We start from the raw sequence: 57,671 nt of genomic DNA, 5'->3' as shown, positions 1-57,671 counted from the left end.
CTCATGTGAACAACATCTTTGCTTTCAAAAGCTTCCTCTAAAAGTTCAACATTTATTGAAAAGCGCTCCATTACTTTTTTGTTTTCATCCGTAATTACCGTTTCTGCTACTAATTGGCGAGCATTCTGCAACACATCTTCGATATGTTTTATTCCTGCAAAGCTGAACACTTTAAATTCGGAAAAATTCCCGCTATAGTTGTCCCCTGGTGTGAGCTCAAACATTTGCAACTGCTGATATTTGATGTACCTTGCTTTTTTATTATTGTTTAATGCAATAATGTCCGTTCCTTTTGAACGCCCTTGAGCATTTAAATCTTCATGAACCATTTCCCAGTTGACCAGGTCGTTCGAAATATAAACTTGATATTTTTTAGGTCTTTCAAGAAAATCAATTTCGATTCTGTCCATATCGTACTCTGCTTCTAAATCTACATAGAACCACGCGTTATCCTTACGTTCCAATGAAACCCTTGTAGCAGAATCTCCATCAACTGCGTTTTCACCTAAAAACCGTCCTTCTACTTCTAAGCCGGATACTTTGGTTGGTTTATTTAACGCCAGATTTCTATAGTCTAAGTTGTCTACTCCAGTCATGGAATCAAAGGATATAAACTCATTCGTGATCGAGAAATTATCCATCTTACCAATTAGGTCCTCACCGATTTTTTGAGTAGGCAATATAAAAGTTGAAGATTCCGGTGTTGTGAATTTATCTTCCAAATAACTTGCGGTACCTTCATAAATTCCGTCAATATACAAATTCAAACCGCGTTTATCACTGGTAAGCATTATATTTTGCCATCGGCCCGTTTCAATTTCCGCATCAAATATAAACCGGTATCCTTTTCGTTCATAACCGATTTTAGAAGTGCCTTGATAATTTAAATACATCTTTCCGTCCTCGCCATTGAATAACAGCGCATTTTCCTTTGTATTGCTATTCATTAAAACATCAAATTTCACCGTATAAGGGAACCCTATGCTATTAAAAGGCAAGGACATATGGCCGCTTCCGTCAAACTCCAGCGCTTCCCCGCTTCTTCCCGCTGTTGACTGTAAACCAACGATTTGCGCATCGTAATTATTTGGTGAATGATCTGCACCAGGATTGGCGGAAGCGTCGAAAGAATAGTCAACAACCGTTTTATCAACACTAGCAACAACTCTCGCCGGATTAACGCCAGGCGCAGTATCTGCAATAGATGAAATCCTAGATTCAAACTCAGCAAAAGAAGGGACATTATTGTCACTGCCATACCAGTTTTTTTCACTCATCAGCATGATTTGATCTTTAAATCTGGTGAATACATCAAATTCAGACATGCCCACTTTGCGGTCATTCCATAAAGCCGCTAATCCGCCTTCCAGAAGAGGATGGGCCGGAGAAACATTCGTTCCGCCGCTTAAAGTATTTACTCCCCATTCTTTATACAGGCGCTCGATAGGCAGGAAATCCGCATAACCGGTACTTGTTCCCGGTACAACATAGAGATCGTGGGATGAGTTAATAATGCTGTAGCCGTCCTTAATCATTTTAGGGAAATCGGCCCATGAATAAGCCCAATAGTTGGTGCTGACACGTTTATCTATCGGGATGTCTCCTACAATTCCTCCCCCGCCTAAAGAGGCCCACATGACAGGATGAAGTCCTTTATCATTAATAAACTTGATCATTTCATCAAGATAAACTAAAAAATCATTAGCAAACTTAGGCGCCCTATGATATTCATCCGCACCGATATGAAAATTATTACTTTGGAATACAGGATCATCGCCATCTAAAAATTCGTTAAGCATTTCTTTCACAAATGCGATTGCATTGGGATTCGCCAAATCGATATGGGATTCATCCAGCATGATCGATGGATCATGCAAGGCAATAAAACCGCTGTGCGCAGGAGTATCTATTTCTGTGAGGACATCAATCCCTAACGGCTTGACGTTCTTTTGGAACTGTCTGTACGCTTCTTGAGAATAAGTCTCGCCTGGTTTATTTCCGGAATTTAATTTCGGGAATTTTTTACTTTCCACTCTAAGCGAGGCTGACTGTTCACCGCCATCATCATTAATATGAACTTGGAACCGATTTATTTTATAGTAAGCCATATATTTCGCTGTTTCTTCCAAATAATTCAATGGCATATAAAACCTGGCGACATCAAGCATGACAGCTCTTACTTCATAGGCAGGGTAATCTCGAATCAAGCCTTTTGGTACTTTATGATCGTTATTTTGCGAGGCAATCTGGGTTATTGTCGTTCCGCCATACAATAGTCCTGTTAAGGTTGGACTATCAATTTGGATCGTTTCGTTAATCGAAATTGAATAACCTTCTTTGCGTAATTCAGTTAAATTAGAGTTTTTCAGATATATATCTCCTGGACTTGGTTGTCCAACTTCAATAGCCAAATCCAAACCAAGCATTTCTTTAAAATAGTACGCTATTGTTTGGGCAGTATTATGAAATTCTTCTTTTTCAATTTTTATTTTGCTGGAAGCTGAAAATTTAAAATCCCCCTCATGCCCTTTCCATTCACGGATTCCGGGAATAACTTTTGGTTTCACATTGTCATTGTTTTCATGGCTGAATTGCCCTGGAACTTGAATCGTAATATCTTTATCTGGTAAAAACGCCTCATCCTTTTTGTCTGTTTTATTAACTACTTTATACATTATTTTCACGTCCATATCTTCCAGGGGGGTATGAATATTTCCATCTAGATCTATTACCGAATCATTAGACGTAGCAGCCATTATTACATCATAGTTATTATCATTACTCTTTGGCAAAATCAGCTTCTTATTATTAATCGTAGGTTTTTCATTAATAATACTTTGCAATATTTCATTCGCTTTACTGAGACCCTCTGCATCTGTTTTTGTTGAAAAAATGGTTGCTGCCAATAACAAAGAACACACAAACGAAAATAGGATCTTACTAGTCATCTTCACTTTTCCTCCGTTCAATTTTAAGATCGTTTCACCGTTCCATAGCGCTAGACCTAGACTTTATATGCTTTAATGAAGAGAAAAACCGCTGAAAGGTACAGCCAAACTCAAAAACTTGTGTAGTGAGAAATATGTTTGGGGAAATAAGAGGTGTGTCTTACTATGCAAAGCATGTGTATGGAATCGGAGTCATTTTTGAAAGCGTTTTCCATTAGAATATACCTTTTAGGGGGACTCTAAGAAATAGCCTCATTTTGGATTTGATACCTTTATATTAGGTTAATAAACAATCGCATTCCTCATAAATGTTTATTACCGAAACGAAAGAGCCGTCCCTAGGTCATCTACCGATGACTAAGGGACGGCTCTTTCCCGAGCTCCGTCATGAGCCCATGTGGCTCACCTTCCAATAAGCTATCCAAGCCCTGCTCCAATAGCCCCACTCAGCCCAACTTGCGGGTTATTTGGCCCGACAGCCGCAGGGCGTTGCCAACGACCGTAAGAGAGCTGAGCGCCATGGCCGCGCCGGCCATCCATGGCTCAAGCAATCCTGCCGCGGCAATCGGCACGATGCAGAGATTGTACAGGAACGCAAAGCCAAGATTCTGCTTGATGTTCCGCACGGTCAAACGACTCGCCAGCACCGCGCCATGGATGCCAAGCAGACTGGGGCGCAGCAGCGCCACATGACCAGCATGGAGCGCAGCGTCGGTACCGCCGGCCATGGCGAAGCCAGTATCCGCAGCTGCCAGTGCCGGGGCATCGTTCCAGCCATCACCCGCCATAGCGACAATACGCCCCTGCTGCTGCAACGAGCGAATCAAGCGCAGCTTGTCTGCCGGCAGCATGCCTGCCTCTACACGGCTAATACCCGCCTCGCGTGCGGCGACAGTTGCCGGGCCCACACTATCGCCGGTCGTGAGCCATATCTCAAGACCCTCCTGACGGAGTGCCTGCACCGCTTGAGCCGATGTCGGCTTCAGTCGGTCGCCAAGTGCAATTGCACCGATGCAGGCATCGTTGAGCGCGGCAAGCAGCACCGTTTCGCCTTGCATCTCCCGGATCGCAGCGTAATCCATCACCCGCTTAAGCCCGCTCCAGTGCTGCTGCTGCGCGAGCAGCCTGCTGCCGACTGTGATGCGCCCCTCCGGGCATTCGGCCGATACGCCGTACCCGGGCCATTCCACCTCATCCTCGGTAGCAGGCACCACGAGCCCTCTGCGCCGGGCTTCATCTCGAACTGCCGCAGCATAAGGATGCTGCGACTTTGCCTCGGCCGCAGCTGCCAGCCGGAGCAGGGCTGCAGCTGACCACCCTTCCGCTGGCTGGATGCCAGCTACGCAAGGTTTTCCTTCGGTGAGTGTACCGGTTTTGTCCAGCAAAATAACCTGCAGCTTCGCCATGCTCTCCAGTGCAGAAGCTTCCTTGATGACGACTCCGCGGCGCGCCAGCTTGCCAGCAGCAATGACGAGCGAGATCGGCGTCGCCAAACCAAGCGCACAGGGGCAAGCCGCCAACAGTACAGCCAAGGCGCATAGGCTAGCCTTTGATATATTCCCGGGATCTACGAGTAAGTACCAGATAAGAAAAGTAGACGCGGAAGCTAACAGCATGAAAGGCACAAACCGGGCCGATATACGATCTACTTTACGCTGAATGCCGGTTTTCGCCGCCTGTGCTTGACGAAGCAGCGCATCGATCCGGCTCAGCAATGTACCGTCTCCGGTCGTTTCCGTGCGAATTCGCAGCGTATCTCCCTGATTTCGCGTTCCGGCCCACACCCTGATGCCGGGAGATTTGGGTACGGCTCGGCTCTCGCCAGTGAGCAGCGACTCATCCGCTTCCGATTGACCGCCTGTGACGATACCGTCCACCGGAACCAGCTCACCAGAAGCGACGAGCACGATGTCTCCATCCCGCACGCTTGAGGCAGGAACCCGACGAGTCACACCTTCCCGAATTACGTTGATCTCATCCGCCTTCAGCTTGGCGAAGCTGTCTCCTTCGCGAAGAGCGCGTGCGGCGGAGCGCGATTCCATATACTTACCGAGCAGAACAGCGGTAATGACAACGGCGCTTGTATCGAAATACAACGGCGCCATTCCGCCGTGAATGCCGGCCATGTTGCCGAACTCATTTTCAAACACCATATAGTGGCTGTACAAATAAGCTGCCGTTGTGCCAAGCGCTACCAGTACATCCATATTAGCTGTTTTAGCCCGCAGGGCGCTCCAGGCATTAAGATAAAAAGGAAGACCAACACCAAACTGAATGAACGTAGCCAGCGCCAGCTGCACCCAACCGTTGCGGACCCAGCCCGGTACGGGAAGCCCCGACAGTGCCTCATAATGGCCGACCATCGCCCAAAGCAGCGGTAGTGAAAATAGCACAGACAGAAAGAGCCGCAGCCGCAGCGCATTCATCTCCGCAAGCTCAGCGCTGCGATCGCCAGGCTCTGAAACTCCAAACCCAAGCCGCTGGATTTTCTCTTTAATCTCCCCCGGGGTTATCTGATCTGGCTCATAACGAATCCATGCTCGGCGAGACGCATAACTGACTGCAGCCTCTCCTACGCCAGACTGTTTGCCGAGCGTCTTCTCGATTCTGGCCGCGCAAGCGGTACAGCTCATGCCTTGGATGCCGAGATCCAGCGACGCTCCGTTCTTTCCGTCCACTTCTGTCTTCCCCCTTCTCCACCCTGCCGGCTTCATAACTTCATAGATTCATAGAATCTGCTACTCCTACTATATGGTCGCTAGAGGGGAGAATATGCGGTATACGGACAAAAACGAGCCAGCAGATTGAAAGAATGCAAGATTTTAGACCTGTCTGCCGATAAAGGAATATGGCGCATCCCACGCCTTATCCAAGTAAGACATCATGAAGGAGCTACCCAATGATTGACAAAATGACCGATCAATTGCTGCAAATTCCATCCACCCGCAAACAAGCTGGCGCTGCCCTCTTAGCCGCCATCCTGATTATCGCCGTTTCTCTCAGCGTGTTGCCGTTTGGCGACCAGCGCTTGATCACAATCCAGGCTTTTCTGCCGGCATTTATCGCTTGGTTTCTGTTCGCCGACCTGCTCACGGCTCATATGCTGTTCAGCCAGTACCGGGCAGCAGGCAATCTCTCGATTCTCTTCCTGGCAGCAACCTACTTGTTCACAGGCCTGATCATCATTCCCCATATTTTGACCTTCCCCGGTGTATTCAGTGTGGAGGGATTGCTCGGAGCAGGCAGCCAGACTGCTGTCTGGTTATGGGTCACTTGGCATGTTGGCTTTCCAATCGGCATTCTCTCCTATTTGCTAGCTGGGCAGTTTGAGAAAAATAAACCTGTAAACAGCTCCAGTACTTGGGCTGCCGCTGCGATGTGCGTCGCTGTACTGCTGTTAGTGTTGATCACAACAGCTATTACATTGTTTTTCCAGGACAGTTTGCCGGTACTCGTTGACCAGGGCCGCTTCACGAAGCTTATGACACATATCGTGGGGCCGCTCGTTTGGCTTCTTAATATCTCGGCCGCCTTGCTGCTCTGGGCTGTCAAGCAGGGGCGAACCGTGCTCAATCTGTGGCTTACTGTCGCAGTGCTGGCTGTTTCGCTTGATGTGACATTAACTATTTTCGCCGGTTCACGTTATTCACTTGGCTGGTACATGGCACGTGTCAACTCGCTAGTCTCGGCGTTTATTATCATCTGTGCGATTGTTTATGAGGTAAATAGGCTGTACATCCGTTTGGCAAAACATCAGAAGGAGCTGCTGCAATCGAGGGAGGAATTGTATACGCTCAATGACGAGCTCTACCGACTGTCGCAGTTGGATGGCTTGACCGGCATAGCCAACCGCAGACGATTTGATGAGCTGCTGGCCAAGCAGCTGCAAGAATCCGAGGCATCCGCACAGCCGTTCAGTCTGCTGCTGCTCGACATCGATTGTTTCAAAGCCTACAATGACCATTACGGTCATCAGATGGGCGACCGAGTACTGAAGCAGACAGCTCGGCTAATTGAGGATAGCCTGCCTTCCTCTACGGCAACCGCCGCCCGTTATGGAGGAGAGGAGTTCGCCGTACTGCTCCCGGATATGGACCATTCCCAAACCCTGCACGCAGCAGAGGTTATCCGCGCTGCTGTGGAGAAAGCAGCGATTGTTCACGAATTTTCGCCTGCAGCTCCTTATATAACTCTGAGCATTGGCACCTCCACCCAAAATCCACAATCCAAATCGGCCAATCGGATGGCAGAGGCTGAAATACTTGTAAAACAGGCCGATCAAGCTCTTTATAGCTCCAAGGAGAACGGCCGCAATTGCGTTACTGCCTACAGCTCCGCTATGATTTAAATCGATTAAAGGTACAGAATTGCAACTCGTACAATTCATCAGACGTAGAAGCTATCAACGTTATCAGCTCATTCAACGTAGAAAAGCCTTCCATCCCAGCTGTTATGTACTGGGATGGAAGGCTTCTTTGTGCAAGAAGTAGAAAAACTCATCTATTAGAGTTCATGACAGGGTAGTTGTCAAGTAAAACGGCTCAATGTAGCACCGTCAGGCTGGCTTTAGCGACCTTGCGCTACCTCGCCTGCCCAGGCGAGCATGCCGCCCTCGACGTTGACCGCGTCGTATCCCATTGCGTTCAAATAATCGCTGGCTCTGCCGCTGCGTGCACCACTACGACAGATCAGCCAGATCGTACCGCTGTCCGCCTGAAGCTCGTCCATGCTTTCCTGAAGGCGAGAAAGCGCTACATGACGAGCCTCAGGAATATGTCCTTCCTCCCATTCCTCGTCCTCACGGACATCAACCAAATTGATTTTTTCACCTTGCTGTAGTCTAATTAGTAGTTCTTCTGTGCTTTGAACTTTGTTCACTTAGATGTATCCCCTTCCAGCTTCTCTCGAATTTTATGTCCATATTCCGCGTAAGAGGTCAAGTGATCCCAGCCGCGCGAGCCTGAAAGCGACTGCAGCCTGAGTCGCTTCACCGACAGCTCCTTTTGCAAGCTGCGATGCTCCCCCTCGTCCCCGCACAGCGCAAGCAAGCCGTTCAGGCTGGAAATATCCCGAGAAAGCTGAACTTCCTCTGGCACCATTCCGGCATTTTTGAGCAATCGATAACCTGCACGCAGCTCCTCCGGAACATGAGACAGATCATCAAGCTCAAGCGGCTTGCCCTTCCCCTTTAAATCGCATAGCTCCCCTCGCTCCATCGCCTCGCGAATTTTCTCCTCCGCGATTCGGTACAGAAAATCCATTAGAGGATAACTGCAGTCCCGATGCAAGTTACCATCAGCATGCCATCCCGTATTACCTCGTAGCCCAGGTCCACACCAACAATCGCATTGGCGCCCATGCTGGATGCCTGACGGCGCATCTCCTCAAGCGCGAGGTCTCTCGACTCTTTGAGCTTCTCTTCGTAAGCATTGGAGCGACCGCCTATCACATCCGTGATGGATGCCAGGAAATCACGCACGACATTTGCTCCCATAATGACTTCACCGTTTACGATGCCGACATATTCTCGAACCGGTCGTCCTTCAACAGTAGGTGTGGTCGTGATTAACATGTGGAACCCTCCTTGGGTAGCTGCGACGCACCCTTAAGGGAGCGCTCTTCATCTATTTTACCGCCAGCAAGTGCCCTCTTCAACTTTTAGCGAGGCATTGAAATCATTCGACTGAATATACCGTTGTTTCATCGTTTCAAAATCTTTATTATTCCAGCTTAATTTGGAGCAAGCCTATGTTTTACTAAGTCTACAAAAAAAAATAACTCCCACTTGCGCAGGAGTTATCTTTAGCTTTTGAGAAAATGTCTATTAAGGTAGCACGTTCACCATGACCGAAGTCGCCTTGTTGTCCATCGGGCCGTAACTCAGATTCGTTAAACCCTCGGTCATAATATTGCTGGAGAAAGCACCTTGGAATAGCAGGTCAGCGCATAGCACAGTTTGATAATTCGCTCCGATGACCTTCACGGAGGTAATGGAATCATCGCCTACAAGTCCCTGACGCAGATCGCCAACATTTGAAACGATGTGCTGCATGCGCCCTTCTCCGTTTGGATGCTCATAAAGATACACGCCCGGCAAATTGTTGCCGCTGCCGTCCCGCTTCACATAACGGAGCGAATAGTTGCCCAAGTTAGTCAGCATATATTGGATCAGCCTAGCCGGATCGTAGAAGATCAGTCCTGTCGCCAAGCCAGCTTCCGGGCGATAACCCCAGTTCCATGGAGCGTTGGCGGCATGCTCTCCCGCTCCATCGTCGCCGTTAATTCTGCCGAATACCCCGAATAACTTATCCGTACCGATCTCTAATCGTTTGTCCCACAGCTCGGAAATCGGAATCGCTTTATACGTCACTTTGCTGTAGTTGCCAACTGGTAATCCGCCGTTATTGTAGGCATTGTAAATCGTGTCATTGTTATGAATCTGTGCGTCTGTACCCACGATGTACTCAATACCGCCGAAGTTCTGGGCATTTGTAAAATCACTGTTGAAAGGCGCATCCCATTTTTTGATGTTATGTCCGAACGAACCGATATCTGGCGTGCCGCCGTTACTCGTTGCAAACACTTCCGGATGTGAACCGCGCATGCGGATCGTCCCGTCGATATCGTCGCCGCTGTTCTGAACGGCGCTGCCGGCTCCGTCGACCCGATATTGATACAGTTTGCCGTGGCCTTCCAGCACAACGAGCATCGGTACGCCCATCCCGTCATTTTCCGCGCCTTTGCGCACAACGACGAGCACACCTTCCATATCGTTCTCATGACGGTCGCCATCTGCTCCAGCATCATCCATCGGATAATACGTGTAGTAACCGATATAATAATGCGTTTCCGTTTCTTTCACATCATAATAAACGTAAGCGCCAAGCTGGTCTTTGTTCGCGTCCAGGTTCTGCCAGTTATTGCTGCCATTCCAATCCCCGTCGTAATTGACCTTGGTCAAATAATCGGCATAGATTTTGTAGTTGTAGTTGTCCAGATACCCCGCGCGAAATACGCCTTTTTTCCGGACATTTTGATAAATGACGGGAGCAAAACGATCGGCAACCGCTTGATAATGAGCCTCCACTCCCGCTGGGGTTGCGTAACTTGCGGCGTTTGTTGTCACAGTTGTATTGGAAACCTCATTTGCGTTCGCGGCAGCGCCTCCAGGCAGCGATAATCCTGTCCATGCGATTCCAGCTGCCAGTCCGAGCGGCAGCCATTTGCGAAAACCCGTCTTTTTGTTCATCATCTTCTCTCCTTTTTATATGACCTGTGAAAAAGTATCCGCTTTTTCACCGTTTTCGAACCAGTAGGCCCGTTCGGCCGGAATTGTGGCGAGGTAAGTTCCAGGTGGATAAAGCTGTTCGGCGTCGACAAAAAAGGTTTGTCCTTGCACCGTAGCCATATAGCGGTAAGTGGAGCCGATAAACAGCGGGGCGCCGATTTCCGCATGGAAGCTGTAACAGCCATCCCCAAAGGCAACGGCGGGATATTCGCTGTACAACTGCGCCGGAATCTGATCCGGCTGAAGACGGATATTTTCCGAGCGGAGCACAAGTTGCATCGGTTTGCCGTCTTTCATGACCTTCAATGTGTGGCTCTCCCCTAAAAATTGAGCGGCGAACAGTGTTTGCGGCTGATAATAAACTTCCTGTGGTTTACCGACCTGCTCGATCCGGCCATCCTTCATAATGACCACATAGTCGGCCATCGATAATGCCTCTTCCTGATCATGAGTCACATATAACGCGGTAATTCCAAACGATTGTTGGATCGCTCGAATCTCCACCCGCAAGCGAGAGCGGACCTTAGCGTCCAAGTTGGAAAGCGGCTCATCCATTAACAGCAAATTCGGCTCGATAACTAGCGCTCTAGCTAGAGCGATCCGCTGCTGCTGGCCTCCCGAATAATGCTGAGGTTTGCGGGATTTAATATCATGAGTCGGAATTTCGACCCGCGTCAGTACGTCATGGACTTTTTGCTCGATTATCGCCCGGCTCATTTTACGCAGCTTCAGCCCATACGCAACATTATCAAACACCGACATATGGGGCCATAACGCATAGTTTTGAAAAACCATCGTGGCCCCCCGATCACGAGATGGCGCCTTTGTTACATCGCGATCACCAAAGCGCATCGTGCCGGAATCAATATCATGAAATCCGGCTAACGCCCGCAGCAGGGTCGTTTTGCCGCAGCCGCTCGGGCCGACGATTGCCGTAAACCCTCCTTGCGGCAAGGAGAGGGTAATATTTTCGATACCGCTGCTATTGCCATATTGCTTGGATACCTGATCTAAGCGAATGTCCATTGTCATCCCCTCCCAAAAGCTGCCATATATTCGGATTTCATAAAACGCTGCATGAGTAACAACAGGATGATGCCTGGAATCATAAGCAACAGTCCCGTGACCGACGCAGTCTGCATTTCATAACCCATAGCGGAATTGTACATATACACCGGCATGGTCGTTATAAAAGGCGAGCCGATCAACAGGCTTCCGGTGAATTCATCCAGAGAATAGAGAAACACTAACAAGGAAGACGCGATAATACCTGGTAATGCTATAGGCAGCGTGATCGTAAAGAAGGTCCTAACGCGTGAAGAACCGAGATTAATAGCCGCCTCTTCCAGGGAAACGGAGATGCTTTGAAACACCGAAACCATCGTCCAAACAGAAAATACCAACGCGCCTACAAGATGGATCAAGGTCACCCCTGTCAGCGTGCCAACAAGATCCCATCTATACATGATCTCCATCGCATTCGTGAATACCGGAAGCTGCGGGAAAGCCTGCGGCAGTAAAAAAATAAGCAGTAGCAACGATTTAGCGGGAATCCGGTAGCGGGCTATCAAATAGGACAGCGGCACACATAACAGAATGCAAACGAAGGTGACAAGCAGCGCGATGCCGAAGCTGAGCGAAAGCGACTCCGCCATTTTCCCCTCCAGCACTCTCGCCCAATATTTCATCCCCCATTCCTGGGGCAACGTATGCGGCCAATACCACTTTTCGGCAAAAGACCAGATAATCAAGCTTGAAATTGGCCCCATAATGAGGAAAATGGAGAAGGCATAAATGACAAAGCGCATGATCATACGGCCAATGCTGCCGGTGAATCCCGGAGCGGGCGTACCCGCTTGTTTTAATTCCACGCCAGCGCTCATGACTTAGCCACCTTCTTCACGTAGTAGATCGCAGCGCCCATGGAAGCGATATACGATATAACGCCAAGCGCATTGGCTGCTCCAGCATCCTGGCGATAAATAAGCTCGTAATACAGATCGATCATCAGCATCTGGCTGCCGCCGCCATCTCCGAGCATGGCAGGAATTGAGAAATTCCCGATCATCGACGTAAATGTTAAAATACCTGCAACGCTGATCGTACCCCATGACATCGGAATCATCATATCCTTGATCAAGCGGAAACTTCCGGCTCCGGAATTACGGGCAGCTTCAAGATAGCTGGAGTTAATTCCGCGAAAAGCCCCCATTACGAGCAGTAGAGTCAATCCGATGTTTTTCCAAACCAGTGCAGCGATCAGTCCTAATGTGGAAAAGGCAACACCAGGCATGCTGTCGGGATTAAATAATCCGGTTGAAGCAAGCAGCGAGTTCATCGTTCCATGTGGCGCCAGGAACACACGCATCGCATGGCCAACAACGACAAACGGCACAAAAAGCGGTATTTTAAACAAAAACTCAACGAATGGATCTGCCTTAAGTCGCAGCCAGCCGGCTAATAATGAAGCCAATGCAAGCACGAGTACAAGGCTGATTAAGCAAATCGCAATCGTGAACAAAAGGTCCATATGATAGGTTTCCAGCACATAAAAGTAATTGTCCAGCGTCCACTCTTTACTCTCATTCCGAAAGCTCCCTACTAGGGAGCCCATGAACGGATATAAGAATAAACCAATAACGATGAGAGTAGCCGGGGCTATCATAATAACCCCAGCCAGCCAGCGGAAGATGGAATGGGACGTGTTATTTCCTTTGGAAGCTGCGCTTAGATTGGGCACAATCTCCATCCTCCCGGCATTAATTTTTCTCGTAAGCAGCCTGCAAGTTTTTGAAGTAATCGCCAATCGGCAGCGACTGACCGCGCTGGTTCAAGTCTTCCGCAGTAACGTATTTGAACAGCTTTTGTTTACCTTCTTCGCTTACTTTAGGCAGAACAGCCTCGGCATTAATGCCTGGGTACCAGCTATAAGCTTCTACGATGACTTTGGCCTGGATTTCGGGTGAAGTCAGGAAATCGGCATATTTGAGCGCAGCTTCTTTGTTTTTGGCCTGCTTTGGAATGACAACATACAACGGCTGTCCTGGAAGACCCGGCTCTGGAACTTTGAGTGCAAGATCAGGGTTCAGACGGCCGTCAGCAATCCATTGATAAAACATATCGACCCATACTGGCCCCATGTCGATTTCGCCACGGTTGAGCATATCAAGCGTACCGTTATTACCGTTAGTATAAGTTACAGGCAGAGACTTCAACTGTTTCATGATTGCAGGCCACTTTTTCTCCAGTTCTGCATCATAAGGTCCTTCGGTCAAAGTCTTGTAATCGCCACTTTTGGCATAAGTGTATGCGGTTGCAAAAGCTACTCCGCTCATGCCATTTTTAATGCCGTTATATCCAAATCGTTTTGGATTGGCTGTGATCCATTGCTCAAGCTCATCGAAATTTTGTGGAGCTGCCTTCACTTTTTCTGGGTTATAGGCGATTGCGACTTGGCTGTGATAAAGCGGAACGACATAACCATCCACGTTTGTGCCAAGGCTGTTTTTACTGTCTGCCGATACGACCGCATCTTTATTAGCGGACTGAGGCACCCATTGCTCCAGCAAATCGTTCTCGATCATCGATTTCATCACGCTTTGGTGAACGATGGCGATGTCGATATCCCATTCCTTTTTGCCGGCATCCTTCTGGGCTTTCAATTTTTCAAAAATCTTCTGTGAACCTGCGTCTCCGGGACCTGTGCCAACCACATTCACATCTGCATCCGGATACAACTTTTCCAATTCTGGAATGACGTTTTTCTCTTGCAGCTCGGTCATATTCGTGTCGCCGGCTGTTGCAAGATTAAGCTTCATCTTCACTTTAGTTGCAGCTTCCGGGCTTGTACTTGTTGCAGGAGATTCGTTGCTGCTGGAATTTGTTCCATTCGCGCCGCAGCCAGTTACCAATGCGGCCACCGTTGCACTAGCGAGCATGACTTGGAGTAAATTACGTTTCATTTTTTTGACCCTCCTCGGAATATGCAGATGTTCCGTTGTAAGCCCTATCCAGTAGTTGTCTAGACTTCCAACTTCTTCACTATGAAGGTGAATTGTTTGCTTGATATCAAACGTATGTTAAGAATTCGCTAACATGTCTAGACATCAGAAAAAACCACTTCTCATTTAAACATGAAAAGTGGTTTTTGACTTAGCACAGAATCTGATTACACCCTCTGTAATCTTCACACGGATATTCTACTGGATCTATAGTAGCGCCTAATTGAGTGATTGTCAGAGTCGTGCCATTTATGCTCCAATTGATCCCTGTTGCAGTGGTGCTGACTTCATCAATACTGGTCGAAATGCCACCTAAACCTGATCTTCTTGTGTTAAGTCTGAATTGGAAGCTCCCCACACTAGCACCATTTACATTGCGCACATCGTAACGGATTGTAACCCGATAAACTCCACTTTCTACAACCCGTAACTCGTACTGGTTAAATCCACCACCGGGAGACATAACGGCGCTTGGGGTAGGAGTTACCTCGGGTCTCGAGCTCGATATGAAAACGAAGGTGCGACTGGTCGTGTTATTAATAATATTGAAAGTACGCGTGGCTAGAATGTTCGAATCATCGTCCGGCACGAAGTCCGGCACGAAGTCCGGCACATTATTCCTACAATTGTTCCTCTGACCGGTTGGAAAGGCGCAGGTAATAATGACCAGCAAAATAAAGAGAATCAGAATAACACCCACTTTCGAACCTTGAAAATTGCTAATTTGAACTTGTTCATAATCCATCTAAATTCCTCCTATAAAATGATAAAGGTCTTTCTACAAACATAGTATTAAGAAGACAGATAAACGGACTCTGGCAATTGTACCGATAGGATAATAGTTTAGAAACATCCATCGCACCATAAATGTAAAAATCCCCCTACGAAGTAGGAGGATGCGAGCAAATATGAATGATGCTACCGAACACGATCAACCCAGAACTGAAAGACATCATTGCGGAAGTAATCATACGCATAAAAGATCGGAAAATTATTCTCATCATAATGGGTTTGCTTCATGAGCAGCACCGTAGTACTCGGCCTAACCATTAATACTTTTACATGCGGATCTGCCTGTTGCGGCACTTTTATCTCCGTCTGGCTTTTTTTCACAAAGATACCAAGCTTCTGTTCCAAAAAATGAAGAAGGGACCCGCTGAAGGATGTGTTATCGAAGGCATTGCCCACAATCGATCGCGGCAAAATATAAATGGAAGACATTACAGGTTCACCATTGGCAGTCCGGTCTCTTTCCAGGATGATTACAGGATCACCAATTCCAATGTTGAGAATTGAAGCCCACTCTTCCTTGCATTCACCGTATAACACCGACTGATGCTGATCGCTCTCTTGCCTCCCGGCTGCTTGGAGCATTTCGCTCGTAGACTGCAGACGTGTTAAATTGCTGGGAACATGGTCCAATTGACGAATGACAAATGTGCCGACTCCGTGCTGAACTCGGACTTTTCCTTCTTCTTCAAGACGTTTGACGGCGGTGCGGAACGTTTCTCGACTCACGCCGAATTTGGCCGCCATCTCCAGCTCCGATGGAAAACGGTATCCTGCAGGCAGTATTCCCCGGTTAATCTGATCCTCTAATTCATTCTTGATTTGCATATAACGCGGAGACATGGATGAATCACCCTCCTTCAGTCATTAGGCTAAACGTCGGATAGGGTTACTATAACATGTCTAGACCTCATTGATGAAAAAAACGGAAGCCAAGCGACCCAGGAGGGCAACTTGGCTTTTAGACATTAAATAAAAGCGCCTTAGAAGCAGACAAATCTGCTTCTAAGGCGCTCTTTATCAAACGATTACAATTTCACAACACGCTCACGCTTAGCGCGGCGGCGGTTCATGAATTCATACACAATCGGTACGATGAACAGTGTCAGCAGCGTGGAGCTCGTGAGACCGCCGATAACTGTAACGCCTAGACCTTTGGAAATCAGACCACCGGACTCAAAGCCGAAAGCAAGCGGCAATAGAGCGCCGACCGTCGCCAGAGCGGTCATCAGAATCGGACGAAGGCGTGTACCTGCTGCTTCAAGCAGCGACTCTCGCACAGTCAGACCTTCACGCTCCATGTGGATAACGCGGTCGATAAGCACAATCGCGTTCGTAACGACGATACCAATCAACATCAGTATACCAATCAGAGCCGTGATGCTGACGGTTTCTCCGGCAATCAACAGACCGACGAGAGCGCCGATAACGGTGAATGGCAGCGAGAACAGAATTGCCAGCGGTGTCAGTGCACCGCCGAAGGTGATGACGAGTACGAGGTAAACAACTGCAATCGCCGCGAGAATCGCGAGTCCAAGCTGAGTAAACGATTCATTAATATCCGCAGTTACGCCGCCCATTTCTACATCGACATTGTCAGGCAGTTTCATCTCATCGATAACAGCTTGCACGTCGCGAGATGCTTTGCTGATATCACTGGACGTAACTTCTGCCGTAACTTCGGCATAGATCCGATCACCTTGACGAGTAATTGTATTGGGGGAAGTACCTTCCTCGATCGTAGCCACATCGGACAGCTTCACGGTCGTGCCGAGAGGCGTCACAATCGGTGTATTTTCGAGAGACGCTTTATCCGTATAGGTGCGGGACTCCGTTTTAATATAAACGTTAAGCTTTTCCCCGTCTTTCTCAATCGTTGTCAAAAGCGGACGCTCACGAACCGGGCTCATTGCCATCGCCAGCTGTCCGGCGGAAAGCCCATTTTCACTGAGCTTTTTCGTATCGGCAACGATGCGATACTGCTCGTAAGTTTCCGACAAGCTCGTTTCGAGCTTGGTCAGGTTTTTAACTGGCTTCAGCTTAGCTTCCAAGTCTTTAACAACCGGTTCAAGTGATTTCATATCCGGACCATAAGCCGTAATGGTCAGGCCGCTGCCGCCAAGGCCGCCGCCAGTGAAGTCCTGCTGCTTCCATTCTCCTTTGCTGCCACTTTCTTGCACCAGCTTGAGAACAGCTTCCTTCTCTGCATCGAAGTTTTTGAAATCTGCCGAGTAGCGCATGTTAAACAGCGCTTGTTTGCTGGCTCCCGGATTCATCGGGTTGCTACCGCCAACCGAGTATTGCACGATTTCTACACCTTTGCGCTTAAGCAGCTTTTTCTCTGCGTCCAGCGCGTATTTTTCGACATCCTCCAGCTTCTCGCCTGGTGCCGGGTTATAGGTGATGATCATGGAATTATCACCGCTGCTAGGGATATAACTCACGCCAATGAGCGGGAATAAGAAGAGGCTGCCCACGAGCATCAGGATCGCTACTAAGGAGGAAATTCCTTTATGGTCGAGCGTCCAGTTCAGGATGCGCTTGTAGCTATTGCCCAAACGGCTTGGTTTGTCTTCATGCTTCGTGCCTTTGAGCCCTTTGCGGAACATCATATGCGCCAGCATCGGCACAACCGTGATAGCTACTACCAGAGAAGCCGACAGGGCAAATACGATCGTCAGAGCAAACGGTAAGAAAATCTCTCCGATCGGACCTGTAACCAACCCAAGCGGTAGGAAAACAGCGATCGTGACAATTGTCGAGGAAAGAATCGGCACGAACATTTCACGCGTCGAGTGCAGAATGAGCTCCTTGCCCTTCAACTGCTCATCGGACTTGGCCATGCGTCGGTATATGTTCTCGATGACGACAATCGAGTCATCCACGACCCGTCCAATCGCCACTGTCATAGCACCGAGTGTCATGATGTTAAGCGTGATATCCATTTGATTCAAAAGCAGTACGGCAATCAGCAGCGACAGCGGAATGGATACAACCGCAATGATTGTTGACCGCAGGTCACGCAGGAACAACAGAATGATGAATATAGCAAAGGCTGCGCCAAGAATAGCTTTGGAAAGCATCGTCTCGACAGAATCCTTAATTGGCTCGCCTTGGTCGAGTGTGATATCTGAGCTCATGCCTTTATGCTCTTTGGTCAGCTCGGCCAGACGCTCTGTAACCGCATCGGCTACATCAACTGTGTTTGCATCGGCGGATTTGACGATGGAGAGGCCGATTGCGTCTTTGCCATTGGTGCGGGAAATGGATTCCGCTTTGTCAAGCACCTGGACATCAGCAACTTGGCTAAGCTTCACCGTTGGGAGCTTGAGCCCTCCCGCTCCAGCTGCTCCGCCAGCTCCTGCTGCTCCGCCGGCTCCTGCTGCGCCGCCAGTTCCTGCTTCACCACCAGCGCCTGCTGCTCCGCCAGCTCCTACTGCGCCGCCGGCACCAGATGGCATAAGTGGAATTTCAATATTGAGCAGATCCGCTTCATTCAACACGCGTCCATCAACTACGACGGATTTATCCGTATCGCCGAATGGGAAAATGCCCAGCGGTGCGTTGATAGCCGCAGCTTTGACCGCGTTCTGCACGGATTCCGCTGTCAGGCCGTATTTGGCCAACTCATCGGTTTTGTAGCTCAGTTCGGCCTCTCTAACGTTCTGGCCGGAAATTTGCACGGAAGCGACGCCTTCAAGGGACTTCAGCTCCGGCAAAATACTGTTCTCAACCGTAGTCGTCAGCTCAGCAAGGTTCTCGGTGTCACTGGAGACGCTGAGAGACATAACCGGGAATGCGTTCAAACTGATGCGCGATACGGACGGATCCTGCACGCCTTCCTTGAGGTTCAGCGCATCAAGTGCCTCGCGCACCTCGTCCTGTGCCTTTTCCATATCTTTTTTATAATTGTACTCGATGACAATGGAGGAGGCATTCTCCATCGAAGTGGACGAAACGTTATTCACTCCATCGAGATTCCTCGTAGCTTGCTCAATCGGTAACGTGACTTCACTCATAATTTCTTCTGGAGATGCGCCGGGATAAACCGTCGTCACGCTAACAATCGGGATGGTGATATCCGGCATCGTCTCCATCTTCATGCTCGTTCCGGCGTAGATCCCTCCGAACAGGATAATGACTGTCATAATCCAGAGAGCAAACTTGTTATTTAAGGAAAAATTAATGATGCTTTTCAAGCTAACATCCACTCCTTCTCTCTATTCATCTCATCTATAGGTACTGCAGCCGGTCTGGCCGCCTTACACCTCTCGTTAAGCTCACGCAAGCTTTGCCTACGCCTTGAGCCGGTACCCAATTCCCCATACAGTCTCGATATATTTCGGCTCCGAGGGGGAATCTTCAATTTTCTCTCGGAGCCGACGGATATGGACCGTTACCGTTGCAATATCGCCCAGCGACTCCAATCCCCATACCCGCTCGAACAGCTCCTCTTTGCTGTAAACCTTTCCCGGATGAGAGGCTAACAGCTGGATCAGCTCAAACTCCTTGTTGGTCAGGTTTTTCTCCTCGCCGTTCACTGTGACCTGATGCGCGGATTTGTCGATATGCAGCCCCCGAACGCGAATTTGCTCTTGGCCTCCTGCCATCTTTTGCCCGGTAAGGCGGTCATAACGGCTCAAGTGAGCTTTGACACGTGCGACCATCTCACCGGGGCTAAAAGGCTTGGTCATATAATCATCGGCACCAAGGCCGAGACCACGAATTTTGTCGATATCCTCTTTGCGAGCGGTAATCATGAGGATCGGCACATTTTTCTCCTGACGGATTCGCCGGCAAATTTCGAATCCATCCGTATAGGGCAGCATGACGTCGAGTACGATTAGGTCATAAGGTTCACGAAGCGCTTTTTGCAGGCCAAGGTCTCCACGATGTTCAATATCAGCCAAGAAACCGTAGCTTTCCAAATAGTCGCGCTGCAGCTCGGCAATTGAGCTTTCGTCTTCAATTATTAGAATTCTTTTCACCGGCTATCCTCCCTCCTCAGTCCATTCGCAAGCGGCAAGAGGATCTCAAACGATGCTCCGCCCTGGGGGCGATTGGTTGCGCTGACCCTGCCTCCGTGCTCTTCAACAATTTGGCGAACGATGGCAAGCCCGAGTCCGCTTCCACCTGTTTCCGAGCTGCGGGACAGCTCTGCCCGATAAAAGTGATCGAACAGATACGGCAAATCCTGCTGCTCAATGCCCGGCCCGTTGTCTTCGAGCGTCAACCGGGCGAAGCCATCCACTGCATCGAGATTCACCATAATACAAGAAGATTTTCCAAGCGCCGCTTTGTCTACATTCATATACTTGGCACTATTATCGAGCATATTACCAAGCACACGGCTCAGCTTCTCAGCATCCGCTTGCACAAGCAAAGCAGCAGCACCCGTTTTTACTTGTAACTCGATTCCCTTTTTCTCCATCTCGAACTGTTGATCTTCCATATAGTGCCTCAAGAATGCGCGTAAATCCATGTTAAGGAAATGAAATTCCTCCTTGTGCAAATCCAGCTTGGAGTAGAGGAACAATTCGTCAATAAGTCGGTTCATTCCATCCGCCTTGCTGTAAATCGTACGCATATACTTCTCCTGCTTTTCCGGCGTGTTGGCCACGCCTTCCATGATCCCTTCTACGTAACCTTTGATGGCCGTAATTGGGGTCTTGAGGTCATGCGAAATGTGGGATAGGAGCATTTTTCGATTCTCTTCGTACTGCTGCATCTGCATAATTGTCGCTTTGAGCCTAAGCCGCATCTCCTCAAACGCGATGCCCACCTCGCCAATCTCGTTGCGTGATCTTGGCAGCGGCACTGGCTCCAAATTTCCTTCTTTGAGGGAAAGAGCTGCATCGCGCAGCGTGGACAGCGGACGAGTAATGCTGCGTGAAACGATATAGGTCATGAACATGCTTACGAACGCGAAGATCAGCAGCGGAGCGATCGCGGCAAGCGGTCTCCAAACCACGGCAATTTCGTCTTTGCGATAAATTAGAGCCGCTTCTGCCGGCGTGCCGTCAGAACTTTTGAAATCGACGGTTACGACCTTATAGGAAAATCCGTTCACGATTCTGTCCTCGGAAACGTTTTTATGCTCGGAAAACCACGTCCTTGGCACTCCATTGTCCTGGGCCAGCTTCGAGACATAAAGCCGATCGCCTGGCAGAGTAACTACGAATCCGCTGCCTACCGACTCCAGCCGGTTGTCGAGATCCTTCACATAGGGAGCTTCCAGCAGCTTGTCTGAATCTTGGTGGAGCACATACCACAATTCCCCAAGCAGCACTTGTTGACGGTCTGTCTTGCCCTTGTTCTCTTCGAAAAAATCCCGTAAATCTTTGTACCCGAGCAGATAAATGACAAGTATCGACATCACCCCGATGATCACAACAGGCACGGCTGCCATTCCAATGTAGGACAGAAGCAGTCTCAGGCGAATCGACATCGGCTACCTCCCTCCGCTTCAGCCATGGCTTAATGCTAAACTCATTGTAGATTAGAGTTATAAACCAAAGCAGACGCAATTCTTACAAAAGTATAAACTGTTTAAGACAAAAAACAAAAAATCGGGATTCATAAGAATCCCGATTAAACTTGACGCTGTGGTGAGCTTCCATTCACCGGTTGGATCGCTGCATATTGACGACGTTTGCCGCTGAATGACAGCGTCCAGACGAGAATAGAGAAGACCCATATATAGCCGATCCAGAGACCAATTGGCCCCGCTTCATAAGGGGATGATGTCGCTTCGCGCACAATAGCAGAAGCTTTGAATAAGGCGGCGAACACAAGCAGCAGCAACAACCCGACAGCCCGTACAAAGCGACCTTCGCCTGGAGTGTTCAGTAGCAATCCCGCCGAGAAAAATCCAAACAGCGCTGAGCTTAAGCCCGCTACGAGCCAAAGCACCAAATTATCCGGATGCTCGCTGAACATTATTTTCGGAGCCAGCAAAATCAAACCTACACTTGTTGCGCAAAACCAAAGGGATAACTTGGCAAGCGGTCGATGGCTGCTGAAGGCTGAAGGCTCGAAGGAAGCAAGTGCGGATGAGACAGCTTGCGCAGCTTTAGGCCTCGCTCGGCGCCAGCGGCCATAGTCGAAAGCCAACCAAATCGCATAAACGAGCAGTCCCAGCAGCGAGAACAAATACTGGAGCCATTTGTAGGTCGGCAGACCAGCCGTTCGCTCATACATCAGCTCCGTGTTGCGGACCACGAGCCACCCGTTAGTATGGGTCATTCCGTCCATGAACAAATGGGACAGAAAACCGATGTAGAGGGAGAGCAGGAACCAGCCCCAAGCGGAGACAGAAGCAGGCGCTCGCAGTCTAGTTTTACTAAGTCTGTCAGCCGCATAACGATCCAGCGATCCTGTAGCGGGCAATAAACGAGGTAAAAGCGGCGCCAGCACACTGTAGAAAGCGGCGGAGCAGGCGATGCTCAGTGGCAATCCAAGCAATAGGAAACCTTGCCATTCATGTCCGATCGAGCGATAAGGCTCCATAGCGATGAAATATTCCATATCCGGGGCCATACTTCCAAGCGCAAGCCCCATAATGCTAAGCCGTGGCACCATCTTGTTAAGCGGAGCGGCGAATAAGGGATGGGAAAACGTAAACGGCATGAAACCCTCCTTCTTGGTGCTTGTTGATGATGGTGCGGGCTACTGTGTAGCAATTTAAAATGAGAAAGCTGAGCGGGCTGGTAAATGTTAAGGTACGGTTGTAGAGATGGTTAACGAACGTTGACGTATATGCTGAGCTTGTGAACGAACTTTAATGGACTGTGCCAGGCGTGTGAAAACCTTTAATGCACCGTGCCCAGTTTGTTCATCGGCCAGAGCCGGAAAATGATTTTCCCCTCCAGGCTGCTAATCCGTACTGGACCAAGTTCGCGGCTGTCCGTGCTATTTTCTCGGTTATCACCAAGTACGAATACATGACCTTCCGGGACGGTAAAAGGCAGCCTAAGCGTCAGTGGATACGTCTTCCCTGTAGCATAGGGCTCGTCAAGCGGCTTGCCGTTGATAAACAGCTTGCCCCCATCTATCGTCACATTTTCACCGGGGAGCGCCACGATTCGTTTAACAAGTCGGAGCTCGCTCTCCGGTCCGCTGATGATCGCGATATCCCCTCGCTGCGGGGAGGAGAAGCGGTAGGCCAACTTGTTTTCCAGCAACCTCTGTCCTTCGCTCAGCGTCGACTGCATGCTAATATTGTGCACCTCAGTTTGCGCAAAGGCATACTGCTGCACTAACAAGGAAAGCAGGATGGCCATGAGGAGCATAACCACCGTTTCGGCTCCTTTTGGAAGCAGGCGTTGTTTTTTTCTACCCTGGTCGGGATGAACTTGTTCAGGCTCGGTATTCATTTCGGCTCCTTTTCTGGCCGCGCCTGCGGCGATAGGTTCATTAACCTCTAGACGAACTACATTCTGTAAAAGTTCCCCAATGCATCCATAATAGCAAATAGTCGGTGAACAGAGCGATAATGGTAACGAAAAAGCCCGGCCTGGAAAGGACCGGACTTCGGCGAGAACGTAGTTTTTCTATTAAGCGTAGGCCGACGCTTCCGGATTTGAGGTCAATCTGCCGCGGCGGCTGCGGCGGAACTTTTGCGAGAACCCGCTACGAATAGCAACGTACCGATCCAGCCGCAAGCCGATGCGGCAAGCAGCATCCAGGTGAGCGATAGATGCTCCGACAAGCCCGTGCTGAGCAGTGGTCCGATTGTCCCCCGGATGCCAAACAGCATGAGATGGATCGAAAACACGATCCCTTCCCTACCCGGCGCGAGCCGGAATATAAAGGCGAGAATGCCGATATCCCAGATCGCCTCTCCGATTCCTTGGATCAGATTCCCGGCAATGACTGCTGAGAAAGTGCCTCCTAACCCGTAAATCATCGGCACAATCGCATAAGCGGCAATACCTGCCAGCAATGTATAGCGAATATCAAAGCGATCCAGAAGCCTGCCAGCAATCAGATAAGTGAGCAGAAGCGCCGTAAAGTAAGCGACACGCGTCAAACCGATCTCCGTATTGGAAAGCCCCAGCACCGACACTTGCATGATCTGATAAAGGGGATTCGCAAACATGTTGCCGAAACCTGCGAACATCGTCGCTCCGAGAAATACGGCGAGCGGCCGATTGCTCCGCACCAGATCCCATTGATTGCGCAGATTGAAGCGCGGAGGGGAAATCTGGCGGCGTGGCTCTTTGCGAAGCTTCATCGTATCAAAAAGCAGGATGGAAACTGCCCCCATTATAGAAGCGGCGATCAAAGGTCCCGATGGACCGGATGATTCAGCCCAGAAACCAACTGCATAAGACATCGGAATCATCACCAAGCCAGATGCCATCCGTACATATCCCATCAGCCTGCCGCGCAGATCCGGTGGGTATACTTTTGGAATGAGAGCCGCATAAGCTGGAGCTTGAATGCCCATCAGAAAATGAAAAACAAAGGCAGTTATAACATAAACCTCAGGATGCGGAAACAGTGCTGGTAAAAAGATCAGAAGTCGCCCGATTAAATTGGGAATAACGACAAACGGCTTGGGGCGGCCGACTCTCTCGACCAGTCCTGCCCAAAACGGCGATAAAATGAGTCCTAACGCAGGCGCTGCAGCTAGCAGACCCGCTTGGGTGTAGGTTGCCCCCTGCTTGAGCGCAAAAGGGATGAAAAACTGATTGATAACAACATTGAACAAACTGAACAGAACTGATGCGGCGAGGTCAATCCGCGCATTGAGCCAGACTCTTGGACTCATAACCATGCCGAACTTCAATAAACGCGCTCGGTTCGGTCGTCCTTCTGTTTCCACGTTAAGGCACCTTCGCTTCGTCGATTAATCTAGGTCTCCTGCTTCTAATAGAAGCTTCAACCACATTATCCGCGATCATGCCCCATCTGTACATCCCTTTTCGTTATCCTATTTTGCTGTCTTTGTATGCGATTTCTCGACTGTGGAAGACGGAGAAACCGTAAAGGGATAGCTATAGATGGCGTGATAAGACATGGAGCTTCAGCTATAGATGGCGCGGTAAGGCTTGAGCGACAGTTGTAGGAGGAGCGGTAGGACTTGTGCGACAACTATAGAAGACGCGATAAGGCATAAAGCGACAGATATAGGAGCAGCGACTTGACTTGAGCGGCAACTATAGCAGGCGCGATAAGGCATAAAGCGACAGATATAGGAGCAGCGACTTGACTTGAGCGGCAACTATAGCAGGCGCGATAAGGCATAAAGCGACAACCATAGCGCGAAGGCGCCTATGATCAAGTTGAGATCGCTTCGTCTAAAGCGTAGCCGAAAGGCCATTGTTTTGTTGTTCGCGCCATGCCCGAAGCCGCGGGCTTCGAGCGCGTCCGCCACAGCATCGCCGAGGCGCAGCAGCGATAATAGAAACGGAATGACGATGCTGGCCATCATTCGGGGCGGAACCTTGCCTGGCTGGGTGGGCAGCTTGCCCCTCGCCGAAGCGATTCTCGCATAGCGCTGCCACTCCGCAGCGAGCAAAGGTAGGAAGCGGAACATTAGCGATATGGCCAGCGTAATGCGCGACACGGGCAAGCCAAGCCGGGCAAACGGCGAAAGCAGCTGATCTGCCGCGCGCTGCATGCGGAACGGCGGGATCAGCGAAAGAAGCGGTAAGCCGAGCATCATGACCGCCAGCAAGCGGGTGAGCTTGAGCATCGTATCGAGCGCTTGAGCGCTGTCAAAGCCGAGCGGACCTACTCTCAAGCCTGCCACAGCAGCCAGGAGCAATGTGATGATCGCGTATCCGCGTAAAGCCGGCACATACGGCGCAATACGCTTGCGATGCGGGAACACCAGGGCAGCGGCCGCGAATGTCGCGGCCAGCACGCCGGCCCAGTTGCTCTGGGCCATAATGCCGCTGGCTACCAGCAGGTAGCCAGCGATGAGCGCCCGCGGATCAGGCAAAGCCACCGCGGGAGTAGGCTCCGCCGCAGGCGCGGGCTCTGCCGCGGGCGCGGGCTCTGCCGCGGGCTCTGCCGCGGGCTCTGCCGCGGGCGCGGGCTCTGCCGCGGGCTCTGCCCACGCGGCAGCTAGCCGCGCGGCTAGCGCCTTCGGCGGCGGCCATAGCTCGCCGCCAGCAGCGGGCGCGCCTGCCAGCGCCGCTGCGCGGAGCGCTGGCGGCGCTGCCGGCCCGACGGCGCTGGCAAGCCGCAGCGTGTACTCGGCTGCTGACAGCAGCTCACGGATGCGGCCGCCTTCCATGACGGCGACCTCATCGGCGATCGGCAGCAGCGCCTCCAGCCCATGCACCGCCGCAACAACGCTGCGGCCAGTAGCCTTATGCGCCTGAAGGATACCTCTCAGGCGCCCCAATCCTTCCACATCCAAGCCGGCCGTCGGCTCGTCAAGCAACAGCCATTGCGGCTGGCAAGCAAGAACGCAGGCTAGCGCCAGGCGCCTTTGCTGTCCGCCACTCAGCGTCCAAGGGTCCTGCTCTAAAATGGCCGTAGGCAACCCAACCTCCTCAAGAGCCTCAGCACTTCTCAGCTTCCTCTCATCGGTTTGCAACCGATAAGGCTTTAATGAGTACTCCATTTCCTCCCGCACCGTGCGGGCGAACCACTGAGTTTCAGATTGCTGAAGCGTGATGCCAAGTTGCTGCAACGCTCGTTTATCCGGTTTCTTCTCCCCCCATAATGGTAAGCTGCCATAGCGAATCAACCCAGCAGCAGGTTTGCGCAGCCCGGCCAGCGATTCTAACAGCGTCGACTTTCCGGAGCCGTTACTTCCCAGCAGAAGCGTGATCGCCCCTGAACGAAAGCTCATACTTGTGCTAGATTCTTCCCGCCCTGCAGCAGCATCTGGTAAAAACTGCTCCAGAACCAGATCTTCCTCACGATCCGAAACAGGCCACTCAGCCGCCGCTTTCATTGCTTCTATTGCTTCTATTGCTTCTATTGCTTCTATTGCTTCTATTGCTTTTATTGCTTTTATTGCTTTTATTGCTTCCGCCGCTTTCAACGCATCTATCGATTCCGTTGCCTCCATAGCTTCCATTACTTCAACTGCTCCCAAAGACTTCGCCATCCCTGGCGAATCAATCTTTGACTCTACCTCAGCACCCGCCCATTTACCGGGAGCAGACTGCCTCCCAACGCTAGCACCCGCCCCCTTAATCTCAGCATCCTCCAATCCACCGGGTTCAAACCGCCACCCAGCGCTAGGACCCGCTCCCCTAACTCCCTCACCCAGTTCTTCCGGTGACAGCGGCAAGCGCAACAGCGGCCATCCAAGCTCCTGCAGCTCCCATGCTGTTTCAACAACATAGGGTGGTTTTAACCCTGCCTGCTCGCAAAAGGAACCATCACCAGCGCCGTTCCTCTCCATAAATAGCTCGGCCACTCCGTCAAATGTGATGAAGCCGTCCCGCAACGAGACTACCCGATCGTTCCGCTGCAACTCCTCCAGCTTCTGGGTCGCCCATACGATTGTTCTTCCCTCTGCATGAAGCTCGCGGACACGAGCACGGACGAGCACGGCAGAATCTGCATCCAGCATCGAAGTCGCCTCGTCGAACAACAGCATAGGAGAGCCAGCAGCAACCGCTCCTGCAATTGCAACCAACTGCTTCTGGCCACCGGAAAGCTGATCTACCGGAACATGAGCAAGCTCCAGCAGCTTAAAGGAAGCCAGTGTTTGCGTGGTCAGCTGCCCTATAAGACTTCCTTCAACGCCCGCATACTCCAGCGTCAGCACGAGATCTTCCCAAGCTGTCGAGCCTGCCAACGCCGCATCCGGCCTTTGCAACACGATCGGAAAAGGCCTCCTATCATAAGGGGCAGCAACCAATCGTCGAAGGTGATTCCCGTCTGGTAAGGAACCGAGCCCCGCTAGCTCCCGAAGCAGCGTCGATTTCCCACAACCGTTTCGTCCAGTCAAAACGATCCATTCTCCCTGCCTGACCGACAACGTCACTGGGCCAAGGATCGTTTTCATCGAATCTCCCAAAGCTGCCTCTACCTTATGCTGGATCAGCTCCAGCAAAGGAGATTTCGCCTGATCTTCCGCAGTCTCTTCCATACTAATCATTCGCTATTAAGCCTCCAGCCAAGGTTTCGGAAAAAGTTGGGCCTCCCGGCTTCTCAAAGCCTCGGCGCTATGCTACAATCCGTTTTGTTAACCAAATCTATCAGATAGTAGTTAACATATCAATCTTCAATTTCCAAAGGAGCGAAATAGTTATGTCGTCCGTATCCCCGCTGCGCAGAATTGTGTTTATTGCCCTGTTTGCAGCTCTATTCGTGCTGTTCAGCTCGATCCAGATCCAAATTGGCGTATCGCCCATTCCTTTCACCCTACAAACGATGGCCGTCGCACTTGCCGGCGCTTTTCTAGGTGCAAGGGATGGATTTCTCAGCATCGTCCTCGTTTACGCCCTGACAGCAACAGGTCTACCAATGATTTATGGCCAAGGAGGACTCGCCTTACTAGCTGGACCAACAGCCGGCTTCTTGTGGATTTTCCCTATCTGTGCCTTCATTATCGGTCTTATCGTGCCGAGAATTTTGGCCGGTGCAGGCAATCGAAGCTATTTCATGACATTCCTGCTCGTCTTTATCGTGATGGAAGTTGTCGGTTCGCTTATGGCCTATGTAGGTGGTATTCCTTGGTTAATGCATGCCGCCGACCTGAGCTTTTCCTCTGCGATGAACGGTGGCTGTTATCCGTTCCTAGTTCCCGATTTGCTCAAAAATATCGTCGCAGCCGCGGCGGCAGTTGCGCTTCGCTCTTACTTACCTTCCCTCCGTCTGCTGCGCCACAGCAGCAAGGCTTTCCCCGCTGCTCCCGCAGCCTAAGCCTTACCGCTTGCGGGCACGGAATTCGCACCAGTACAGCTGTCCCGACAGTTCCCGCAGCCTAAGCCTCACCGCTTGCGGCACGGAGTCCGCAGCATTACCCGCAACCCTAACAAACAAACAGCCGCGCAGAAATTTCTGCGCGGCTGTTTGTTTGTACAATTACAGCGACAAGCGATAAATCGCTCGCTCGCTGGCATATCTCCTACAGCGACAAGCGATAAATCGCCAGCACATCTTCCTTAGTAAGCTTGCGGAAGTTGCCGATCGTCTCGCCGGGAACCGCCTTTTCAGCCATGTCTTCCAGGCGACTGTCGTCGATATTGTAATCGGACAGTCTCGATGGAGCGCCGATTGAGTTCCAGAACTCGCGAAGGCGACGAATACCCTCTTCGGCCGTTTCCCGATCGCTCTTGCCCTCTGGATTCACGCCGAACACTCCAACGGCGAACTGCTTGAAGCGGCCGACATTGTCATCCAGCACATAGGTCATCCAGTTCGGGAACAGAATCGCTAAGCCGCCACCATGCGGAATGTCGTACACCGCAGACACGGCATGCTCCATGCTATGGTTGGCCCAATCGCCAAGCGCTCCCATAGCAAGAACGCCGTTCAGCGCCATCGTTCCGGAGTACAAAATCGTTCCGCGATGCTCTAGATTGTCAAGATCCTCAATCAGTTTTGGAGCCGTCTCGACGACTGCGCGCATTACGGATTCACAGAACCCGTCCTGAACCGGCGTCAAAGCATCATGATGGAAGTATTGCTCTAATACATGCGACATCATATCAACCATACCGTAGACAGTGTGGTCTTTTGGCGCCGTTGCCGTGTACTTCGGATCAAGGATGGAGAAACGAGGGAAAGTAAGCGGGCTGCCCCAACCCCATTTCTCCTCTGTTTCCTCGTTGGTTATGACCGAGCCGCTGTTCATCTCGCTGCCCGTAGCAGCAAGCGTCAGGATTGTGCCGAGCGGGAGAGCTTCCTTCACAACAACCTTGCGGCTGACGATGTCCCAGAAGTTGCCCTCATAGCGGGCTGACGCCACAATCGCCTTGCCGCAGTCCAGCGTACTTCCGCCGCCAACAGCCAGCACCCAGTCCACATTGTGCGCACGGCATAACTGGGCTCCGCGATGGACTGTAGACAGTCGCGGGTTAGGCTCTACTCCAGCCAGCTCCGTGACAGTGCAACCAGCCTCTGCAAGAGTCTTCAGCACCTCATCATACAGGCCGCTACGCTTAATGCTGCCGCCGCCGTACACGAGCAGCACATTTTTGCCGAGCTTGTCCGCTTCCTTCGTAAGATTCTGCAGCTGCTCTGCACCGAAATAAAGTCTCGTTGGATTATGGTATACGAATGGTCTCATGATGTAATTGCTCCTCTCCCATTGAATTATTCAGACAGTCCTATAACTCTACTCGTCGCAGCTTTCCGGATCTTCCGGCCGAACTCCGTCGAGCGTAATTTTTTCCGCAACCGTGTCCTGAATAATGGATACGACCATTTGCAGCAAATAATTGATATCCGTCTGGCTTTGCTGGAACTGGCCAACAATCGGGATTCCATCCAACTCGTTTTGGAGTGAATCCATTTCGCCTTCTATTTTCTGTACCATATTAGGGTTTTTAAAAGTCTGTTCAAAAGCGACAAGCTCTTTTTGCTTTTTTTTCAGACCTGCCATCAGCGTCTGTACTCTATCATTGCCCTTAATCTGGATCTCCGCTTTGCGGAATTGCTGCACCTCATCGGAGGAGTAGATAAGTCCAGCAAGCTCGCGGGCTTTTTCCATAATATCATCGCGGATGAGTAATTCACGCGTATCGAATACTTCTACCGGACAATTAGGACCATGATTGTGAATGCTCGCGTGCGTGCCGTCTGCTGTTGGCTTCGCGGTATGCTGTTCTGCCATTGCGAATTCGCTCCTGTCTCATTCTGTATATAGATCGATGCGGCTTACGCCGATTTCTTTAATTCCAAGTCCTTATTATACCATTGCTTGGATATAAAAACGACTGCCCCGACAAGGGGCAGCCGTATCGAACTTCTAAGCGTCGTCCGCTTATTAATGAGACTCCAGATTAGCCGATAACTTCGGCTGTATCGCCATTTTTCACGCCAGCCGCATTGGCTTCGTCTGTATCGATATGCATGTCCAGCGCAAAAGTCTCATGCACACGAGCAACGACATTCTCGAAGACAACACCGCGCTCGCCGCCTACGCGGACTTTGAGCAGCTGCTGATCCTGGATGCCCCAATTTGCAGCATCGCTTGTGTGGAAATGGATATGGCGCGCCGCGACGATGACGCCTTCCTCAATTGTCACCTCTCCGGCAGGGCCGATGATAGTGATGCCTGCAGAGCCGGCGATATTGCCAGATTCGCGCACCGGTGCGTTCACGCCGATGGCGAAGGCATCCGTACGGGAAATTTCCAGTTGTGTCGCTTTGCGGGCCGGTCCTAGTATGCGAACCTTAGGAAAAGAACCTTTTGCTCCTTTAACCGCAACGGTTTCATTGGCGGCATATTGACCAGGCTGAGATAGGGGCTTGAACTCCGTTAACTGGTAGCCGGGGCCGAAAAGCGCCTCAACATGTTCTTGAGACAAATGGATATGGCGTGCGGACACGCCTACAGGTACGGATTTGGTCATGGGTGATCTTCCTTTCTTCCACTCTTGCTCTTTTCTCTCTACACTCCCGTTTGATTGGCCAAGCCAAAAGCCACAAACCAAACGAAAAAGCATACAGCCCCTTGGAAATAGGCGTATGCCAAAGTGCGCAATTATCATTATAACGAAATCGCCCCTGCTCTGTCTAATCTAGCATGAGGGATAAATTTATAAAAACCTTCTCTCCCTTCTATACTGCATAGGGGTGCTTCCAGTTCCTTCTTGAACCATTTACAGAAGACTTGCACGCTACCTATGGACAGCATTTCCGCAATCCCGGTAGACGAGAGATTCGTTTGCTCCAAGTGGCATTTCGCCTTTTCCAGCTTTAAACGCTGAAAATAAGCAAATGGCGCTTCCCCGAATTTGTCTTTGAACAGCCATGTTCTATAGCATTTTTGAAAAAGCGCCGTTTCCGCATCCACGCAACATCGGAAGATTAATGCTTCCACATCCCGAAGCCCAAGTCACGCCATCACACCAGGATTTCCTCCACATTTAGGGAACACCAAAAACATGGACCTACTGGATCCCCTTAAGCGACACGAGATGTTCTGACCTTTCATAGCTACACCGTCCACAAGTCACTGCCGAATCATCACCACGGACGTATTCGTCTTTCGGGAAATTTCCGGTATCAGCCTATATCCGAACCGATCAGCGAAGCATCGCTAATGCCTCACGGGCCATATTCTTGGGAGCAATTGTACGAAGGCTGGAATCATAAGCTGGAAAAATAAACAATTTACCTTCACACCAATCGATGAATGTATTAGATGGCAGAAGGAAAAGATTTGTTAAGCGAAGCTAAACGACAAAACACGCTTATCCAAATTAAATCCCTCCGTAAGGATCAATTTAGATAAACGTGTAGTTAGTTCTACAGATTAACGGAGTAAATACGCTAATTTCTGTCGTAAACACCCGCTACGCCAAGGTGGATGTATTTACCCTATTCCCCTAAAGCTCACAATCAGACAAAATCCGCTGCCAGCTTCTCAAACTCCTCGCGGGAAAGCTTGATATCCTGGTTCGCCAGCCCTTGCTCCTGGAAGCCGCTGATCAGATTCTCATAGGAGCGACGCTTCGTGTCCTGATAAATCAGGCCGGTCACAAGGCCATTCGTTTCCATGACCTTCGTCATGGCAGCGAGGCGGTTAGACGAATCGTAGCCTTCTCCAGCCTCTCCATCCAGGTTGACGATATTTTCCTTGAACCAGTCATAGGTATTGACCTTGTTGAAGGTGACGCAAGGGCTGAACACGTTGATCAGCGAGAAACCTTCATGTTTGATGCCGGCTTCAATCAGTGCAGTCAGCTGTTTCAGGTCGCTGGAGAACGACTGTGCGATGAATGTTGCGCCGGCCGACAGAGCGATCTCAAGCGGCGAAAGAACGGACTCGATCGAACCTTCCGGTGTCGACTTAGTCTTGAAGCCCTCCGCGCTGCGAGGCGATGTCTGGCCCTTCGTCAAGCCATAAATCTGGTTGTCCATGACGATGTAAGTGACATTGACGTTGCGGCGGATCGCATGCACGGTATGGCCCATGCCGATAGCGAAGCCGTCTCCGTCGCCGCCGGACGCGATGACAGTCAGCTCGCGGTTAGCCAGCTTGACGCCTTGCGCAATCGGAAGCGCCCGGCCGTGAATGCCATGCAGTCCGTATGCATTGATATAACCCGAGATACGTCCCGAGCAGCCGATGCCGGATATGACGGCGAGCTGCTCCGGCTCCAAGCCGACGTTTGCCGCAGCGCGTTGGATGGCAGCCTGGATGGAGAAATCTCCGCAGCCCGGGCACCAGTTCGGTTTGACGTTATTGCGGAATTCTTTAAATGTGGCCAACTTTGCTCATCTCCTTCGACGCTTCGTAAACTTCGGACGGCAGGAACGGGTTACCGTCATATTTGAGCAGGTTGCGGATCTTGTCCGCGAAGCCGCAATGCAGTTTGATTTGCGAGGCCAGCTGGGCCGTCGCATTATTTTCGAGTACGATGACCGTCTCAGCAGCGTCCAGATAAGGCTTCAGCGACTCGGTCGGGAACGGATGGATCTGACGCACCTGGATATGCCCTGTCCTCATGCCGCCCTGCTCCAGACGCACACGCGCCTCGTCGATCGTGCCTCCGGTGGAGCCCATGCCGATGATCAGCACTTCGGGCTTCTCATGCGGCACATCAACACGAATCGCTTCCGGAATGAGCAGGTTATTGAGCTTGCCAAGCCTTTTGTCCATCATCTGTTTGCGGTTCAAAGCATTCTCCGACGGGCGGCCGGTTTCGTCATGCTCGACGCCAGTCACATGATGGAGGCCACCTTTGTCGCCTGGAATCGAACGTGGAGATACGCCGTCCTCTGTCAGTTCATAACGCTTAAACAGTACATTCGGCTCTAGCTCAGGCAGCTCACGCTGCAGCTTACCACGACGAATTTCGATGCGGTCGTAGTCCAGCTTCTCGCAGCTCTGCTTGCCGAGTGACAGCTGCAAATCGGTCATAATGATGACCGGCACCTGATATTCCTCAGCAATGTTGAACGCCTCGATCGTGTCATAGAAGCAGTCCTCGATGCTGGCCGGAGCGATGACAACCTTTGGAATCTCGCCATGCGTTCCGTAGACCATCGCATTAAGGTCGGATTGCTCCTGTTTTGTAGGCAGGCCGGTCGATGGGCCTCCACGCTGTGTATCAACGATGACGAGCGGCTGCTCGGTCATACCGGCAAGTCCGATTGCTTCCATCATCAGGGACAGACCAGGGCCAGCCGAAGCGGTCATCGTACGAACGCCAGCATAGTTGGCGCCGATTGCCATGGTCACGGCAGCGATCTCGTCCTCGGTTTGGACAACTGTGCCGCCGAGCTTCGGAAGCTTCTTGATCAGATACTCCATGATCTCCGATGCTGGCGTAATTGGATAAGCGCTCATCAAGCGGCAGCCTGCCGCAACCGTACCGAGGCCAATCGCCTCGTTGCCGATCATGAACATCTTCTGCTTGCCATCAGCAGGCTCAAGCGCGAACTCTTCCAGTGGTCCGCCCGCTTGCTCAAGCACGAATTCAGCTCCGCGCTTGACAGCCTCGACGTTTTTCTCAACGATTGCCGGGCCTTTGCGACCGAATTCTTCCTCTACGGCCTGGTTGAACACTTCGATCGGCAAACCGAGCAATGCCCAGGAAGCGCCAGAGGCAACCATATTTTTCATAAGAGAAGTGCCTAGTTCCTCGGCAATAGCTGTAATCGGAACCGCGAACAAACGAGCGTCGCTGCCTTCAGGCAGAACAGGTTTGAACTTGGCATCCGCAACGACTACCCCACCCGGACGGAGCTCAGGCGCATTCAAGTCAATACTCTCCTGATCAAACGCGACCAGAATATCCAGATCGTCCGAGATAGCCCGGATTGGCTGTGTGCTGATACGAATCTTATTATTGGTATGGCCGCCTTTAATCCTCGAAGAAAAATGGCGATATCCGTAAAGATAATATCCGAGACGGTTAAGGGCCGTGGAGAAGATGCGGTCTGTACTTTCTACGCCTTCTCCCTGCTGGCCTCCGATTTTCCAAGACAACTGACTAATCACGATAAATCCAACTCCTCATCTGCTATGAGAACTCATTCACAATCTCCATAAATTTTATGCCTGCACTAAGAAAAATGCAAGGAATTCTCGGATATTCGCGCATACGGGAATCGTATGAAACCTATAACAGAAACTGATAAGCGCTAGATAGCGGCTCAGCTATCCGTAAAAACCCTTTATTCAGGGAGGTTTTTGGATAAAAATCTCAGCGCATTCTCGTTCAGCAGCTTCTCTGCGAAGCTCGTTCCGTAAGCGCTCACGATCATTTCCCTCAGATTTCCGACTTCTCCCGCATGGCGCAAACCGTTGACATGAAGCTCAATGCCATCGAAGTCCGATCCCAGCATCAGATGGTTCTCCCCTCCGAGAGAGCAGATATGTTCAATATGGGGCAGTAGATCCTTCACGTAGGCCTCTTTGCGATCCGTTACAAAATAAGGCACATAGGTCAAACCGATCCGGCCATCCAGCGCAATCAAGGCGCGTATCTGATCGTCCGTTAGGTTGCGATGATGCGGGCAAATAGCCCGCGCATTGGAATGGGAAGCGATTAGCGGCCGCTCGGTAAGCTCGACCAGCTCCCAAAACGCCGTATCCGTCAGATGAGACACATCAAGCAGCAACCCTAGCTCTTTGCTAATCCTCACCAGTTCCCTGCCTTTGGCTGTCAGCCCGCCCTGTCTCGGCTCCAGCACGCCGTCTGCCGCCCAATTGGCATAATTCCAAGTCAGCCCAAGAATACGGACGCCGAGCTCATATACGTTGCGCAGCAGCGCCCAGTCGCCTTCCAGGCCGTCTGCACCTTCCAGCGTCAGCAGCGCTGCAATTTTCCCTTGTGCCACAGCACGCTCCAAATCGCTTTTACTTCGAACCATCTCATACTCCGGACAGCTCAGGATTTTTTCCCGGAACAGGTCGATGCTGCGGAGCAACGGATATATAGTCTTTGGCTTGGACTCCGTGAGGTAGATGGCATATGCCTGCAGCATATAGTTTCCAGCTAACTGGCGATCAAGCGTAACATCGAGGCTGTTATCGGCCGGATTCGCTGATGAGTCGAGCGGATTGAGCTCCGGAGAGTAGAGCAGCTTGCCCAGCACATCACAATGGAAATCGGCTATTTTGCCGGGACGGGCGGATGCGTTCGTCATCCTATTCAGCCTCCTGTATGTGGCGGTTGCTCCCGAAACGAGTCAGTCTTCTCAAGAGCCCTCAACCTTACGATATGCCGATAACGTTCATGAAAACGCAAAAAAACCTGCTTACGCGGTAAACAGGTCGTTGCATGCTGGATATTAAATTTTATCGCGGTTCTACGATGAGCTTGATGGCCGTTCTGTTCTCACCATCAATGACAATGTCTGTGAAAGCCGGGATGCAAATAAGGTCCACGCCACTAGGCGCTACGAATCCTCTTGCAATGGCTACGGCCTTGATAGCTTGATTCAATGCGCCTGCCCCGATAGCTTGCAGCTCGGCCGTCCCACGTTCCCTGAGAACCCCGGCTAGTGCCCCTGCTACGGAATTTGGATTGGACTTTGCGGAAACTTTTAAAACTTCCATGTAAAGTACCTCCTCAGGAATAGGTGGCATGACACTATATCCATAACCTATTCGAGAGTGGACAAAAAATTCCTTCTTACTTGCTGGCAATTATGCTCTCAGCACTCGTCAGGTTTAGTGGAGCCGGATTTCATGTTCTATTAGGACAGTGGAGCTGAGCTTCGTGCTACCCTTCGGCTCCATCAGCTCATGTTAAAACATGGCTAGCGAAGTCTCGGTCAGCCTGATCTTTTCAAGGCGCAGCGACCGGCCAGAAGCCTCATCCAGCGTGGCCATGACGCCGTGCAGATGCCAATCCCCTTCCGCTACGACGAATCTGGCGGGCAGCCCGGTCAAAAACTTGTGCAGCACCGCGTCCTGCTCCATGCCAAGAATGCCATTCATCGGTCCCGTCATCCCTACATCCGTCAAGAATGCAGTTCCCTCCGGCAAAATCCGGTCATCATTCGTTTGAACATGTGTATGTGTACCGACAACGATGGAAGCCCGCCCGTCCAGGTACCAGCCCATCGCGATTTTCTCGGAAGTTGCTTCCGCGTGAAAATCGACCAGCACACAGTTTGTCTCTTTATTCAGCCGTTCCAGATGCGCATCGGCCGTACGGAATGGACAATCATTGGGCGGAAGAAATGTTCTTCCCTGAAGGTTAAGAATACCCAACTTTTTGCTGCCAACCTTGATTACACTTGAGCCGATTCCAGGAGCTTCACTGGAAAAGTTAGCTGGACGGACCAGCCGTGGCTCATCATCTATCCATTCGAATATATCTTTATTGTCCCAGGTGTGGTTTCCCATCGTAATGCCGTTTACGCCCCAATCAAAAAACTCCTTGGCGATCGCTGCTGTAATACCACGGCCGGCTGCGGCATTTTCACCGTTAACAATAATAACATCGGGATTGTACTTGCCCCTCAGTGCGGGTAGTGCCTTGCGCAGAGCCAAGCGGCCGACATTGCCAACAATGTCTCCGATAAACATCACTTTCATGAGTAAACGTCCTCCTGAATGACAAAATCCCGCTCCTGCAGGAGCGGGATCTGCCTTGCTTGCTTGTTACTTGGCGTATTCGATCGCGCGAGTCTCCCGAATAACCGTGACCTTAATATGTCCCGGATAGTCGAGCTCCCCTTCGATCTTCTTCGTGATGTCTCGAGCAAGACGGAATGCTTCCGTGTCATCGACTTTCTCCGGCTGAACCATGACGCGTACTTCGCGTCCAGCTTGGATAGCATAGGATTTCTCTACGCCGTCAAACGATTCCGAAATCGCCTCGAGCTTCTCCAGACGCTTGATATAGGTCTCAAGCGTCTCTCTGCGAGCGCCAGGTCGAGCCGCGGACAAAGCGTCTGCTGCGCCGACGAGCATAGCGATAACCGAAGTCGCCTCGCAATCGCCATGATGGGAGGCGATGCTGTTGATGACAACAGGATGCTCTTTGTACTTGCGGGCCAGTTCAACGCCGATCTCGACATGGGAACCCTCAACCTCATGGTCAAGCGCCTTGCCGATATCATGCAGCAGACCAGCACGCTTGGCAAGCGTAATATCCTCGCCGAGCTCTGCCGCCATCAGTCCAGTCAGATAAGCAACCTCCATCGAGTGCTTTAGCACGTTCTGGCCATAGCTTGTCCGATACTTCAGGCGACCCAAAATTTTGATGAGATCCGGATGAATTGCGTGCACGCCCACCTCGAAGGTGGCTTGCTCGCCATACTCGCGTATTCTCTCGTCCACCTCGCGGCGGGATTTCTCGACCATCTCTTCGATTCGAGCGGGATGGATACGACCGTCGGCGACCAGCTTCTCCAGTGCCGTACGGGCGATCTCGCGGCGAATCGGATCGAATCCGGACAAGATGACCGCTTCCGGGGTATCGTCGATGATCAAGTCGATGCCGGTGAGAGTCTCCAGAGCACGGATGTTGCGGCCTTCACGACCGATGATCCGTCCCTTCATCTCTTCGTTCGGCAGCGTGACGACAGATACAGTCGTCTCAGCTACGTGGTCAGCTGCACAGCGCTGGATCGCAAGGGAAATGATATTGCGGGCTTTTTTGTCCGCTTCTTCCTTGGCTCGCTGCTCCAGCTCCTTGATCATCTGAGCTGTTTCGTGGCGAACCTCCTGCTCCACATTCGTGAAGATAATGGTCTTCGCGTCCTCTGTAGTAAGCCCGGAGATCCGTTCAAGCTCGCTCTGCTGCTGCCTGTAGATCGAATCAATTTGCTCCTGCGTTTCCTCGATTCGTTTCTCCTTGTTGGCTACCAATTCTTCTTTGCGTTCGAGTGCTTCTAATTTCTTGTCCAATGACTCCTCTTTTTGCAGCAAACGTCTTTCGAGACGTTGATTCTCATTACGTCTCTCCCGAATGTCCTTGTCCGCTTCAGAACGGAGTTTATGGATTTCGTCTTTCGCTTCCAGCACCGTTTCCTTCTTCAGCGCATCCGCTTCTTTTTTCGCCTGTTCGACGATTTGAACGGCGGCCTGCTCCGCACTGGAAATCTTAGCCTCGGCAATCGACTTTCGGACGAAGTAACCTATCCCAAAGGAAATCGCGCCAACAACGAGAACGATCAAGATCGACCAAATGGGGCTCATCTTGTTCACCTCCTCGTTGCATTCACCAAGGCATTAGCCGGGAATGATATTCAATTGTTGCCATTCGGTTCCATACCGTAACAAGTGTAGAATGGAGACAAAAAACCCGAAACCATTTACGGAAAGAAAGGCATCTCTAATCATAGTGATGCTCTATTATTGTAGCTTTACGCAATTTCAATTGTCAAGCCAGGCTCCCTCTTCCAATTCATCATCTCGAGATTCGGAAACTTGACGTACCGTGTCGCGTACAAGATCCCCTTGAAAGCCTCTTCGCAGCAGAAATCCGGTGAGCTTCATCCTCCGCTGTCTGTCCTCGCCTTTCAGACTGCGCCACTTCTTCTCTGCTGCCTTGAGCGCGGCTTCGCGCTCGTCCTTCTCACTGAGCGCTTCTACGGTCTGGCCTGCAGTTTCCTTAGCGATGCCTCGCTGTTCCAGCTCTTGGCGAATCAGGCGACGTCCCTTCTGGTTACTGCGCATCCGCTGCGTGGCGAACATTCGAGCGTAGTCCCCATCGTCAACTACGCGCTCCTGTTGAAGCCGCTCGATGGCGTAGCGGATGTCCGCTTCCTCATACTCCTTGCGCTTGAGGTAAGCAGTCATTTCTTTGGAAGTACGCATCTTGAACCCGGCATAATAAACGGCTGACGCATAGGCTCGGTAGCGCCCGTTCTCGGCCGCAATTGCCTCCATTGCCTTCGGTTCAATCAAGCTCCCTTTCAACAAGCGGTATTTGACGAGAATGTCTTCGTGGAGCAACAACTCCGGCTCTTCCTGTTCGTCTAAATAAATCCTATAGTAAGAGCGTCTCTTGGGATCCTGCTCCACTCTAGTAATCTGGCGCTCTTCCTCCATAATAATGTTCCTCCTTCCTGACTCACTGGCTTAAGAATAGGGCTGAAATGTTGCAAAAAAAGCATCCCTGACCGAAATCAGAGATGCTTCCTATCTATCCTATCCAGTCTAAAAAACTTAAACGTCGAGTTCCAGTTCCTCGAGCTCATCTTCCTCGTCTTTGGAAGCAACGATGCCAGCAGCAGCGGCGGCATCCAGATTATGAGCCTCGCGAATCTTAATCTCGATCGCGCCAGCGATATGCTCGTTATCCTTCAGGAACTGCTTAGCGTTCTCGCGGCCTTGGCCCAAACGATCGCCATTGTAGCTGAACCAGGCGCCGCTCTTCTGTACAATATCCTTCTCCACGCCGATATCCACGATGCTGCCATAACGGGAAATACCTTCACCGTACATGATGTCGACCTCTGCCTGGCGGAACGGAGGCGCTACCTTGTTCTTAACAACCTTGATACGAGTCCGGTTCCCTACAACATCAGTACCATGCTTGATGCTCTCAATCCGGCGTACGTCGAGGCGCACACTGCTGTAGAACTTCAGCGCACGACCGCCAGGCGTCGTCTCTGGATTACCAAACATGACGCCGACCTTCTCGCGAAGCTGATTGATAAAGATCGCCATCGTCTTGGACTTGCTGATCGCGCCGGAGAGCTTGCGAAGCGCCTGTGACATAAGACGTGCTTGCAGGCCGACGTGAGTGTCGCCCATCTCGCCTTCGATCTCCGCCTTCGGCACCAGAGCTGCTACCGAGTCAATGACAACGATATCAACCGCGTTGCTGCGCACGAGCGCTTCGGCAATCTCAAGCGCCTGCTCGCCTGTGTCCGGCTGAGAGAGCAGCAGTTCATCAATGTTAACGCCAAGCTTGCGGGCGTAAAGAGGATCAAGTGCATGTTCCGCATCGATGAAGGCAGCTTGTCCGCCTGTACGCTGCACCTCTGCAATCGCATGGAGGGCAACCGTCGTTTTACCGGAGGATTCCGGTCCGTATACTTCAATAATCCGGCCGCGAGGGAAACCGCCGATGCCAAGAGCAATATCTAATGCGAGAGAACCGCTGGACACCGTCTCAACGGCCAGATGAGTCGACTCGCCTAACTTCATGATGGAACCTTTTCCGAATTGTTTCTCGATTTGGCGAAGCGCCATATCTAAAGCTGCGCGGCGATCTGACAAGAGATCCACATCCTTCATTCATCGATTTATAATTCTATATTAGTCTACTTCTAGTCGTTTGCCAAGCTTTTTTTCGAACATACATTCGCTTTTTTTGATGTGCGGCCTCCCCCTCATCCAAGGCTGCCGCTCCACAAACAGAAAAAGAACCGCAGCTTGTCCAACTCGCTGCGGTTCTTCCGTCAACTACTTCTATTGTACTTCAATGGCCTCCTCGCAGCAACAGGCGAGCTTGCAGGGCTATAAGCTGGACCACCAAGAATCCAAAAGCATCAGAGAGCTTTCAGCTTCAACCAGAGTTGGTACAGAGCATATTTGGCTGCACGGATACGCACGGTATCCCGATTGCCTCCGACGTTAATTGTGAACACATCAGCTTCGCCGTCCTTGCGAGCAATGCCAAGATGCACAAGCCCGACCGGCTTGCCCTCCGTCGTGCCCGGACCGGCGACGCCGGTTACGGACACGCCCCAATCGCTTCCCGTCGTCTCAGCGACGCGACGGGCCATCAGAGCCGCCGTGGACTCGCTGACCGCTCCTGGTGCGCCAGGGCCTTCCAGCTGTTCAAGCGGAATGCCAAGCAGCCGATTCTTCATCGTATTCGTATAGGTGACGATACCGCCGAGGAACTCCCCGCTGCTGCCAGGCACGCCCGTAATAAGCTCAGCCAGCAAACCTCCGGTGCAGCTTTCGGCTACGCTCACCCTCATCCTGCGGCTCCGCAGCAGGCGCAGCACCGCCTCCTCGAGCGAAATATCCTCTTCGGCATAAATATAATCACCGAGCCGGGAGCGAATCTGCTGTGCTGTATCCTCGATCTTCGCCAAAGCGGCAGCCTCGTCAGCCGACTTGCTGGAGATGCGCAGCGCGACCTCGCCTTCCTTGGCATAAGGAGCGATAGTAGGGTCACTTTGAGCCTCGATCAGATCGATGAGCTCATGCTCCAGCTTTGATTCCCCAATACCGGCGAAACGCAAAATCCGGGAATGCAGGGGCGCTCCTGCGCCGAGCTCGGACAATAGCCAGCGACTAGCCGGCCCTTCGAACATCGGCATCATTTCCTTAGGCGGGCCCGGGAGCAGCACATAGCGCGTGCCATCTTGCTCAAGAGCATTGCCGACCGCCAGTCCGGCTGTATTTTCCAGCGGTATACTCCCCTCGATCCAGTTCGCCTGCCTGCGGTTGCTCTCCACCATATGGCTTCCACGCGAAGCAAAAAGCTCCTCCATCACCTTCATGGTCGGCTCATGCAAAGTCATCTTGCGCCCCAAATAGTCCGCCAGCACATCCTTCGTCAAATCGTCCATAGTAGGTCCCAGTCCGCCAGTGAACAGCAGCACATCAGCTCGCGAGCGCGCGATGTCAATCGCTTGCCGGATACGAGCCGAATTGTCTCCAACAACCGTCTGGAAGTACACATCAATGCCGATAGCTGCCAGCCCTTGTGACAGATACCGCGCGTTCGTATTAACTATTTGACCCAACAGAAGTTCGGTTCCTACAGCGATAATTTCAGCTTTCACTCTGATCCTCTCCTGTTCGGAAGTGTCCCACTACCGTTAATAGGTAACATTCACCAAAGTGCAGACAAGGCCCTCATCCCGGTTGGAAAGAGAGCCCTGTTTGCTATTCTACGGGTATTAAATTGCGGTTCTTCACGAAGTAGTCGATGCCGGACCAAATCGTAATCAGTGCTGCGGCCCAACTCATAATAAGATCCATTGGGATGTCGAGAAACGCGAATGGAAAATTATTCAGCAGCAGCACGATGATCATAGCGATCTGAACACCGGTTTTCCACTTGCCCCATGTGCTCGCGGCCAAAACTGAACCTTCCAGCAGAGCAACCTGACGAAGGCCAGTTACGGCAAACTCCCGGCTGATAATGATGATCGCGATGAGCGCGCTGAGCTTGTCCATCTCTACTAAAGAGATAAGAACCGCTGCTACAAGCAGCTTATCCGCCAGCGGATCGAGCAGCTTGCCCAGATTCGTGACCATCTTGTTTTTACGGGCCAAGTATCCGTCCAAACCGTCGGTGCTAGCCGCAATAATGAAGATCAGCGCCGCAACTATTTGCGTGTATGTAAGCTCAAAATCCTCAAACTTGACCACTCCAAAATCGAGACGGATCAATAAAAAAAACAGGATAACAGGCACTAAAAAGATGCGCGCAAGCGTAATCTTGTTGGCCAGGTTCACGCGGTTCCCCTCCCTGACTTATCAAACTTCACAAGTATAATCGAACCGGAAGCGGCGTGTCAAAGCCAGGCTCCGCAGCCAACTTAACGGTAGTTCGTGAATTGCAGCTCCAGCTCTAGATTGGCACCACGGAGCATGGAGATGACCGCTTGCAGGTCGTCCCGGCTCTTAGCCGTAACACGAATCTGATCGCCCTGAATCTGGCTTTTGACCTTCAGCTTGGAATCGCGAATCAGTGTATTGATTTTCTTCGATTCATCCTGGCCAATTCCCTGCTTCAGCTTGATGCGCTGGCGCACAGTTCCCATCGAGGCGGGCTCAATTTTGCCGAAGTCCATATTTTTGATCGGCACATTACGCTTAATCATCTTGGTCTGGAGAATGTCGATTACGCTCTTGAGCTTATAATCGTCATCCGAATGGACGACAAGCTCCTCTTTCTCCAGCTTGATGCTGCTTTTGCTGCCCTTAAAATCAAAGCGGGTCTCAATTTCACGCTCCGCTTGAACGATCGCATTGTTAAGTTCCTGCAGATCTACTTTGGATACAATATCAAACGAACTTTCCGAACTCATGTTTAGTTCCTCCTTGCTTTTGATTCCTTACATTATAAAACATCCCATACTGAAAGTATAACTCCTCAACCATCGCTTGCAAACGGCGCAAGGAAAAGGGCGCCCCCGTCATCATTCCATGACGTTTGGGACACCCTGTATGATCCTTGAGTTAATTCCCGGACTCCGAATTATCGGTCTCTTGTTGCTCACCATCTGTTGTCTCGGCGCCGTTTGTAGTCTCGGCACCATCTGCAGGCTCGAACTGGATTCTCTTCGGTCCTGGACGGTCGCCATCTTCAAGTACAGTGCCGTCGATGATGATCTCCGTATTATCCGCGCGGCCCGTATTCATGTAAATGATCGAATCGAGCGGAATTTCAAGCGTCTCTCCCGATTCCGCGGACTTGTTATGGAGCAGTTCGCCATCTCGCCCGCCCTTACGGACTTCAATCCACGCTCCGCCGGAGAACTTGATTTGCATCGTAGGTTGACCCGTCACTTTATAATGATCCGTACTGCCGGATTTGCGATCGAATTCAACCGCTCCGCTAGGCGGTGTTGGACTTGGCGACGGAGAAGGACTGGTCGATGGGCCTGGTGTTCCTGTTCCTGGACCCGGAGAAGCTGCTCCAGGCAAGTTGGAAGGTCCCGGGGTTGCTGTTGTGAATGGCGTGTTATCGGTCTGGTCAGCAGTCTTGTTATTGTCATCACGAATGACGAACATCCATAACAAAAATACGATCAGTCCAAGAAAAGCCCACATCAGAACTGAAAAGCCCAGTCTTCCGAAGCGCTCTGACGTCGACCGCGACGTAGATGCCTTGCGGGGAGGCTGTGGCGCAGCTGTCGGCTCCGTAGAAGTCGCTTGGGGAGCGGACGGAAGCTCGTTTTTGTAGTAGCCCAAAACCTCTTCCGCATTGAGGCCTACCGCCTCTGCGTAATTCTTAACGAATGCCCGAGCGTAAAAGCTGCCTGGCAATGCGCTGTAGTTGCCTTCTTCAATTGCTACAAGATAATGTTTGCGGATCTTGGTCATCTCCTGCAGCTCATCCAGAGATAGACCCATCTCCTCCCTGGCGGTCCTCAGGGTTTGGCCCAATTCAGACATGGTTGGCACGGCCTCCTTTCATTTTAAAAATCGTTATAATTAACCGTGAAGGAATCATACGAAATCTCTTCATCCGGCGTATTACGAAGCTCAATAATCGTTGTAAAAGTGCTGTAGTCATAATTAGATTCGCGGATAAAAATATCTGGATGCTCAATCACTTTAGTGGACGGCATCTCCATGATCTCCTGAAGCAGCGCGTGATGTCGCTCGTTGGAGCGGATCGTGCTGACGATCCCGTCAATAATAAAAATATTGTCTGGATTCATCTCTTCACTCGACAGCTGAGAGCGAACGGTCTGACGCAGCAGCGTAGAGGAAACAAATGCCCATCGCTTATTAGAACAGACGCTTCCGGCGATAATCGACTCGGTCTTGCCAACGCGAGGCATTCCCCGCAATCCAATCACCTGATTGCCGTCGCGCTTGAAAATCTCACCGAGGAAGTCGACCAGTAAACCTAGCTCGTCCCTTGTGAAACGAAACGTTTTGCGATCGTCGGAGTCGCGTTCGATATAACGACCATGCCGGACAGCAAGGCGGTCGACCAGACTTGGTGGACGAAGCTTATTGACCGTTATATTTTCGACTTTCTGCAGCATTTTGCCCAGAATTTCGATTTTCTCATCATCATTCGTCTGAAGCAGCATGCCTCGGGTCCGATCCTCGACACCGTTAATCGTAATAATATTGACATTGAGCATTCCAAGCAGCGAGGCGATATCCCCAAGTAACCCCGGGCGGTTTTTATGTATTTTGTATTCCATATACCACTGTTTAGACTCCATTAATCACACCGTCCCGAGTAGAAAGGCTTCGCTAAAAGCCTCCATTATAAGCCTACATTCTACATGATTCGCTAAATTTCCGCAATGCGCACGCTCGTTCTCTGTCTCAAAAACTCCCCCTATGTTCACGTACAGAAAAGCTCCCGTGACCGGGAGCTTTCCGACGTGAAGCCGATCATTAACGATGGTGGACAAGCTTAATCATAAGCCTGGCAATCGTTTTACGCTCATTCTCGTCCCCGACATCCCAAATTTCCTTGAGCACACGCTGCTCTTCGTTTTTCGGATCAACCTTCTCGTCGAGGAACGAACCGATCTCATAAGCCAGGTTGCCAATTGCTTCTTCGCTCAGACCGAGCTTTTTGCCCTGTTCAAGTCGCTCTGAGAGGAATTCCTTCCACGAATCAAAGTTCGAAAGTACAGTAGACATGCTTGGTCGCCTCCTTAAAGTCGTTGAGAAACTCAACGAAATTATTGTGCGCGTAGAGGGCATCGGCTATACGACGAATGAAGCTGGCAAATGGTTTCAGCAAGCAATCTCAAGTAATCCAGCCGCCATTAGGGCTGATGACCTGGCCCGTAATGTAAGACGATTCCGGCAGCGACAAGAAATAGACGAGCGAGGCAATCTCATCTGGCTGACCGAGTCGCCCGGCCGGAATGTCCTCCTCCAGCTGTTTAAGCTCCTGAGGCTCGAATCCGCCGAGCATTTCCGTATTTACGGCTCCAGGCGCCACTGCATTGACCGTCACGCCGGACGGAGCGAGCTCCTTGGCTAGCGCCTTTGTGAACGCATTTACTCCGCCTTTGGTCGCGGAATAAACCACCTCGCAAGCAGCGCCGGAAATGCCCCATACCGAAGAAATATTAATAATTCGGCCCCAGCGAGAACGGATCATCTCCGGCATGAACAGTTGTGTGCACAGAAATACGCCTTTCAAATTGACGGCTACCACATCATCCCAATCCATGTCGGTGACATCAGAGAGAAGGCCATAATGCGCAATGCCTGCGTTATTGACCAAAATATCCGGCAACAGCCCGGCAGACTGCAGCTTCTCCTTCATCCTCTCCAGGCTGTCCCTGGAGCGCAGATCGGCACTTACGGTCATTATCTGACCGCTTCCAAGCGTCAGGCATTCTCGAGCAGTCTCGTTGGCCTGCTCATGCGAGTTCAAATAATGGATGACAACGTTCATACCTTCCGCGGCAAAACGCCTTGCAATAGCGGCGCCGATGCCGCGGCTTCCCCCGGTAATGAGCACGTTCATTTCATGAAGCGGCTTCAGGACGCCGGAACTTCCTGCTGCGAAGTTGGGTTCACGACAGAAACGGCGAGCTGAGCAAAGTCAAAATGCTCTTTTAGACGTGCGTTTACTTCTTCCAGCGTAATGCTTTCGATAGCAGGAAGGAGCTCAAACAGATCTTGGCCACGGAACTTATAACGTGTGAACTCACTGGCAATAGACTCCGGGGAATTGAGCATGCGCAAATAGTTGCCAATACGTTTTTTCTTGATGCGCTCAAAAGAGACGGCGTCCAATCCTGATTCCAGCAAACTGCTTATATTTTGCTTAATGCGATTTACCAGCTCATCAGGGTCATTCGTATCACCGCCGATGATCGAGAAGCCGTAATCGCTGCTGCAGTTGTACTCATAGCCGAAGGAATCCGAGATCAGATTGTCATCATACAGACTTTGATACAGCGGTGAGCTCGAACCAAGCAGCGTCTCCAGCATTAGCTTGGTTGTTACATCGCGGCGCAGGAGAGCGGCGCTATCCAGACCGTTGCTTTTTTCCTTAAAGCCAAAAAGGCATTTAGGTTGGGACACTTGCAACGAGATCGATTTGTTGGCCGTGCGGACACCTGTTGGTTCCTTATCGAAAAAGCGTTCGATTGGACCCATATCCGGGAATGTTTTTGCCGACTGGTTCTCGCGCACAAGCTCCATAATCCGCTCCTTGTCAATGCCGCCAACGATGAACAGCAACATATTCGACGGATGATAGAAGGCTTCGTAGCAGCGATAAAGCATTTCCTTGTCAATCTGATAAATCGACTCCACCGTACCGGCAATGTCGATATGCACGGGATGGACTAGATACAGAGCCTCGATCAGGCCGTAATAAACACGCCAGTCAGGGTTATCGCTATACATATTAATTTCCTGAGCGATAATGCCCTTCTCTTTGTCAACATTCTGATCGGTAAAGTAAGGATGCTGGACAAAATCGATAAGCGTGCTCAAGTTAGCTTCAATTTGCTCGGTAGCCGAGAACAGATACACCGTCCGATCGAAACTTGTGAACGCGTTCGCCGATGCCCCTTGAGAAGCAAAGGTGGCGAAAATGTCGCCTGTTGGCTCCTCGAACATTTTGTGCTCCAGAAAATGGGCAATTCCGTCCGGTACACGTGCCAGCGGCTGGTCGCCGATGCGGAAATGGTTATCGACAGACCCATAGCGGGTCGAGAACGTTGCATATGTTTTTTGGAAGCCGTCTTTAGGAAGCAGATACACGCTCAGCCCGTTCGGAAGCTGCTCGTAATACAGCGTCTCCTCTACACCTGGATAATGAAGCTTCTGCATATCGGTTATGCCTCCTTCCTGTCGCGCAAAAAGTACACCGTATCCAGCTTGACGCTCTCCGCCACCTGGACGATCTGCTCCGGCGTTACTGCATTGACCTCGTCAAGCAGCTCCTGCGCGGAACGTCTACGGCCCGAAAGCACACTGTTGAAATCATAGGCGATCATCTCGTAAGCCGAATCCTGCAGCTCGCGCAACGAATTCATCAGCATCGCCTTCGTCTGACTCAGCTCAAGCTCCGACAACTGTCCTTGGCGCATACTTTCGAGTTGTTCCTTGATGATGACAACCGCCTTCTCGTAATTGCCAACTTCGATGCCGGATTGAATCGTAAGTAATCCTTTGTGGCCATCCAAGCGAGAGGATGCGTAATAGGCTAGGCTCTCCTTCTCCCGTACATTCATGAACAGCTTGGAATGCGGGAACCCGCCTAAAATCCCATTGTACATAAGCGAAGCTGCGTACAGATCATCACTATAGGCAATGCCGGTACGCAGGCCTAGATTCAGCTTGCCTTGCGCCACATCCAGCTTCTCCACAACGGTTTTGACCTCACCCTGTTGCTGGCGGATGTCTGCCGAGCTATAATCCGCTGTGCCTCCGGCAGGCAGCCGGAAAGACGCCTCTGCCAGCGCTTGCACCTCTTCCAAAGTGGTATCACCAACCACATATAAATCCAACACAGACTCGGCCAGCCATGTCTGATAAGAAGCGTACAGCGATTCTGGCGTCAAACCAGGCAGATCTTCCAGACGACCGAGTGCATGCAGTCGATAAGGCTCGCCCTCGCACATAATTTCCAAACAGCGCTCGGCAGCATACCGGATTTTATCGTTGATGATGCTCTCAAGCTTTTTGGTCAGCGTGCGCTTCTCGCTCTCGACATACTTAGCGCGGAAAGCTCCATTCTCCATCGCCGGGGCGGTTACCGCTTCCCCTAAAAACTTCATGGAGCGTGCGAGCAGCGGCTCTGTACCGCTAACGAAACGATCATTAATTACATCCATACGGAACTGCACAATCTGAGCGTTGCTCCTCTTGTACACATCAAAGCCGAAACCTGCTCCGTACATATTGTCCAGTTGCTCGCGAAAAGCGATCGTCTCGGGAGCTGATGCCGTACCCCGGCGAAGCACGAACGGGTTCAGCGCAGTGCTTGTAACGGTAGATTCCTGCAGAGGAATGCCAGCAAAAAGGGAGATCGCAAAGGTTTTGAACCGCTTGGTCGGCAGCACATGCAGTCGAATGCGGCCAGTGGTTGCTTGCTGAAACGCCATATAGTTAAACTCCTCCCGCCTTCAGGATAGTTGATTGAAATCTATTCCAAGCTGCTTGCTGTCATTCCATTCTATCCCAATCCCGGCATGCCCCGCAAACAGAAGAAGCAACCGGGAGGAGCTGCTTCCTCTCGGCTGCTTCCGCTGCCAGCTTGCTGATCCGACATGCTTGTGCGCGCCGTTAGGCGTTATCCTCACATGCAGAAAATATGCTTGCCGATCCGCTTAATTTGTGTCCGGGACCAGATCCACTTCGAGGTGGCCGTGTCCGGATTGAAATAATACAGGGCTTCGTCTGAGGGGTCCCACCCATTAATCGCGTCCTCGACTGCTCGTTTAGCTTTATCATTTGGCGTGAGCCAGATTTGACCGTCCGCAACTGCGGTGAAAGCTAGCCTCTGGAAAATAACGCCGGTGATCGAATTCGGGAATTCTGGTGATTGGAGCCGGTTCAAAATAACGGCGGCAACTGCAACCTGTCCCTCGTATGGCTCGCCCCTAGCCTCACCATAAACGGCATTGGCCATAATTTTAATGTCATTGGCGGAAAGCCCTAGCTTGTTGGACTTGTCAACATTCGAGCCTGCGCCTGTGTTGCCACCGCTTGTTTTACCGGCAGCACCTGGAGCTGAGCTCTTAGACTCGCCGCCAGGTACGTCAGCTGCGGTAGGCTTCCAGCTTTTTGTGGCCTCCCAAAGCTTAAGCTTCGTTTTGCCCCCAACAACACCATCCGATTTCATACCGAACTTCCATTGGAACCAGGTAACGGCTTTTTTCGTTTTGGCATCGAAATTCCCGTCGATTTTACCATCGTAATAGCCTAGAAACCGCAGCCGTCCTTGCAGCTCTACGACATCTTTACCGGACGAACCTTGCTGGATAACGGCTTTACTGAACGTTTCGGCGGATTTAGCCGGCCAGCCTTCCTTCAACGTGTACAGGCTGAGCAAAAGAAGCATGGCTGCGACCGTCATGACGATTAAACGCATTTTTTTCATGGGGATCTGCCTTTCTGCTACGGGATGTTTAACCGTCCCTAGTATGAGAAAGGCAGGTCCCTTCTATGCATGTTTTTGGTTCGCCTGGAATTGGTCGAGCGTCATCAGCACCTCGCGAGGCTTGCTGCCCTCGTAAGGACCGACGATTCCGCGCGCTTCAAGCTGGTCGATGAGTCGAGCCGCTCTTGTATAGCCAACGCGCATACGACGTTGCAGCAGCGAGACGGAAGCTTGGCGCGCCTCTACAACAATCTGCATCGCCTGATCGAACAGCTCGTCCACATCATCCCCTTGGTTGGACCCCCCGTTTTCGTCAAGCTCAGGCACCAAGTCTTCCTTGTACTCTGCCTCGCCCTGGGAGCGTGCATATTCAACGATAGCTTCGACCTCGTTGTCCGAGAGGAAAGCTCCCTGTACACGAATCGGCTTGGACATGCCAACTGGCAGGAACAGCATATCTCCACGGCCTAGCAGCTTCTCTGCTCCTACCATGTCGAGGATGGTGCGGGAATCCACTTGCGAAGATACCCCAAAGGCAATCCGTGATGGAATATTGGCCTTGATGACGCCTGTGATGACGTCAACCGAAGGACGCTGTGTAGCGATGATTAAATGGATGCCCGCGGCACGGGCCATTTGCGCCAGCCTCGTAATGGAATCCTCTACATCCTTGGCCGCGACCATCATCAAGTCGGCGAGCTCATCAACAATGACGACGATATACGGAAGTACCGCAGCAGGATTGTCTTTCATCAAGCTGTTGTAGCCCTCGATATTACGGGTACCTGACTTAGAGAACTGCTCGTAACGCTTTTCCATCTCCACGACAATCTTCTTGAGCGCAAGAGATGCCCGGCGTGGATCAGTCACAACTGGAGCGAGCAGATGCGGGATACCATTGTACATATTCAGCTCAACCATCTTGGGGTCAATCATCAAGAACTTAACCTCATCCGGCGCAGCTTTGTACAAAATACTCGTAATGATGCCGTTGATGCACACCGACTTGCCGGAGCCGGTGGCGCCAGCAACGAGCAGATGGGGCATTTTGGCCAGATTTCCGACAATCGACTGTCCCGCTATATCTCTACCGAAGGCAATCGACAGCTTGGAGGATGCGCTGGCAAAAGTAGGCGTCTCCATTACCTCACGCATCGTAACTATAGCCACTTCAGCATTCGGCACCTCGATGCCGATAGCCGACTTGCCTGGAATCGGCGCCTCCATCCGAATATCCTTGGCAGCCAGAGCAAGTGCAATGTCATCGGTCAAGCTGACGATTCGACTAACCTTAACCCCGGTAGCAGGTTGAACCTCATAACGTGTTACAGCCGGTCCTGGTACAACATCAAGCACTTTGGCGCGCACGCCGAAGCTCTCAAGCGTCGCTTCCAGCTTACGTCGCGAATCGTTGTTGATATCGATGAGATCTCCGCTTCTTGAAGAAACAACAGGTTTCGCGAGCAGCGAAAGCGAGGGCAGCCGATAGGGCTTGGCCGACTTGACAGGCGGATGCGAAGCTTCGCTATCCCCATCAGGTCCAGCCAACGCCTCGGACTGCTCAGCCGGATGAATTCTCACTGGAGCTACCGGAAACTCCTCTTGATCGTCCGCGTTTCCAGCATCGAACGTCTCCATTTCTCTATCATCCATTTGGCTGGATTCAGAGATAGTAGGCCCGCTCCCGGAAGACAGCTTGGAACCTGAGGAAGCAATTGGGCCCGATGCATCCTCCCAGTCTTCTCCCTCCTCATCCTCCCAAGGCGCGGGCTGGGACTGCCCCATGGGCTCAGCTGTGTTACGCCCTCGCAGGCTAACCACAGGTGCCTTGCGGGACTTACTTGCCCCCTGGCGAAGCGCAGATTCCTCCATGGCCCAGTCGCTGTCATCGGCGTTGTTGTCTTCTTGCTCTTCCTTATCTTCCTGGGCAGCTTTACTTCCCCATGAGAAGAACAAAGAGCGGCCTTTGGCTGGTGCCGGAGTTACAATCGTGCTGCCATAATCATCATCATGCCCATCCCCGTTCAAGCCGTAAGACAGGTGGTCCGAACCGGCGGAGGCTGTAGCTGCAGTAATCTCTCCTTTTTTCGATGGAAGCTTGGGAGCCCTGGGCTTGCGCGGACGGGCTGAAGCTTTGGCATGAAGAAGTTTTGCGAGATTCGTTGTCCGCGTTCGAATCGCACGCCCAATATCGACATAGGATTTCCCTGTAATGAGCATGGCCGATATCGCGAACATGACGATTAATAATAGCTTGGAGCCAAAATACCCAAAGAGCGTATACAGCAGCGCATATTGCATCGCGCCCAAATAACCCCCGCTGACAGATTGCTGCACAGGACTACCTGGATTGTCAGGCGTACCGCTCGTTAACAAGCCTTCCCTGATATCTTGTCCCAGCTGCGCCAAGATGGCCGAGCCGCTCATAATATCTGCGGGAGCCAGCTTACGATCAATCTCCCCGATCGAGCTCATCAACGTCATAGCCATAATCAGCAACAGAAAACCCGTTCTCCGATAAGTCCAGCCCGTCGGCCACAAACGCAGGATCATAACATACAGACCAACTGCAATGCCGATCACAGCCAGCACAAAATGAAACTTGCCCAAAACGAGTGCGAAGAGCTTGGTCAGCGACCTGCCAACCGTAGCCTCGCCTGACAAGGCGATCACGGACACCGTTATGAGCAAGATTCCATAGACTTCATATTTTAAGTTTTCTCCAAACGTGCGTCTTTTACGCCGCCTTTTCTTGGGCAATTCTCTCACCTCTGGTTCAGTATTATACCATAGGTGGGGAAATGTTCCTATCCGAGAGCTATCACAGCTCCCGGCTCAAAGCGCGGGTCCAAGTAGCTCTCCAGCGGCCCGTCCAAAATACGCACAACTTTGCCTCGACCAGGTGAGATCGGCTCCAGCTGCACCAGAACGCCTTCGATGCGCCGTTCAACCCAAGGCTCGCGTTCGAGATTGACTCCATCAAGCACAAGTTCAAGCGGTACCACCGTATAAAGCGTCATTGAGTCAAACCTCCCTCCGGAGTAACTGGAGTTGTTAGCGGAGGAGCGATTTCCGTTGCTGTAATTGCAAACGGCTGAATGGGGCTGTCATCCCTTACCGGTTTACGTTGCTGAATGAGTTCGTTCAGTGCACGGAGCGCGTGGCCGAGCCCACCTACCTCATCGATAAGCCCATGCTTAACGGCGTCCTCTCCAATTACCGTTGTGCCGATATCTCGAGTCAACTCGCCGGTTTTGAACATAAGCTCCTTGAACTTCTCCTCTTTAACGTTGGAGTGGGATGTGACGAAGCGAACGACTCTCTCCTGCATCTTTTCCAAATACTCAAATGTTTGCGGCACTCCTATGACGAGACCGTTCATGCGAATGGGATGAATCGTCATCGTCGCTGACTGTGCAATGAACGAGCGATTGCCCGACACCGCTATCGGAACACCGATAGAGTGGCCGCCACCCAAAACGAGCGTAACGGTAGGCTTGCTAAGCGAGCTTATCATCTCTGCAATGGCGAGTCCCGCCTCCACATCTCCTCCGACCGTGTTGAGCACGATAAGAATGCCTTCAATCTTGTTCGTCTGCTCCGCCGCCACCAGCTGCGGTATCAGATGTTCATACTTAGTCGTTTTATTTTGCGGAGGCAGCACCATATGCCCCTCTACTTGCCCGATGATCGTCATGCAAAAAATATTGGAAGGATCCGCGGGCGGAGTTCCCATCTGTCCAAGCTGCTGGATCGCTTCCAGCTTCGTCTTTTCAATTCCGCCCGCAGGTTCAGCCACTTCGGAGCGTACGCCAGTTATTGCCTGATCCACTCTCAACGCCTCCTCATTTCCCAATTAAGCTGCACCAGGTAGTATGAGGAAGGATAACCATTTCCATACCCTTTAGGATCTCAAAATGCGAGGAGACCGATCCATGAGAAACATAACCCCCTTTCTTATGTTTGAAGGCAATGCCGAGGAGGCGATGAATACTTACCTATCATTAATTGAAGATTCAAGCATAACGAGCATAAGCCGCTTCGGACCAGAGGGTCCGGGAGCCGAAGGCACGGTCATACAGGCTTCCTTCACCTTAAAGGGACAGACCTTCATGTGCATCGACAGCCACATCAAACATGAATTCACGTTTACGCCAGCCTTCTCAATCTTCGTTACCTGCGATACAGAAGATGAAGTCAAAGGGCTCTATGATGGACTGTCTGCCGGCGGTAGCGTGTTAATGCCTCTTGGTAACTATGGATTCAGTCGACAATTCGGCTGGATTAACGATACCTTCGGCGTTTCCTGGCAGATCAATCTTCCTTAAAATCTTTAAATCGCCATGACGATCGGCTCCGTTAACTAAGCTCGCTCCCCTCTGCGGAAGCGGGCTTTATTTGTCATATAGAGTTAGCCCGAACGGGCACGTCGTTAGATTCATAAGTTAGTAGAAGGACAAATTAATATTTTAGGAGGTAATTGATATGCTAAAGAAACAAGTAAAACAGACCAAACTCACAAGAGAATCCGTTATTTTGATCCTATTTATACTGATCCTTCTTCTGCTCAAACGAAAGCGGAAATGTTGTTGTTCGGTAGGAGAAACGACGGAGGGCTTTACGGTTTTTAACAACACGACAAATCTCTCTTTGGTAGCCACCTCCTATACGGGGGACTTCCAATCGCCTAAACCACAGTTGAATACGATTGCGGCAGGCGACACTTTTAATTATGAAGTCGTCACGGAGTTCGGTAGTATTGAAGATGGCTCTGCTAAATACAATGTCGTTAACAGCAGTAATCAAGTAGTTGGAACTCTTAGCTGTACATTCCGAAATGGTGCCGGCCTTGGTGCCGCTCCGACTATAAGATTTGTTAAATCTACAGGTCCAATTGATACCAGGGTCAGTAATAACAGAAATTTGATTGTTACCAATCAGAGTTAATTAATGTGGGGGAGTATAGATGACAATCGAAAGAGCGGGCATCAATAATTTCAAGGGATCTAAACTAGGCATGATTTTGGTTTTATTTATTTTGCTTGTCATTGCAACACAAACCTTCTCTAAATCCCATAACAAACCAGGTGGCCCTATAGGAATCGAGGCAACACAAATCTTTCGAGTCATAAATGAATCGGAAAACTTCTGGTTGCAGCTGCGCGAAAATTACGTTTATTTTGAAAGTCCGCCTTTAGACAGCTGGCTGCAGCCCAATGGAAAACACTTCTTTGAACAGGATATAACACGTGAGATCAGTAGATGCGGATATCAAATCTATCAGGATGGTAGAGCGGACGGTTATATTCGTTTTGAGACACTGACGCTACCGGTCGGATCCACCCGATATAACTATTTTACAAATATTGAGTGGACTAACGATGAAATTGATTTTGTACAATATAACGTTGGGCCAGAGAACGGCGAATATCCGACACTAAGAATATACGATCGAATGATTGCCCAAGCCCGCGGAAGTCGTAGGTAAGGCATAGCCACTCGGCCAAATCGGGGGAACTCGTCGTGGCATAAACGAAGACGGGAGGAGACTGAGCTTGGCTCAGTCTCCTCCCGTCTTGATGTCTATAACTTGAATTGTAGATCTTAAACTTCCATGATGATTGGCAAAATCATCGGGCGGCGACGCGTTTGCTCATACAGGAAGCGGCCAAGCGCATCCTTGACATTCGTCTTGAGCGAAGCCCACTCATTGACTTTGTCATTCATCAGTTTATTCAGCGTTGTCGTTACGATGCGGTTCGCCTCATCCAGCAGTCCCTCGGACTCGCGAACATATACGAAGCCGCGCGAGATAATGTCCGGGCCAGCCTTGATCGTGCCGTCCTGCTTGCTCAGCGTCACGACTACAACCAGGATGCCGTCTTGGGACAACAGCTTGCGGTCGCGAAGTACGATGTTACCTACATCGCCGACACCAAGGCCGTCGATCAGAACATTGCCGGAAGCAACTTTGGAGCCTTTACGTCCTACTCCGCCCTGGAATTCAACCGTATCGCCGATGTCGCAAATGAAAATATTTTCTGGAGCGACGCCAACTGCCTCACCAAGCTTGGCATGCTGACGAAGCATCCGATACTCACCGTGAATCGGAATGAAGTATTGCGGCTTGATCAGGTTGAGCATCAGCTTGAGCTCTTCCTGGCTGCCGTGGCCGGATACGTGGACGCCAGACACAGAGCCTGGTCCATAAATGACGTTAGCGCCGAGTCGGAACAACTCGTCCACCGTGCGGCCTACATCACGTTCATTGCCCGGAATCGGCGTAGCTGCGATGATTACAGTATCTCCCGGCAAGATATCGATCTTGCGATGGGTGGAGCGGGCCATGCGAGTCAGAGCGGACATCGGCTCGCCTTGGCTGCCTGTGCACAATACAACAACGCGTTCGGAAGCCATCTTGTTCACTTCTTCCGGCTCGATGATCATGCCTTCAGGAATGTTTAGGTAACCAAGCTCACCGGCAATCGTCACTACGTTCACCATGCTCCGTCCAACGATAGCAACTTTGCGTTTGGTTGCCATTGCCGCATTGAACACCTGTTGAATCCGATGCACGTTGGAGGCGAAGGTTGCTACGACTACGCGTTGTTGGGACTTGCGGAAAATTTCTGTCAGCTCGACGCCGACGTTGCTCTCCGAGGGAGTCATCCCTGGGCGCTCCGCATTCGTGCTATCCGACAGCAAAGCTAGTACGCCGCGCTTGCCAATTTCAGCGATGCGCTGCAGATCTGCATATTGGTCGTTGACCGGGGTAAAGTCGAACTTGAAGTCACCTGTATGCACAATAGTGCCTTCCGGAGTGTCAAGGCACACACCG

The 57,671-nt window shown here is 51.1% G+C and carries 50 protein-coding genes (2 of these 50 running past the window's edge); 6 read left to right on the top strand and 44 right to left on the bottom strand.

The window, feature by feature from the left end; translation table 11 throughout:
• Window positions 1-2,948 carry the 5' portion of an S-layer homology domain-containing protein gene (locus CGZ75_RS05100; protein ID WP_089523169.1) on the bottom strand. The gene continues 2,668 nt to the left of window position 1, outside the view, so 2,948 of the gene's 5,616 nt are visible here — the first part of the coding sequence; the start codon lies at window positions 2,946-2,948; its stop codon lies off the left edge, out of view.
• A gap of 446 nt (window positions 2,949-3,394) precedes the next feature.
• A complete protein-coding gene (locus CGZ75_RS05095; RefSeq protein ID WP_176444679.1) occupies window positions 3,395-5,626 on the bottom strand; it encodes a heavy metal translocating P-type ATPase in 2,232 nt (743 codons plus the stop codon).
• A gap of 221 nt (window positions 5,627-5,847) precedes the next feature.
• Between CGZ75_RS05095 and CGZ75_RS05090 the strand changes: the two genes are divergently transcribed.
• Window positions 5,848-7,296, top strand: a complete 1,449-nt coding sequence (locus CGZ75_RS05090; RefSeq protein ID WP_089523167.1) for a sensor domain-containing diguanylate cyclase — start codon at window positions 5,848-5,850, stop codon at window positions 7,294-7,296.
• 218 nt (window positions 7,297-7,514) lie between these two features.
• Here CGZ75_RS05090 and CGZ75_RS05085 read toward each other — a convergent pair whose 3' ends face one another.
• From CGZ75_RS05085 to CGZ75_RS05005, 17 genes are all read right to left on the bottom strand, one after another.
• Window positions 7,515-7,826 carry a rhodanese-like domain-containing protein gene (locus tag CGZ75_RS05085; protein ID WP_089523166.1) on the bottom strand — a complete coding sequence of 104 codons (312 nt, stop codon included), beginning with the start codon at window positions 7,824-7,826 and terminating at the stop codon, window positions 7,515-7,517.
• The gene (locus CGZ75_RS05080) at window positions 7,823-8,209 is read right to left on the bottom strand and encodes a DnaJ family domain-containing protein (RefSeq protein ID WP_089523165.1); all 387 of its coding nucleotides are present in this window, start codon (window positions 8,207-8,209) and stop codon (window positions 7,823-7,825) included. The genes CGZ75_RS05085 and CGZ75_RS05080 overlap by 4 nt, the downstream gene beginning before the upstream one ends.
• On the bottom strand, window positions 8,209-8,520 hold the full coding sequence (locus CGZ75_RS05075) for a YbjQ family protein (RefSeq protein WP_089523164.1): 312 nt from the start codon (window positions 8,518-8,520) through the stop codon (window positions 8,209-8,211). Before CGZ75_RS05075 ends, CGZ75_RS05080 begins: the two co-directional genes overlap by 1 nt.
• A 252-nt stretch (window positions 8,521-8,772) precedes the next feature.
• Window positions 8,773-10,200 (bottom strand): hypothetical protein, encoded by a 1,428-nt coding sequence (locus CGZ75_RS05070; protein WP_141136668.1) that lies wholly within the window; start codon window positions 10,198-10,200, stop codon window positions 8,773-8,775.
• Between the two features lie 12 nt (window positions 10,201-10,212).
• The gene (locus CGZ75_RS05065) at window positions 10,213-11,262 is read right to left on the bottom strand and encodes an ABC transporter ATP-binding protein (protein ID WP_176444678.1); all 1,050 of its coding nucleotides are present in this window, start codon (window positions 11,260-11,262) and stop codon (window positions 10,213-10,215) included.
• A gap of 2 nt (window positions 11,263-11,264) precedes the next feature.
• A complete protein-coding gene (locus CGZ75_RS05060) occupies window positions 11,265-12,119 on the bottom strand; it encodes an ABC transporter permease (RefSeq protein WP_217900045.1) in 855 nt (284 codons plus the stop codon).
• Window positions 12,116-12,976, bottom strand: a complete 861-nt coding sequence (locus CGZ75_RS05055; RefSeq protein ID WP_176444677.1) for an ABC transporter permease — start codon at window positions 12,974-12,976, stop codon at window positions 12,116-12,118. Before CGZ75_RS05055 ends, CGZ75_RS05060 begins: the two co-directional genes overlap by 4 nt.
• Before the next feature lie 19 nt (window positions 12,977-12,995).
• Window positions 12,996-14,198 (bottom strand): extracellular solute-binding protein, encoded by a 1,203-nt coding sequence (locus tag CGZ75_RS05050; protein ID WP_089523160.1) that lies wholly within the window; start codon window positions 14,196-14,198, stop codon window positions 12,996-12,998.
• A gap of 190 nt (window positions 14,199-14,388) precedes the next feature.
• A complete protein-coding gene (locus tag CGZ75_RS05045) occupies window positions 14,389-14,982 on the bottom strand; it encodes a hypothetical protein (RefSeq protein WP_089523159.1) in 594 nt (197 codons plus the stop codon).
• Window positions 14,983-15,155: 173 nt separating this feature from the next.
• Window positions 15,156-15,869 (bottom strand): GntR family transcriptional regulator, encoded by a 714-nt coding sequence (locus tag CGZ75_RS05040; RefSeq protein ID WP_089523158.1) that lies wholly within the window; start codon window positions 15,867-15,869, stop codon window positions 15,156-15,158.
• A gap of 185 nt (window positions 15,870-16,054) precedes the next feature.
• Entirely contained in the window at window positions 16,055-19,225 is a 3,171-nt protein-coding gene (locus tag CGZ75_RS05035; RefSeq protein WP_089523157.1) for an efflux RND transporter permease subunit, read from the bottom strand.
• 96 nt (window positions 19,226-19,321) lie between these two features.
• Entirely contained in the window at window positions 19,322-20,014 is a 693-nt protein-coding gene (locus CGZ75_RS05030; RefSeq protein ID WP_089523156.1) for a response regulator transcription factor, read from the bottom strand.
• Window positions 20,011-21,474 carry a sensor histidine kinase gene (locus CGZ75_RS05025; protein WP_089523155.1) on the bottom strand — a complete coding sequence of 488 codons (1,464 nt, stop codon included), beginning with the start codon at window positions 21,472-21,474 and terminating at the stop codon, window positions 20,011-20,013. Before CGZ75_RS05025 ends, CGZ75_RS05030 begins: the two co-directional genes overlap by 4 nt.
• Window positions 21,475-21,617: 143 nt before the next feature.
• Complete coding sequence (locus CGZ75_RS05020; RefSeq protein ID WP_089523154.1) at window positions 21,618-22,655, bottom strand: DUF4184 family protein; 1,038 nt, start codon at window positions 22,653-22,655, stop codon at window positions 21,618-21,620.
• 182 nt (window positions 22,656-22,837) lie between these two features.
• Window positions 22,838-23,401 carry a signal peptidase I gene (lepB, locus tag CGZ75_RS05015; RefSeq protein ID WP_089523153.1) on the bottom strand — a complete coding sequence of 188 codons (564 nt, stop codon included), beginning with the start codon at window positions 23,399-23,401 and terminating at the stop codon, window positions 22,838-22,840.
• Between the two features lie 212 nt (window positions 23,402-23,613).
• Window positions 23,614-24,855, bottom strand: coding sequence for an MFS transporter (locus tag CGZ75_RS05010; RefSeq protein ID WP_245850705.1), 1,242 nt, complete (start codon window positions 24,853-24,855; stop codon window positions 23,614-23,616).
• A 399-nt stretch (window positions 24,856-25,254) separates the two neighbouring features.
• Window positions 25,255-28,101: an ATP-binding cassette domain-containing protein gene (locus CGZ75_RS05005; protein ID WP_089523152.1), complete on the bottom strand. Its 2,847-nt coding sequence runs from the start codon at window positions 28,099-28,101 to the stop codon at window positions 25,255-25,257.
• 152 nt (window positions 28,102-28,253) lie between these two features.
• Between CGZ75_RS05005 and CGZ75_RS05000 the strand changes: the two genes are divergently transcribed.
• Window positions 28,254-28,868 (top strand): biotin transporter BioY, encoded by a 615-nt coding sequence (locus CGZ75_RS05000; protein WP_089523151.1) that lies wholly within the window; start codon window positions 28,254-28,256, stop codon window positions 28,866-28,868.
• Between the two features lie 205 nt (window positions 28,869-29,073).
• Here the strand turns inward: CGZ75_RS05000 and CGZ75_RS04995 are convergent, their stop codons facing one another.
• The 20 genes from CGZ75_RS04995 to yfmF form a co-directional block, all read right to left on the bottom strand.
• Window positions 29,074-30,237: an iron-containing alcohol dehydrogenase gene (locus tag CGZ75_RS04995; protein ID WP_089523150.1), complete on the bottom strand. Its 1,164-nt coding sequence runs from the start codon at window positions 30,235-30,237 to the stop codon at window positions 29,074-29,076.
• A 48-nt stretch (window positions 30,238-30,285) separates the two neighbouring features.
• Window positions 30,286-30,783, bottom strand: a complete 498-nt coding sequence (locus CGZ75_RS04990) for a YlbF/YmcA family competence regulator (RefSeq protein ID WP_089523149.1) — start codon at window positions 30,781-30,783, stop codon at window positions 30,286-30,288.
• A 169-nt stretch (window positions 30,784-30,952) separates the two neighbouring features.
• Entirely contained in the window at window positions 30,953-31,525 is a 573-nt protein-coding gene (locus CGZ75_RS04985; protein WP_089523148.1) for a phosphate propanoyltransferase, read from the bottom strand.
• A gap of 991 nt (window positions 31,526-32,516) precedes the next feature.
• A complete protein-coding gene (locus tag CGZ75_RS04975; protein WP_089523146.1) occupies window positions 32,517-33,389 on the bottom strand; it encodes a 2-oxoacid:ferredoxin oxidoreductase subunit beta in 873 nt (290 codons plus the stop codon).
• Window positions 33,376-35,124, bottom strand: coding sequence for a 2-oxoacid:acceptor oxidoreductase subunit alpha (locus tag CGZ75_RS04970; RefSeq protein WP_089523145.1), 1,749 nt, complete (start codon window positions 35,122-35,124; stop codon window positions 33,376-33,378). Before CGZ75_RS04970 ends, CGZ75_RS04975 begins: the two co-directional genes overlap by 14 nt.
• A gap of 176 nt (window positions 35,125-35,300) precedes the next feature.
• The gene (locus CGZ75_RS04965) at window positions 35,301-36,275 is read right to left on the bottom strand and encodes a dipeptidase (protein ID WP_089523144.1); all 975 of its coding nucleotides are present in this window, start codon (window positions 36,273-36,275) and stop codon (window positions 35,301-35,303) included.
• Window positions 36,276-36,426: 151 nt separating this feature from the next.
• Window positions 36,427-36,687, bottom strand: a complete 261-nt coding sequence (locus tag CGZ75_RS04960) for a stage V sporulation protein S (RefSeq protein ID WP_089523143.1) — start codon at window positions 36,685-36,687, stop codon at window positions 36,427-36,429.
• A 192-nt stretch (window positions 36,688-36,879) separates the two neighbouring features.
• Complete coding sequence (locus CGZ75_RS04955) at window positions 36,880-37,674, bottom strand: TIGR00282 family metallophosphoesterase (RefSeq protein ID WP_089523142.1); 795 nt, start codon at window positions 37,672-37,674, stop codon at window positions 36,880-36,882.
• A gap of 66 nt (window positions 37,675-37,740) precedes the next feature.
• On the bottom strand, window positions 37,741-39,282 hold the full coding sequence (rny, locus tag CGZ75_RS04950) for a ribonuclease Y (RefSeq protein ID WP_089523141.1): 1,542 nt from the start codon (window positions 39,280-39,282) through the stop codon (window positions 37,741-37,743).
• A gap of 177 nt (window positions 39,283-39,459) precedes the next feature.
• Window positions 39,460-40,137, bottom strand: coding sequence for a regulatory protein RecX (locus CGZ75_RS04945; RefSeq protein WP_089523140.1), 678 nt, complete (start codon window positions 40,135-40,137; stop codon window positions 39,460-39,462).
• 117 nt (window positions 40,138-40,254) lie between these two features.
• Window positions 40,255-41,313, bottom strand: a complete 1,059-nt coding sequence (gene recA, locus CGZ75_RS04940) for a recombinase RecA (protein WP_089523139.1) — start codon at window positions 41,311-41,313, stop codon at window positions 40,255-40,257.
• A gap of 272 nt (window positions 41,314-41,585) precedes the next feature.
• The gene (locus CGZ75_RS04935) at window positions 41,586-42,836 is read right to left on the bottom strand and encodes a competence/damage-inducible protein A (protein ID WP_089523138.1); all 1,251 of its coding nucleotides are present in this window, start codon (window positions 42,834-42,836) and stop codon (window positions 41,586-41,588) included.
• 103 nt (window positions 42,837-42,939) lie between these two features.
• Window positions 42,940-43,515, bottom strand: a complete 576-nt coding sequence (gene pgsA, locus CGZ75_RS04930; RefSeq protein WP_089523137.1) for a CDP-diacylglycerol--glycerol-3-phosphate 3-phosphatidyltransferase — start codon at window positions 43,513-43,515, stop codon at window positions 42,940-42,942.
• Between the two features lie 83 nt (window positions 43,516-43,598).
• Window positions 43,599-44,090, bottom strand: a complete 492-nt coding sequence (locus tag CGZ75_RS04925) for a YajQ family cyclic di-GMP-binding protein (RefSeq protein WP_089523136.1) — start codon at window positions 44,088-44,090, stop codon at window positions 43,599-43,601.
• Window positions 44,091-44,241: 151 nt separating this feature from the next.
• A complete protein-coding gene (locus CGZ75_RS04920; RefSeq protein ID WP_089523135.1) occupies window positions 44,242-45,180 on the bottom strand; it encodes a helix-turn-helix domain-containing protein in 939 nt (312 codons plus the stop codon).
• A gap of 23 nt (window positions 45,181-45,203) precedes the next feature.
• Window positions 45,204-45,968: a YmfK family protein gene (locus tag CGZ75_RS04915; protein WP_089523134.1), complete on the bottom strand. Its 765-nt coding sequence runs from the start codon at window positions 45,966-45,968 to the stop codon at window positions 45,204-45,206.
• 178 nt (window positions 45,969-46,146) lie between these two features.
• The gene (locus CGZ75_RS04910; RefSeq protein ID WP_089523133.1) at window positions 46,147-46,398 is read right to left on the bottom strand and encodes a DUF3243 domain-containing protein; all 252 of its coding nucleotides are present in this window, start codon (window positions 46,396-46,398) and stop codon (window positions 46,147-46,149) included.
• Window positions 46,399-46,507: 109 nt separating this feature from the next.
• Window positions 46,508-47,239 carry an elongation factor P 5-aminopentanone reductase gene (gene ymfI, locus CGZ75_RS04905; RefSeq protein WP_089523132.1) on the bottom strand — a complete coding sequence of 244 codons (732 nt, stop codon included), beginning with the start codon at window positions 47,237-47,239 and terminating at the stop codon, window positions 46,508-46,510.
• Window positions 47,240-47,253: 14 nt separating this feature from the next.
• On the bottom strand, window positions 47,254-48,558 hold the full coding sequence (yfmH, locus tag CGZ75_RS04900) for an EF-P 5-aminopentanol modification-associated protein YfmH (RefSeq protein WP_089523131.1): 1,305 nt from the start codon (window positions 48,556-48,558) through the stop codon (window positions 47,254-47,256).
• 5 nt (window positions 48,559-48,563) lie between these two features.
• On the bottom strand, window positions 48,564-49,835 hold the full coding sequence (gene yfmF, locus CGZ75_RS04895) for an EF-P 5-aminopentanol modification-associated protein YfmF (protein WP_089523130.1): 1,272 nt from the start codon (window positions 49,833-49,835) through the stop codon (window positions 48,564-48,566).
• Window positions 49,836-49,865: 30 nt separating this feature from the next.
• On the opposite strand from yfmF, the gene CGZ75_RS26145 reads away from it, so the two are divergent.
• A complete protein-coding gene (locus CGZ75_RS26145; protein WP_281255096.1) occupies window positions 49,866-49,994 on the top strand; it encodes a hypothetical protein in 129 nt (42 codons plus the stop codon).
• A 35-nt stretch (window positions 49,995-50,029) separates the two neighbouring features.
• On the opposite strand, the gene sleB is transcribed toward CGZ75_RS26145, so the two are convergent.
• The 4 genes from sleB to CGZ75_RS04875 form a co-directional block, all read right to left on the bottom strand.
• Entirely contained in the window at window positions 50,030-50,833 is an 804-nt protein-coding gene (sleB, locus tag CGZ75_RS04890; RefSeq protein ID WP_089523129.1) for a spore cortex-lytic enzyme, read from the bottom strand.
• Between the two features lie 63 nt (window positions 50,834-50,896).
• Window positions 50,897-53,593 carry an FtsK/SpoIIIE family DNA translocase gene (locus tag CGZ75_RS04885; RefSeq protein ID WP_089523128.1) on the bottom strand — a complete coding sequence of 899 codons (2,697 nt, stop codon included), beginning with the start codon at window positions 53,591-53,593 and terminating at the stop codon, window positions 50,897-50,899.
• 47 nt (window positions 53,594-53,640) lie between these two features.
• Window positions 53,641-53,853: a YlzJ-like family protein gene (locus CGZ75_RS04880; protein ID WP_089523127.1), complete on the bottom strand. Its 213-nt coding sequence runs from the start codon at window positions 53,851-53,853 to the stop codon at window positions 53,641-53,643.
• The gene (locus CGZ75_RS04875; RefSeq protein WP_245850808.1) at window positions 53,850-54,632 is read right to left on the bottom strand and encodes a ClpP family protease; all 783 of its coding nucleotides are present in this window, start codon (window positions 54,630-54,632) and stop codon (window positions 53,850-53,852) included. Before CGZ75_RS04875 ends, CGZ75_RS04880 begins: the two co-directional genes overlap by 4 nt.
• Before the next feature lie 136 nt (window positions 54,633-54,768).
• Here CGZ75_RS04875 and CGZ75_RS04870 point away from each other — a divergent pair, with 136 nt between their 5' ends.
• The 3 genes from CGZ75_RS04870 to CGZ75_RS04860 all read left to right on the top strand — a co-directional run bounded on the left by CGZ75_RS04870 (window position 54,769) and on the right by CGZ75_RS04860 (window position 56,321).
• The gene (locus CGZ75_RS04870; protein WP_089523126.1) at window positions 54,769-55,161 is read left to right on the top strand and encodes a VOC family protein; all 393 of its coding nucleotides are present in this window, start codon (window positions 54,769-54,771) and stop codon (window positions 55,159-55,161) included.
• 157 nt (window positions 55,162-55,318) lie between these two features.
• Entirely contained in the window at window positions 55,319-55,780 is a 462-nt protein-coding gene (locus CGZ75_RS04865; RefSeq protein WP_089523125.1) for a hypothetical protein, read from the top strand.
• A 19-nt stretch (window positions 55,781-55,799) separates the two neighbouring features.
• Window positions 55,800-56,321, top strand: coding sequence for a hypothetical protein (locus CGZ75_RS04860; RefSeq protein WP_089523124.1), 522 nt, complete (start codon window positions 55,800-55,802; stop codon window positions 56,319-56,321).
• Window positions 56,322-56,437: 116 nt separating this feature from the next.
• Here CGZ75_RS04860 and CGZ75_RS04855 read toward each other — a convergent pair whose 3' ends face one another.
• On the bottom strand, window positions 56,438-57,671 hold the 3' portion of the coding sequence (locus tag CGZ75_RS04855) for a ribonuclease J (protein WP_089523123.1). 446 nt of this gene lie beyond the right edge of the window; 1,234 of the gene's 1,680 nt are visible here — the last part of the coding sequence; its start codon lies off the right edge, out of view; the stop codon is at window positions 56,438-56,440.

Origin of the sequence: Paenibacillus herberti, from assembly GCF_002233675.1 — a bacterium.
GTDB lineage: Bacteria > Bacillota > Bacilli > Paenibacillales > Paenibacillaceae > Paenibacillus_O > Paenibacillus_O herberti.
Note: the sequence above shows the minus strand (reverse complement) of the source record. Positions and strands in the feature narration are given on the sequence as shown.

Bases quoted from the DNA above. Each gene is read 5' to 3' on its own strand.
- CGZ75_RS04910 (WP_089523133.1), bottom strand. From the start codon at position 46,398: ATGTCTACTGTACTTTCGAACTTTGATTCGTGGAAGGAATTCCTCTCA.
- CGZ75_RS05075 (WP_089523164.1), bottom strand. From the start codon at position 8,520: ATGTTAATCACGACCACACCTACTGTTGAAGGACGACCGGTTCGAGAA.
- CGZ75_RS04865 (WP_089523125.1), top strand. From the start codon at position 55,319: ATGCTAAAGAAACAAGTAAAACAGACCAAACTCACAAGAGAATCCGTT.
- lepB (WP_089523153.1), bottom strand. From the start codon at position 23,401: ATGAATACCGAGCCTGAACAAGTTCATCCCGACCAGGGTAGAAAAAAA.
- ymfI (WP_089523132.1), bottom strand. From the start codon at position 47,239: ATGAACGTGCTCATTACCGGGGGAAGCCGCGGCATCGGCGCCGCTATT.
- CGZ75_RS05045 (WP_089523159.1), bottom strand. From the start codon at position 14,982: ATGGATTATGAACAAGTTCAAATTAGCAATTTTCAAGGTTCGAAAGTG.
- CGZ75_RS05090 (WP_089523167.1), top strand. From the start codon at position 5,848: ATGATTGACAAAATGACCGATCAATTGCTGCAAATTCCATCCACCCGC.
- CGZ75_RS05080 (WP_089523165.1), bottom strand. From the start codon at position 8,209: ATGGATTTTCTGTACCGAATCGCGGAGGAGAAAATTCGCGAGGCGATG.
- CGZ75_RS05025 (WP_089523155.1), bottom strand. From the start codon at position 21,474: ATGTCGATTCGCCTGAGACTGCTTCTGTCCTACATTGGAATGGCAGCC.
- CGZ75_RS04915 (WP_089523134.1), bottom strand. From the start codon at position 45,968: ATGGAGTCTAAACAGTGGTATATGGAATACAAAATACATAAAAACCGC.
- CGZ75_RS04860 (WP_089523124.1), top strand. From the start codon at position 55,800: ATGACAATCGAAAGAGCGGGCATCAATAATTTCAAGGGATCTAAACTA.
- CGZ75_RS04920 (WP_089523135.1), bottom strand. From the start codon at position 45,180: ATGTCTGAATTGGGCCAAACCCTGAGGACCGCCAGGGAGGAGATGGGT.
- CGZ75_RS05065 (WP_176444678.1), bottom strand. From the start codon at position 11,262: ATGGACATTCGCTTAGATCAGGTATCCAAGCAATATGGCAATAGCAGC.
- rny (WP_089523141.1), bottom strand. From the start codon at position 39,282: ATGAGCCCCATTTGGTCGATCTTGATCGTTCTCGTTGTTGGCGCGATT.
- CGZ75_RS04990 (WP_089523149.1), bottom strand. From the start codon at position 30,783: ATGGCAGAACAGCATACCGCGAAGCCAACAGCAGACGGCACGCACGCG.
- CGZ75_RS04870 (WP_089523126.1), top strand. From the start codon at position 54,769: ATGAGAAACATAACCCCCTTTCTTATGTTTGAAGGCAATGCCGAGGAG.
- yfmH (WP_089523131.1), bottom strand. From the start codon at position 48,558: ATGCAGAAGCTTCATTATCCAGGTGTAGAGGAGACGCTGTATTACGAG.
- CGZ75_RS04955 (WP_089523142.1), bottom strand. From the start codon at position 37,674: ATGAAAGTGATGTTTATCGGAGACATTGTTGGCAATGTCGGCCGCTTG.
- CGZ75_RS05005 (WP_089523152.1), bottom strand. From the start codon at position 28,101: ATGATTAGTATGGAAGAGACTGCGGAAGATCAGGCGAAATCTCCTTTG.
- CGZ75_RS05060 (WP_217900045.1), bottom strand. From the start codon at position 12,119: ATGAGCGCTGGCGTGGAATTAAAACAAGCGGGTACGCCCGCTCCGGGA.
- CGZ75_RS04925 (WP_089523136.1), bottom strand. From the start codon at position 44,090: ATGAGTTCGGAAAGTTCGTTTGATATTGTATCCAAAGTAGATCTGCAG.
- CGZ75_RS05000 (WP_089523151.1), top strand. From the start codon at position 28,254: ATGTCGTCCGTATCCCCGCTGCGCAGAATTGTGTTTATTGCCCTGTTT.
- CGZ75_RS04880 (WP_089523127.1), bottom strand. From the start codon at position 53,853: ATGACGCTTTATACGGTGGTACCGCTTGAACTTGTGCTTGATGGAGTC.
- CGZ75_RS05020 (WP_089523154.1), bottom strand. From the start codon at position 22,655: ATGCCGTTTACGTTTTCCCATCCCTTATTCGCCGCTCCGCTTAACAAG.
- CGZ75_RS04960 (WP_089523143.1), bottom strand. From the start codon at position 36,687: ATGGAAGTTTTAAAAGTTTCCGCAAAGTCCAATCCAAATTCCGTAGCA.
- CGZ75_RS04995 (WP_089523150.1), bottom strand. From the start codon at position 30,237: ATGAGACCATTCGTATACCATAATCCAACGAGACTTTATTTCGGTGCA.
- yfmF (WP_089523130.1), bottom strand. From the start codon at position 49,835: ATGGCGTTTCAGCAAGCAACCACTGGCCGCATTCGACTGCATGTGCTG.
- CGZ75_RS05070 (WP_141136668.1), bottom strand. From the start codon at position 10,200: ATGATGAACAAAAAGACGGGTTTTCGCAAATGGCTGCCGCTCGGACTG.
- CGZ75_RS04945 (WP_089523140.1), bottom strand. From the start codon at position 40,137: ATGGAGGAAGAGCGCCAGATTACTAGAGTGGAGCAGGATCCCAAGAGA.
- CGZ75_RS04985 (WP_089523148.1), bottom strand. From the start codon at position 31,525: ATGACCAAATCCGTACCTGTAGGCGTGTCCGCACGCCATATCCATTTG.
- CGZ75_RS05040 (WP_089523158.1), bottom strand. From the start codon at position 15,869: ATGTCTCCGCGTTATATGCAAATCAAGAATGAATTAGAGGATCAGATT.
- CGZ75_RS05050 (WP_089523160.1), bottom strand. From the start codon at position 14,198: ATGAAACGTAATTTACTCCAAGTCATGCTCGCTAGTGCAACGGTGGCC.
- sleB (WP_089523129.1), bottom strand. From the start codon at position 50,833: ATGAAAAAAATGCGTTTAATCGTCATGACGGTCGCAGCCATGCTTCTT.
- CGZ75_RS04965 (WP_089523144.1), bottom strand. From the start codon at position 36,275: ATGACGAACGCATCCGCCCGTCCCGGCAAAATAGCCGATTTCCATTGT.